This window comes from Desulfovibrio simplex (genome assembly GCF_055387835.1).
Map to the genome: position 1 here is coordinate 2364252 of NZ_AP042377.1, position 57358 is coordinate 2421609.

At 60.4% G+C, this 57358-nt stretch carries 50 protein-coding genes (1 of these 50 running past the window's edge); 31 read left to right on the top strand and 19 right to left on the bottom strand.

Annotation, left to right across the window (positions count from 1 at the left end):
- The 11 genes from ACZ5DH_RS09845 to ACZ5DH_RS09895 form a co-directional block, all read left to right on the top strand.
- Positions 1-361, top strand: the end of a protein-coding gene (locus ACZ5DH_RS09845) for an SLC13 family permease (protein WP_464254121.1). 1469 nt of this gene lie to the left of the window's left edge; only the last 361 of its 1830 coding nucleotides appear in the window; its start codon lies beyond the left edge, outside the window; the stop codon is at positions 359-361.
- 677 nt (positions 362-1038) lie between these two features.
- Positions 1039-2460, top strand: a complete 1422-nt coding sequence (gene hutW / locus ACZ5DH_RS09850) for a heme anaerobic degradation radical SAM methyltransferase ChuW/HutW (RefSeq protein ID WP_464254122.1) — start codon at positions 1039-1041, stop codon at positions 2458-2460.
- Positions 2444-4555 carry a TonB-dependent receptor plug domain-containing protein gene (locus tag ACZ5DH_RS09855; RefSeq protein ID WP_464254123.1) on the top strand — a complete coding sequence of 704 codons (2112 nt, stop codon included), beginning with the start codon at positions 2444-2446 and terminating at the stop codon, positions 4553-4555. Before hutW ends, ACZ5DH_RS09855 begins: the two co-directional genes overlap by 17 nt.
- A 72-nt stretch (positions 4556-4627) precedes the next feature.
- Positions 4628-5173 (top strand): MptD family putative ECF transporter S component, encoded by a 546-nt coding sequence (locus ACZ5DH_RS09860; RefSeq protein ID WP_464254124.1) that lies wholly within the window; start codon positions 4628-4630, stop codon positions 5171-5173.
- Positions 5151-5933: an energy-coupling factor transporter transmembrane component T gene (locus ACZ5DH_RS09865; protein WP_464254125.1), complete on the top strand. Its 783-nt coding sequence runs from the start codon at positions 5151-5153 to the stop codon at positions 5931-5933. Before ACZ5DH_RS09860 ends, ACZ5DH_RS09865 begins: the two co-directional genes overlap by 23 nt.
- The gene (locus ACZ5DH_RS09870) at positions 5933-7396 is read left to right on the top strand and encodes an ABC transporter ATP-binding protein (RefSeq protein WP_464254126.1); all 1464 of its coding nucleotides are present in this window, start codon (positions 5933-5935) and stop codon (positions 7394-7396) included. The genes ACZ5DH_RS09865 and ACZ5DH_RS09870 overlap by 1 nt, the downstream gene beginning before the upstream one ends.
- A gap of 14 nt (positions 7397-7410) precedes the next feature.
- Positions 7411-7947, top strand: coding sequence for a heme utilization cystosolic carrier protein HutX (gene hutX, locus ACZ5DH_RS09875; protein WP_464254127.1), 537 nt, complete (start codon positions 7411-7413; stop codon positions 7945-7947).
- Positions 7947-8495, top strand: coding sequence for a flavodoxin family protein (locus tag ACZ5DH_RS09880; protein WP_464254128.1), 549 nt, complete (start codon positions 7947-7949; stop codon positions 8493-8495). The genes hutX and ACZ5DH_RS09880 overlap by 1 nt, the downstream gene beginning before the upstream one ends.
- 11 nt (positions 8496-8506) lie before the next feature.
- Positions 8507-9211, top strand: a complete 705-nt coding sequence (locus tag ACZ5DH_RS09885; protein WP_464254129.1) for a MotA/TolQ/ExbB proton channel family protein — start codon at positions 8507-8509, stop codon at positions 9209-9211.
- Positions 9212-9220: 9 nt separating this feature from the next.
- Positions 9221-9619, top strand: coding sequence for an ExbD/TolR family protein (locus tag ACZ5DH_RS09890; protein ID WP_464254130.1), 399 nt, complete (start codon positions 9221-9223; stop codon positions 9617-9619).
- Positions 9576-10436 (top strand): TonB family protein, encoded by an 861-nt coding sequence (locus ACZ5DH_RS09895; RefSeq protein WP_464254131.1) that lies wholly within the window; start codon positions 9576-9578, stop codon positions 10434-10436. The genes ACZ5DH_RS09890 and ACZ5DH_RS09895 overlap by 44 nt, the downstream gene beginning before the upstream one ends.
- Before the next feature lie 172 nt (positions 10437-10608).
- Here the strand turns inward: ACZ5DH_RS09895 and ACZ5DH_RS09900 are convergent, their stop codons facing one another.
- The 13 genes from ACZ5DH_RS09900 to ACZ5DH_RS09960 form a co-directional block, all read right to left on the bottom strand.
- Complete coding sequence (locus ACZ5DH_RS09900; protein WP_464254132.1) at positions 10609-11136, bottom strand: metal-dependent transcriptional regulator; 528 nt, start codon at positions 11134-11136, stop codon at positions 10609-10611.
- Between the two features lie 60 nt (positions 11137-11196).
- Positions 11197-12549 carry an MATE family efflux transporter gene (locus ACZ5DH_RS09905; RefSeq protein ID WP_464254133.1) on the bottom strand — a complete coding sequence of 451 codons (1353 nt, stop codon included), beginning with the start codon at positions 12547-12549 and terminating at the stop codon, positions 11197-11199.
- Positions 12550-13013: 464 nt separating this feature from the next.
- Positions 13014-13673, bottom strand: a complete 660-nt coding sequence (locus tag ACZ5DH_RS09910) for a TetR/AcrR family transcriptional regulator (protein WP_464254134.1) — start codon at positions 13671-13673, stop codon at positions 13014-13016.
- Positions 13674-13815: 142 nt separating this feature from the next.
- Entirely contained in the window at positions 13816-14526 is a 711-nt protein-coding gene (locus ACZ5DH_RS09915) for a DUF134 domain-containing protein (RefSeq protein WP_464254135.1), read from the bottom strand.
- 232 nt (positions 14527-14758) lie between these two features.
- Positions 14759-15136, bottom strand: a complete 378-nt coding sequence (locus tag ACZ5DH_RS09920) for a response regulator receiver protein (protein ID WP_464254136.1) — start codon at positions 15134-15136, stop codon at positions 14759-14761.
- Positions 15137-15144: 8 nt separating this feature from the next.
- Positions 15145-15525, bottom strand: a complete 381-nt coding sequence (locus ACZ5DH_RS09925; protein ID WP_464254137.1) for a NifB/NifX family molybdenum-iron cluster-binding protein — start codon at positions 15523-15525, stop codon at positions 15145-15147.
- Between the two features lie 11 nt (positions 15526-15536).
- On the bottom strand, positions 15537-16448 hold the full coding sequence (locus ACZ5DH_RS09930) for an ATP-binding protein (protein WP_464254138.1): 912 nt from the start codon (positions 16446-16448) through the stop codon (positions 15537-15539).
- On the bottom strand, positions 16441-17430 hold the full coding sequence (locus ACZ5DH_RS09935) for a nucleotide-binding protein (RefSeq protein WP_464254139.1): 990 nt from the start codon (positions 17428-17430) through the stop codon (positions 16441-16443). Before ACZ5DH_RS09935 ends, ACZ5DH_RS09930 begins: the two co-directional genes overlap by 8 nt.
- Positions 17431-17437: 7 nt before the next feature.
- Positions 17438-17788 (bottom strand): NifB/NifX family molybdenum-iron cluster-binding protein, encoded by a 351-nt coding sequence (locus tag ACZ5DH_RS09940; protein WP_464254140.1) that lies wholly within the window; start codon positions 17786-17788, stop codon positions 17438-17440.
- Between the two features lie 737 nt (positions 17789-18525).
- On the bottom strand, positions 18526-19440 hold the full coding sequence (gene amrB / locus ACZ5DH_RS09945) for an AmmeMemoRadiSam system protein B (RefSeq protein ID WP_464254141.1): 915 nt from the start codon (positions 19438-19440) through the stop codon (positions 18526-18528).
- Positions 19441-19671: 231 nt separating this feature from the next.
- Positions 19672-21132, bottom strand: coding sequence for an NAD-dependent succinate-semialdehyde dehydrogenase (locus ACZ5DH_RS09950; RefSeq protein WP_464254142.1), 1461 nt, complete (start codon positions 21130-21132; stop codon positions 19672-19674).
- A 30-nt stretch (positions 21133-21162) separates the two neighbouring features.
- Complete coding sequence (locus ACZ5DH_RS09955) at positions 21163-22425, bottom strand: dihydroorotase (protein ID WP_464254143.1); 1263 nt, start codon at positions 22423-22425, stop codon at positions 21163-21165.
- Positions 22422-23378: an aspartate carbamoyltransferase catalytic subunit gene (locus ACZ5DH_RS09960; protein ID WP_464254144.1), complete on the bottom strand. Its 957-nt coding sequence runs from the start codon at positions 23376-23378 to the stop codon at positions 22422-22424. The genes ACZ5DH_RS09955 and ACZ5DH_RS09960 overlap by 4 nt, the downstream gene beginning before the upstream one ends.
- 373 nt (positions 23379-23751) lie before the next feature.
- Between ACZ5DH_RS09960 and ACZ5DH_RS09965 the strand changes: the two genes are divergently transcribed.
- From ACZ5DH_RS09965 to ACZ5DH_RS09980, 4 genes are all read left to right on the top strand, one after another.
- Entirely contained in the window at positions 23752-24549 is a 798-nt protein-coding gene (locus tag ACZ5DH_RS09965) for a sulfite exporter TauE/SafE family protein (protein WP_464254145.1), read from the top strand.
- 26 nt (positions 24550-24575) lie between these two features.
- Positions 24576-25442: a YitT family protein gene (locus tag ACZ5DH_RS09970; protein WP_464254146.1), complete on the top strand. Its 867-nt coding sequence runs from the start codon at positions 24576-24578 to the stop codon at positions 25440-25442.
- A gap of 9 nt (positions 25443-25451) precedes the next feature.
- Positions 25452-26699 carry an amidohydrolase family protein gene (locus tag ACZ5DH_RS09975; RefSeq protein ID WP_464254147.1) on the top strand — a complete coding sequence of 416 codons (1248 nt, stop codon included), beginning with the start codon at positions 25452-25454 and terminating at the stop codon, positions 26697-26699.
- 521 nt (positions 26700-27220) lie between these two features.
- Entirely contained in the window at positions 27221-27559 is a 339-nt protein-coding gene (locus ACZ5DH_RS09980) for an Hpt domain-containing protein (RefSeq protein WP_464254148.1), read from the top strand.
- A 280-nt stretch (positions 27560-27839) separates the two neighbouring features.
- On the opposite strand, the gene ACZ5DH_RS09985 is transcribed toward ACZ5DH_RS09980, so the two are convergent.
- Positions 27840-30191: a heavy metal translocating P-type ATPase gene (locus ACZ5DH_RS09985; protein ID WP_464254149.1), complete on the bottom strand. Its 2352-nt coding sequence runs from the start codon at positions 30189-30191 to the stop codon at positions 27840-27842.
- An 85-nt stretch (positions 30192-30276) separates the two neighbouring features.
- Between ACZ5DH_RS09985 and ACZ5DH_RS09990 the strand changes: the two genes are divergently transcribed.
- The 11 genes from ACZ5DH_RS09990 (at position 30277) to ACZ5DH_RS10040 (ending at position 43720) form a co-directional block, all read left to right on the top strand.
- Entirely contained in the window at positions 30277-30474 is a 198-nt protein-coding gene (locus ACZ5DH_RS09990; protein ID WP_179979872.1) for a heavy-metal-associated domain-containing protein, read from the top strand.
- Positions 30475-30626: 152 nt separating this feature from the next.
- Positions 30627-32135 carry a M14 family metallopeptidase gene (locus ACZ5DH_RS09995; RefSeq protein ID WP_464254150.1) on the top strand — a complete coding sequence of 503 codons (1509 nt, stop codon included), beginning with the start codon at positions 30627-30629 and terminating at the stop codon, positions 32133-32135.
- Between the two features lie 8 nt (positions 32136-32143).
- Complete coding sequence (locus tag ACZ5DH_RS10000) at positions 32144-33142, top strand: NAD(P)H-dependent glycerol-3-phosphate dehydrogenase (RefSeq protein WP_464254151.1); 999 nt, start codon at positions 32144-32146, stop codon at positions 33140-33142.
- 1427 nt (positions 33143-34569) lie between these two features.
- Positions 34570-38307: a complex I subunit 5 family protein gene (locus tag ACZ5DH_RS10005; protein WP_464254152.1), complete on the top strand. Its 3738-nt coding sequence runs from the start codon at positions 34570-34572 to the stop codon at positions 38305-38307.
- Positions 38304-39275, top strand: a complete 972-nt coding sequence (locus tag ACZ5DH_RS10010) for a respiratory chain complex I subunit 1 family protein (protein WP_464254153.1) — start codon at positions 38304-38306, stop codon at positions 39273-39275. Before ACZ5DH_RS10005 ends, ACZ5DH_RS10010 begins: the two co-directional genes overlap by 4 nt.
- 10 nt (positions 39276-39285) lie before the next feature.
- Positions 39286-39735, top strand: coding sequence for an NADH-quinone oxidoreductase subunit B family protein (locus ACZ5DH_RS10015; protein WP_291301474.1), 450 nt, complete (start codon positions 39286-39288; stop codon positions 39733-39735).
- 1 nt (position 39736) lies between these two features.
- Positions 39737-40318, top strand: coding sequence for a hydrogenase (locus ACZ5DH_RS10020; protein ID WP_464254154.1), 582 nt, complete (start codon positions 39737-39739; stop codon positions 40316-40318).
- Between the two features lie 21 nt (positions 40319-40339).
- Complete coding sequence (locus ACZ5DH_RS10025; protein ID WP_291301472.1) at positions 40340-40879, top strand: NADH-quinone oxidoreductase subunit C; 540 nt, start codon at positions 40340-40342, stop codon at positions 40877-40879.
- Entirely contained in the window at positions 40876-41958 is a 1083-nt protein-coding gene (locus ACZ5DH_RS10030) for a hydrogenase large subunit (RefSeq protein WP_464254155.1), read from the top strand. Before ACZ5DH_RS10025 ends, ACZ5DH_RS10030 begins: the two co-directional genes overlap by 4 nt.
- A 219-nt stretch (positions 41959-42177) precedes the next feature.
- Positions 42178-42561 carry a hydrogenase maturation nickel metallochaperone HypA/HybF gene (locus ACZ5DH_RS10035; protein ID WP_464254156.1) on the top strand — a complete coding sequence of 128 codons (384 nt, stop codon included), beginning with the start codon at positions 42178-42180 and terminating at the stop codon, positions 42559-42561.
- Positions 42554-43720 carry a 4Fe-4S dicluster domain-containing protein gene (locus tag ACZ5DH_RS10040; RefSeq protein ID WP_464254157.1) on the top strand — a complete coding sequence of 389 codons (1167 nt, stop codon included), beginning with the start codon at positions 42554-42556 and terminating at the stop codon, positions 43718-43720. The genes ACZ5DH_RS10035 and ACZ5DH_RS10040 overlap by 8 nt, the downstream gene beginning before the upstream one ends.
- A 1490-nt stretch (positions 43721-45210) precedes the next feature.
- On the opposite strand, the gene ACZ5DH_RS10045 is transcribed toward ACZ5DH_RS10040, so the two are convergent.
- The 3 genes from ACZ5DH_RS10045 to ACZ5DH_RS10055 are packed head-to-tail and all read right to left on the bottom strand — an operon-like array spanning position 45211 to position 49064.
- Positions 45211-46254, bottom strand: coding sequence for an SEL1-like repeat protein (locus ACZ5DH_RS10045; RefSeq protein ID WP_464254158.1), 1044 nt, complete (start codon positions 46252-46254; stop codon positions 45211-45213).
- A 3-nt stretch (positions 46255-46257) separates the two neighbouring features.
- On the bottom strand, positions 46258-47991 hold the full coding sequence (locus tag ACZ5DH_RS10050; RefSeq protein WP_464254159.1) for an LIC12162 family transferase: 1734 nt from the start codon (positions 47989-47991) through the stop codon (positions 46258-46260).
- 2 nt (positions 47992-47993) lie between these two features.
- On the bottom strand, positions 47994-49064 hold the full coding sequence (locus ACZ5DH_RS10055) for an N-acetylneuraminate synthase family protein (protein WP_464254160.1): 1071 nt from the start codon (positions 49062-49064) through the stop codon (positions 47994-47996).
- Between the two features lie 268 nt (positions 49065-49332).
- On the opposite strand from ACZ5DH_RS10055, the gene ACZ5DH_RS10060 reads away from it, so the two are divergent.
- The 3 genes from ACZ5DH_RS10060 to ACZ5DH_RS10070 are packed head-to-tail and all read left to right on the top strand — an operon-like array spanning position 49333 to position 51989.
- Positions 49333-50247 (top strand): DMT family transporter, encoded by a 915-nt coding sequence (locus ACZ5DH_RS10060; protein WP_464254161.1) that lies wholly within the window; start codon positions 49333-49335, stop codon positions 50245-50247.
- A gap of 30 nt (positions 50248-50277) precedes the next feature.
- Complete coding sequence (gene rdgB, locus ACZ5DH_RS10065; protein WP_464256539.1) at positions 50278-50907, top strand: RdgB/HAM1 family non-canonical purine NTP pyrophosphatase; 630 nt, start codon at positions 50278-50280, stop codon at positions 50905-50907.
- 56 nt (positions 50908-50963) lie between these two features.
- Positions 50964-51989, top strand: coding sequence for an ABC transporter ATP-binding protein (locus ACZ5DH_RS10070; RefSeq protein ID WP_464256540.1), 1026 nt, complete (start codon positions 50964-50966; stop codon positions 51987-51989).
- A gap of 536 nt (positions 51990-52525) precedes the next feature.
- Here ACZ5DH_RS10070 and ACZ5DH_RS10075 read toward each other — a convergent pair.
- Positions 52526-52654, bottom strand: a complete 129-nt coding sequence (locus tag ACZ5DH_RS10075; RefSeq protein WP_464254162.1) for a hypothetical protein — start codon at positions 52652-52654, stop codon at positions 52526-52528.
- Between the two features lie 461 nt (positions 52655-53115).
- Here ACZ5DH_RS10075 and ACZ5DH_RS10080 point away from each other — a divergent pair, with 461 nt between their 5' ends.
- A complete protein-coding gene (locus ACZ5DH_RS10080; protein WP_464254163.1) occupies positions 53116-54870 on the top strand; it encodes a methyl-accepting chemotaxis protein in 1755 nt (584 codons plus the stop codon).
- A gap of 92 nt (positions 54871-54962) precedes the next feature.
- Here ACZ5DH_RS10080 and yedF read toward each other — a convergent pair whose 3' ends face one another.
- Positions 54963-55604: a sulfurtransferase-like selenium metabolism protein YedF gene (yedF, locus tag ACZ5DH_RS10085; protein WP_464254164.1), complete on the bottom strand. Its 642-nt coding sequence runs from the start codon at positions 55602-55604 to the stop codon at positions 54963-54965.
- Positions 55605-55671: 67 nt separating this feature from the next.
- Here yedF and ACZ5DH_RS10090 point away from each other — a divergent pair, with 67 nt between their 5' ends.
- Complete coding sequence (locus ACZ5DH_RS10090; protein WP_464254165.1) at positions 55672-57351, top strand: bacteriohemerythrin; 1680 nt, start codon at positions 55672-55674, stop codon at positions 57349-57351.
- Positions 57352-57358: the final 7 nt, after the last annotated feature.

Below are 57358 nucleotides of genomic sequence, written 5' to 3' on the forward strand. Positions count from 1 at the left end.
GGCTTCAGACGGTTTTATCGGCGTTCTTTCAGGCAGCGGGCCTTTCGTTGTTCTGGCAAGCCTGTTTCTTATCACGGCCATATTGGGCTTCTTTCTTTCCGGTACGGCGGTTGCCGTGCTTGTCGCCCCCATGGCGGTTGACATCGGCCTGAAGCTTGGCATCAGTCCGCAGGCATGCGCCATGACCGTGGCCATTGCCAGTTCTGCCGTCTTTGTGTCCCCGCTTGGGTCCGCCGTGCATTTGCTGGTGCGTGATCCCGGCGGATACGCAGCCAAGGACTACGCCAAGGTCGGCACCCCCCTGCTTGGGCTCTCCCTGCTGGCAACGCTGGCGCTGTGCTGGTTCTTCTATCTGCGGTGATCCGCGATCGGCCCCCAAGTGCCACCGCCTTTAAGGCGACGGCAACTTGCAACGCCTTGTGGGGGAGGGACCCTTCTGCAAAAGGGTCTCCTCCCCCACGCCCCCACCCCCTAGAGCAGATTAACTTTGAAATGCTTCACATTTCAAAGTGTTCATTCAGCCGAAAAATGCGATTTTCGGCTGAATCCACGCCATATTATGGCGCGCTGCACTTTCGTGCAGCGTTAGAGCATTTACACTTTTCAAAGCTAAAATGCTCTAAAACGCTTATTGCGCTCTGGTATGTTATACGGTGTTTTCATGATCCGAGCCTGGGCTCCAAAGAGCGCGGCTTTCAGGCAGCACACCACCCAACGAGCGTCTGCGCTAAACCTGCTGTAACCTCCGGGCGCTGCTTACGGTAATGCGTCATCCCGCTTGCAACGCAAAAGGCCTCCTGGCAACAGGGGGCCTTTTGCGTTGCGGCGCATCCGCATCGCCAGACAAAAATCACCTGACACAACAAATACATTTTCCTTATATGCTACTAGACCCATATATGTGAAAATACATACAAAAAATATTTGCGTGCTTTTTTATCAAAAAGCAATTGACATTCGATTTCATTTTTGTAGACTCACCTAAACAAATTAGACAAGACTAACTTAGTGGGCAGCCCAACCCGCAAAGGAAAAATCATGCAGATCCATTCGCACGGCTCATCTGATGCACCGCAGACCGGCATTACCAAGTCCTCTGCTCTGAATTCGATCACGCGGCCAGACCCTGAAAAATTCTTCGCCAAAGAAGGGGTCTCTTCGCTCTCCCACGCCTTTGAGGGAAAAATCGCCGTTCATCCTGGCCTGGGCGGCAACACCGCATCTGCCGAAGAAATGCAGTCAACGCTTGAAGGCCTGCTGCAAAAACCCCTGGCCGGAAAAACCGTGGCCTACATCCATGTGCCCTTTTGCCAGACCCACTGCCTGTACTGCGGGTTTTACAACAAACCCTACCGAACAGACGAAAGCCGGTACTATGCCGACGCCCTGCTGGCCGAACTGGCCTTGTGGCGCGACAGCCCCGCTGTGCAGAGCACACCGGTGCATGCCCTCTATCTCGGCGGCGGCACGCCCACGGCTCTGGAAGCCGAGGACCTGGAACGAATACTCAAGGCCGCGCGTGAGACCCTGCCCCTGGCCAATGACTGCGAAGTGACCGTTGAGGGCCGGTTGACAAACTTTGACGCCCGCAAGATGGAAGCCTGCTTTGCTGGCGGGGCCAACCGTTTTTCGCTGGGCGTGCAGAGCTTCAACACCAGCATCCGGCGATCCATGGGACGTATCGGCACAGGAGAAGACATGGCCCGTGGGCTTGAGCAGCTCATGAGCTACGACCAGTCCGCCGTTATTGTTGACCTTATCTACGGTTTTCCCAGACAGACCATGCAGCACTGGCTTGACGACATAGCCATGGCCCAGTCGCTCAATCTTGACGGGGCCGACTGCTATCAGCTCAACGTGTACGGCCAGACCCCCCTGGGCAAGGCCATCAAGGATGGCAGCATTCCTCCCGCTGCGGCCATCCCTGAACAGTCAGCCATGTTCGGCGCCTCGGTGGAAGCCATGACAACGGCCCGTTACCGTCGCCTTTCCATCAGCCACTGGGCGCGCACCTCCAGAGAACGCAACCTGTATAACCTCTACGTCAAAGGCTCCGCCAACTGCCTGGCCTTCGGCCCTGGCGGCGGCGGCAACTTTGCCGGCAACTTCTACATCAACACTCCGGACTACCCATCCTGGCTGCAACAGGTGGCCGAGGGGCGCAAACCCCTGAGCATGCTGCAAACGCCGCCAGTCCACTACTTTCTGTTCCGGGCAGTGGCCGAAGATATGGAGCAGGGCTGTCTGAACCTGTCCGCCCTTGAAGGCCGCTTTGCCCTGCCCCTTGATGCCATCTGGTCTCCCCTGCTCACCCAGTGGCAGCGCGCGGGTCTGGTCATGCAGGATCAGGGGCGCGTCACGCTGACTCTGGCCGGACAGTTCTGGCAGGTGAACCTTTCCCAGCTGTTGCTCAATTATCTCAAACTCGTACTGGAGGAAAACGATGATCTTGCTGCGTAGTCTGCGCAGGCATGCTCTACCCCTGGGTCTGGCAGGGGCACTGTTCTGGAGCGCCCCTGCCCATGCCGAACCTCTTCAGACCGATACCGTCAAGGTATCAGCATCGCGCGTTGAAAAAGAGCTGCTGGACGTGCCCATGGCCGTAAGCGTGGTCACTGAAGAGCAAATCAAGCTTTCCCCCGCGGCCACGGTGGGCGGAATCTTGCAGGATGTTCCCGGCGTGCAGGTTGTCAATTCGGGGGCGCAGGGCTTAAAGCGCATCTCCATACGCGGCGAGAGCCCCAACCGCGTGCTCATCCTCATCGACGGTCAGAAGATCGCTGAAAACAAATCTATGGATGGTTCGGCCCTGCTTGTGGACCCTGCCATGATTGAAAGAATCGAAGTCATCAAGGGGCCGGCCTCGGTGCTGTACGGCTCCGAAGCCATGGGCGGCGTCGTCAACATCATCACCAAGAAGGGCGGCACAAAACCCATTCAGGGACAGATCACCACAAGCTACAACGGCTCCACGCGCGGCTTCGATGAAAGCCTTTCGCTCTATGGCGGCTACGAGGGCCTCAAGTACAGGGTCACAGGCGCCAACACCTATCAGCACAACCTGTCCACCCCTGACGGCGAGGCCCAGCACTCCAGGTTCAAGCAGCAATCCGGCTCGGCTTTTCTGAGCTATGATTTCAGCCCCCACTTCACGGCGGGCGGCCTGTACGAGCAGTTTTACAGCGAAATTCTCGCCGGCGACACAAGCTCGCCCAAATTTTTTGTCGACATTTCTCCCTGGGAACGCAAAAAGGCCGCCGTGTTCGCCGAAATCAAGGACATGACCTCCTTTCTGCCGCGCCTGCGCCTGGATGCCTTCTGGCAGCACAACCGGAAAAAAATGCTCAACCATGTGGAACAGAAAACGCAAGTCCCCATATCCGTATCCGTACTTTCAGACAACTACGCCGACAACAAGAACGAACAGTGGGGCGCGAGCCTTCAGTCCGACTGGGCCATTGGCGAGAACAACTATCTTATCACGGGCTATGAGTTCAACAGGGACGGCCTCGACGCCAAGTCTGACTCAATCTCAGATACGACCAGGAAGCCCACTCCATTTATGACAGTAAAAACCCTGACTGACAGCCACTACAAGTACAAAGGCTACATGGACACCCACGCCCTGTACGCGCTGATGGAAAGCAAGCTGCCCTGGGACTTCACGCTGTCCTACGGCGTGCGTCAGACCTGGGTGAGTTCTCACATGGGCACTGCCGAGGGCTGGCAGCACAAAATAAGCTCCACGCCCCCCAGCCCCACCAGCGGCTCTATTGACGCCGGCGCCACTGGCAACACATGGGAATCAAACCCCGTGTTCAATGTTTCGCTCATGTGGCAGGGCATTCAGGACCTGACCCTGCGCGCGGGTTTTTCGCAAGGGTTCCGCGCCCCCAACCTGCAGGAAAAATACGTCATCTCCAACATGGGCGGCAGCACGACATACCCCAACCAGGATCTCAAACCAGAAAAATCCAATACCTGGGAACTGGGGGCGCGCTACTACGCGCACGGCCTCAGCCTTGACGTCACGGGCTTCTATACTGTGGCTGACGATTACATTACTTCCATGCAGATAGGAACCAACCAGGCCCACTACCAGAACGTCAGCAAGGCCAAGACCCACGGCGTGGAGTTCAGCGCGGGCTACGACCTGCCTTTCGGTTTTACTCCCTACATCGATGTTACCTGGATGAAGCGCGAGTTCAACAATGACAAGTACAAGACCTGGAAAACCGGCACGCCCGAATGGACAGGCCGTACCGGCGTGCGCGCGCTGTACCCCGTCAATGACAGCCTCGACATCATTGGCGACGTCTACATCCGCTTTGCCAGCAAAACCGAACAGGAAAGCGGCGCAGACCGCATCATATATTCCAATGACGCATGGACCACGGCCAACGCCATGCTTGGCGTAAAGTTCGGCTCTGAAAAGCAGTACGCCGTTGTCGGTGAAGTGCTCAACATTTTTAATGAAAAATATGCCATTGGCACGGGCACAGCCATCTACGAACCCGGGGTGCATGCCAACATCAAGGTCAGCGTAGAATTTTAATAATCAGGCCCGTCTCTTTTGATATTGAATTTCATATTCAATTAATATAAGAGACGGGCCAGGAGATGCATCATGAAGTCCACGGTCAACCGCTACTGGAATGCCCATGAGCTGGTGGTCATCGGGGTATTTTCGGCAGCCGCCAAAATTTCCACCCTGCTGGTGGCCCTGGCCGGAGGAGGCATGAACCCTGTGTCCCTCCTGCTGAAAAACCTCGTCTTCACCACCCTGCTGATAGTCATGCTCTACAAGGTGCGCAAACCCGGCACCCTGCTGCTTTTCGTGCTTATCAACATGCTGGTGAGCGCATTGCTGCTCGGAACCAGCCTCACGCTGCTTCCGGCCATGCTTCTGGCGGCCCTCATTGCGGAAACGGCTGCGGCCCTCACGGGCGGGATCTCCAGACCCTGGGGGCCTCTGGTGGCTGTGGCCGTGTTTGACCTGCTGTTCCGCATCTGTTCTCTGGGCGTTTCCTGGCTGGTCATGCGTGAAAATCCCGCCATACTTGTGGCCGCTGTGCCCATTGTGGCTCTGGGCTACGTGGGCGCGCTTATCGGTCTTTTTACCGGTGTAAAAGCCGTCAGGGAGCTGCGCCATGCAGGCATCGTACGCCAGTAGCCGACCCTTGCCGCAGGGCTGGCTGTATGAGGCCGACGTGCGGGCAAAAATCGGGGTGAGCGTTCTTGCCTCGCTGGGAACCCTTGTCATCTCCAATCTTGAAGGGCAACTGCTGCTGGCAGGAGCCTCGCTGTGCTATGCCCTGTGCATGCGCAGACCCATGGCCCTGCTCGCCGCCTACGCGGTGCTGACTGCCATGATCTTTCTGGCCATGGGCTGCGTATGGATTATGGGCAGGTTCTCTCCCCGGCTCATGGGCAGCATGAACTTTATATCCCTGACCATCCCTTTTCTGCGGGTGCTGACCATGTTGCATGTGGTGCTGCCCCTGGCGCTTTCCAGTCGGGTGCAAAACCTGCTGGACGCCCTGCGCGGGCTCAAGCTGCCCTTCTGCATATACCTGCCCGCTGCCGTCATCATCCGTTTCATCCCCACCTTTATCAATGACGTGAAGCAGGTGACGGAATCCCTCAAGATGCGCGGTTACCGGCTGAACCCGTGGACAATGACGCGCCATCCCGCGCTCAGCATGCGCCTGTTGCTCACGCCGCTGCTTTTCCGCTCGCTGCGCACGTCTGAAGACCTGGGCGTCGCCGCGGAACTCAAGGGGCTTGGCATGGGCGAAAAACTCACCCCCTACCGCAAAAGGGCCTGGACCAGTCGGGACAGTCTGCTGCTGGCCGCCGCCCTGCTTGTGGTGACCCTTGCCATTGCCTGCCAGTACACGCTGGGCAGTTCCACCACAGGAGGCATGCGCTGATGCTGCGCTTTGAAGATGTCAGCTATACCTATCCTTTTCAGGAACGACCGGCGGTGAGCCATATCTCGCTGCACGTCAAGCCCGGCGAAGTGGTGCTTTGCACCGGGGCGAGCGGCTGCGGCAAATCGACGCTCATCCGTCTGGCCAACGGTCTGTGCCCCCTGCATTTTGCGGGCACACTTGAAGGCCGGGTGCTGGTCAACGGCGTCTCCACCGTGGAGCAGGATCTGTCCCACCTCGCGCGGCAGGCGGGCACGCTTTTTCAGGACCCGGAACAGCAGTTCTTTGCCCTCAACGTGGAGGACGAACTGGCCTTTGCCCTTGAGTGGCAGGGCATGCCCGTGGAACAGATGCACGAAACCGTGAAGCGCTCGGTGCGTGAATTCGGCCTGCATCCGCTGCTGGGCGCGTCCATTCATGAGCTTTCTGAAGGCCAGAAACAGAAGGTGGGGCTCGCCACCCTGTGGACGCAAACGCCGCAGGCGCTCATTCTGGACGAACCCACCGCCAATCTGGACCCGGAATCCACCGTGGAACTGGCCCTGCAGCTCAGGCAGCTCAAGGCGCAGGGCATGGCCATCCTTGTGGTGGATCACCGCCTGTACTGGCTGGCCGACGTGGCCGACAGGGTCATTGTCATGCAGGACGGGCACATCCGGGAGCAGGGGGAATTTTCCCTCCTGCACGACGCGGAACTGCGCGCCCGCTACGGCCTGCGTGAAGCCAGCGTGCCCGACGTGCGCCAGACCCTGCCCTCCTGTTCCGTTGCCGGGCAGCACCCGGTGGAGGCGCACGACCTGACCTATGCCCACACCGGGCAGGAGCCTCTGTACCGCAACGCGCGCTTCGCGCTGCCTTCGGGCATCACGGCGCTCATCGGCCCCAACGGCACGGGCAAGACAACGCTGGCCCGCGTGCTGGCCGGGCTGAACCAGCCCCAGGCCGGAGAAATCACCCTGGACGGGATCCCCCTGAACCCGCGTCAGCGCCTTTCGGGCACGGGCATTGTGCTGCAGAACGCCGACCACCAGTTGCATATGCGCACGGCCTTGGCCGAGGTGCAGACCTGCCTTGACCTCGCGGGACAAAAAGACAGCAACGCCGCCACGGAACTGCTGGCGGCCTTTGGCCTGGAGTCCCTTGCCAGCCGTCATCCCCAATCGCTTTCCGGCGGCGAAAAACAGCGTCTTGTCATTGCCTGCGCTCTGGCCAAAAAGCCCCGCCTGCTCATTCTGGACGAACCCACAAGCGGTCTGGACGGGCAAAACATGTCGCGGCTGGCGCAGGCGCTGGAAGCACAGACGCAGGACGGGCGCTGCATCCTGCTCATTACGCATGACCTTGAACTGCTGGCCCGCATGGGCCGCCATGCCCTGCGGCTGCCCCTGCCGCCGGATTTACGCGCAACCGGTGAACAAGGGGACCGCACCGACACACAGGGAACCGCCACAACGGCCGCATAAAGGAGAATTTCAGCATGAGTACCTGCACTACAGACGTTTCCGGGGCCGAAAGCCTGCGCCAGCAGGTGGAAACACTGCTGACCGAACAGAAAATGGTCATGCTTGACACCATTGCCCGCCACTGCGGCGTCAGCGAACTGACCGCCGCCCGCGCCCTGCCCGGCCACATGCGGGCATTTGCCCCCGGCGCGGCCTTTGATGACGTGTGGCAGGGGCTGACCCGGTGGCCCGGCGCGACCTTCATCATGCGGCACGGCCGCAGCGTTGTGGAAATCAAGGGGCGCATCCCCGGCGGCAAGCACGCCGGCGGCTATTTCAACCTTGAGCACGGCCTTCCCCTGGGCGGGCATATCTGCAGCGACGAGGCGGACCACATCTGTTTTCTGTCGCTGCCCTTCATGGGGCTCGAAAGCCACAGCGTGCAGTTCATTGATGCGGCCGGGGCCGTCCTGTTCGCCATATACGTGGGCCGTGAAAACAAGGCGCTTATTCCCGAAGCCCGCGACGGCTTTTTCGCCCTGCGCGACGCTTTCGGCAAGGAGGACATATAATGAAAAGTCTTGTGGTGTATTCTTCGCGCACAGGCAATACCCGTAAAATAGCCGAGGCTGTGGCCGAAGCCCTGCCCGGCTGCCATCTGCACCCGGTGGAAGAAGCGCCGCAGCCCGAGGGCTACGACCTTGTGGCCGTGGGCTACTGGGTGGACAAGGGCATGCCCGACGACGCCGCCAAAAAGTATATGGAGCGCATCAGGAACAGCACGGTGGCCCTGTTCGGCACGCTGGGCGCGTGGCCGGACTCGGAACACGCCGCCCAGTGCAAGGTGCAGGGCGAGGCCCTGCTGACCGAACCCGCGCAGGGCAATACCGTGCTTGGGACGTTTCTCTGCCAGGGCCGCGTAGACCCCGCCGTGGTGGCCATGATGCAGAAAATGGCCAACAACGGCCATCCCATGACTGAAGAACGGCGCGCCCGCCTTGAAGAGGCGGCCAAACACCCCGACGCGGAAGACTGCCGCAAAGCGCGTGAAACCTTTGCGGATTTTGCCCGCGCGCTTGGCTCAAAGCCTGCCGCTGAACTTGCCGGAAATAACGCATAAGGATACCAGCCATGAATTTGGCCGCCATTTACAATGCCATTGGTCCCGCAGGCTGCGCCCTTGTGGTTGTGGGCTGCGCCGGAGTGTACATTGCCTTTCGCACCTATTTTTACCTTGCCCTTGTCTGGAAAAACTTCCAGCACGGTTTTCTTGACCTGGAAAACACGGGCGAAAGCCGCTGCCTGCGCAACAACAACAGCGACAATCCCCTGATCGCCATCGTGCGTGATGTGGTCAAGACCCACAGCGGACATTCGCAGGATATCAGGGCTGAGGTGGCGTACCTGTTCCACCGCAATTTCGAACAGACCACCAAGAGCCTGTGCTGGCTGCGCCTTGTGGCCATGATCTCTCCCCTGATGGGCCTGCTGGGCACGGTGCTCGGCATGGTGCGCGTGTTTCAGTCCATAGCCGATACAACCACCCCCGACCCGGCCCAGTTGGCGGCAGGCATATGGGAGGTGCTCATCACCACGGCCATGGGCCTGAGCGTGGCCATTCCCATGCTGATCGCCTATTACTTTCTGCTGCTCAAGTTCAAGGGCTTTCATATTGAAGCCGTGGAACACAGCTACCGCGCCCTTGAACTTTGCCAGGGGGCGGCCCGGCATGCCCGCGCCGCAGTGCCCGCCATGCCCGCAGCGCCGGCCGTGAAGCGCGCCGTGGCGGACGCCCCCGCGTCATGCCCCGTCAGTCCGGAGCCGGAATCCGCATAAGGAGATCCCATGTTTGATCTGGACGAAGAAGTCAGCATTGATCTCACGCCGCTTGTGGACGTTATCATCGTGATGCTTTTTTTCTTTATTCTCACGGCCTCGTTCAGCAAGCCCATACTGGAGATTGTGCTGCCCAAGGCTGAAAATCCCGATCCGGGTTCGACCCGAACCCCGGAACTGGTCATTTCCATCAAACAGGACGGCACCATTCACCACGCGGGCCAGCAGATCAGCAAGGAGGCCCTGCCCGCCCTGCTGGAAACAATGCCCGACGCACTGCTGAACCTGCATGTGGACGAAAAGGCGCCCTTCAACGCCTTCGTCGGGGTGGTGGATCTGGCCAAGACCAAGAGAGGAGGCCGCTTTGTCATCAGCACTCAAGCGACATTGGCGTCCAAGCCATTATGACGCGGCTGCACAGACGCGCAGCCGCAATTACGCCCTGTGCATAACATCCGGTATCGTTGTGCTGGCGGTGCTGCTCATGTCTTTGTCAAAGCCATCCCAGCGCCTGCTGCTTCCAGCGGCAGCGGCGGGGCCTGTGCCCCTGGCCATGCGGATAGAGTTTGTGCCGCCAGTTACAGAGCCGGAGCAAAAGCCGGTCGATCGACGCCTCATGGCCGACGACTCGCCCTTCAGCGCCGCCCTGCCGCCGCAGGCCGAGCCGGAACAGCCAAAGGAAACGCCCAAGCCGGAAGAAACGCTCAGGGTCGCGGAGCAAAAACCCAAGGTTCAGCCCCCGGCGCCCAAGCCCGCGCCAAGCAAGGCCGCGCCGCAAAAGGTGCAGCCGTCCAGGCAGGAAAATGCGGTTCCCGGCCCGCGCAATCAGGAGGGCCACCCCCAGGGCAGCCCGGACGGCGGCATTGCGGGCGGCGTGCCGGGGGGCGTGCCCGGCGGCAGGGCCGGAGGCATAGATGGGGGTGTTGCGGGCGGCGTGCCGGCCTCGACCAAGAATATGGCCCTGAGCAGGATACTCAGCGCTGTGGAAAAGCACAAAAACTACCCCAAGCACGCGCGCCGCAGCGGCGCGGAGGGGCTGGTGATCCTGCTGGTCAGCGTGAACGACCAGGGACGCATCACGGCCAGCGCGCTGGACAAGCACTGCGGTCAGGCGGCGTTGGACACCGCCACCAGGGAACTGGGAGAAAAGCTGGTGGGACTGAACACCGGCGTCCAGGGGGCGGCTTTCAGCGTGCGCGTGCCGGTGGAATACAAGCTGAAATAGTTTTTCCAGCTAGAGCAATCAACGTTGAAATGCTGCACATTACAATTTGTCATTCAGCCGAAAAATACGACTTGCGGTAGCCGTTAGCGGGTCTTTGCCGCTTACGGATAACCGATGCTGTCTTCAAGCGAGCTTCGCGGCAGCCGTTGCCTTAACCGTTGTGACGCAGGCCTCAGCCTTCATCCACAAAATCGCGGCGATTAACAATTGCCGGGGGCGTTTCATCGCCTTTCGGCAACCGGTGTTTTTTGGCCGCGTGCGCATCGCGCAAAACTATGCTTTTTTCCAGCCAGCCCTCCCATTGGGGCATGGTGTGGCGCATGTACAGCACAAAGAGCCGCCAGCGCATCATGACGTCGTCGGGCATGATGTGCTCGAGCTTACAGGCCATGTCAGCCGCCGTTTCTTCCGGCAGTTGCAGCACCGTGGAAAAGAATTCCCGCAGAACCATATTACGGTGGGCCAGGCGTTGCCCCGCCTGAAGGCCCTTTTGCGTCAGATTCACCAGGCTGTAGGGTTCATAGCTGATGTAGCCGCGCCTGGCCAGGGACCGCAGGGCGTTCGTCACCGAAGGACGGGCGACCTTGGCAGCCTCGGCTATATCACTGGGACGACACGCGCCAGTGGCGAATTCCTGTTTGAAGATGATGGCCAGATAGTTTTCCAGGGCAGGAGAAAGATCTTTTTCATCCTGAACCATTGAGCTAGCTCCTTGCATTTTCAGCTTCACATGTGGACCGGATGGCGTGCATCACAAGTATCAGAGAACACGTATGCCACCAAACCATTTTTTCTGCATATAGATTTGCAGCGTCCAGAGAGAAGAAACCAGGCCGCCGCACGCCATGCCAACATACGCCCCAATGGCTCCGAATTCCAGCCAATGGGCAAGGCCATAGGTCAACGGCACGGACACGCCCCAGGTAGTGAAGCAGCTCACCCGGCAGGTTAAGCGTGTGGCTCCCGCGCCTGCCAGCACCGCGCCCAGCATCTGGCTCAAGCCCTGCAAGGGCAGCACCAGACAGGATATCCACAAAAACATTTTGGCCAGCTCAACCGTGCCGGGGTCCTGGGTAAAAAGCATGACAACAGGTCGACAGAAGAGGCACAGACCCAACCCGGCCGCAGCCAGGGCCAAAGCCACCCACAGGCCATAGCGCATGCCAAGGGCGTATCCCTCACGCCCCATACCCGCGCCCAGCAGATGCCCGCCAAGGATGGTCAGGGTCATGCCAAGCCCCGCCAGGGGAAAAAGCAGAAAACCCAAAACGCGCATGCCAAGGGTCATGGCAGCAATGGAGTCCACCGCGTGCAGCGGCAGGCTGGAAACGCAGGCAAGGATAACGATGCTGCCCGCATGCCCGGCCAGATTGCCAAGAGCCGCCGGAGCGCCCACGCGCCACAGCCGGGGCATGGCCAGCCTGTTCCAGCGCCAGGCCGCAAATGACGACGCCCGCAGGATGCCCACGCGCATGGCCAGGATGATATTGCAGACAAAGCCCGCCAGAGACGAGGCAAACGTCGTCCAGGCCACCGCGGCGTAGCCGAGCTGCGGAAAGCCCCACCAGCCAAGCCCCAGCCCCACGCTGCTGACAAACTTGATGGCCGTCACAAGGCACAGCGTCGCCGTGGGCAGCCAGACCATCTTGTGCGCGCGAAAAACGGAATTCAGCATGACAAGGCTGTAATAAAAGGGCAGCTGCGCCGCATAGGCAAAACCAAAGGTACGCACCATGGGCGCTATGGCCTGCGGCACCAGATCCGTCATGGGCAAGGCCAGAAGCACGCCAAGCCCGAGCAGCGAAATGACGGAGCCGGCCGTAAAGGAAAGACAGACGATCAGGCCGGAATACCGGCGGGCGCGCAGGGGCTTGCCCGCGCCAAGCGACTGGCTGACCATGGCCAGACAACCACTGCCCACCACCGCCGTCAGCAGCATCAGAAAGGTGAGAATCTGCGAGGTGAAGCCCAGAGCGGCCAGAACGCCCTCGTTGAGCTGGCCCGCCACCCACAGGTCGATCATGGACATGGCCATGTAGCAGAACATCAGACCCATCTGCGGGATGGTGAGAAGCGCTACTTCGCGGACGGAAACGGCCTTGGTTTCGGGCATGCGGCATAGTGCCGCACTGAATTCTCAATGTCAAATAAAGTTAGTCTAAAATAATTAATTTAGAGCGGTAATTTTAGTAGATAAAATGCTGTGGTTCCTTTGGCAGCAGCCACTTGGGTCAGCCCGTGCCATACCAGTCAGCCCCATTCCCATACCTGCCAACCCGTGTCCATACCTGCCCACCGTGCCCATACAGACTGGAGCAGATTAACTTTGACAATATACATTTTCAAAGTTTGAGGCACGCTCATTTCGGCGTTTAACAGCACAAATAAATTGCTCTAAGACGATAAAGGTTTTAGGGGGTGGGGGCGTGGGGGAGGAGACCCTTTTGCAAAAGGGTCCCTCCCCCACAAAGCCTTTCAAAGCGACAGCGCGCTACCCCCGCATGAAGACGGTTTGCTTAAAAAAGCCCGTCCGCAGTTCCTGCGGGCGGGCTTGAGACACGTTTATGGGAAGGGTTGTCAGCGCGGAGTCGCCTGCCACTCTGGCCCAAGCAACTGGTCCAGCACATGCCCAAGGCCTTTCCGAAAAGTTTCCCGCTCTTTTTTGCCGTATTTTTTGCTGCGTGACAGACTTACAAGCAAGGCTGAACCCATGAGCAGCACGTATGCAATATCAGCCCGTGCCACCACATCAACTCCACGCAGCCTTTCTCGCAGTGCCTCACGCTTTCTGTCGAAAAAAACAGAAATAATATCTGCGACTTCAGGATTCAGTGCGGAAAAAAGAATGATGCGGAACTCATCCACCCAGGTGCTGTTGCCGCGCTCTCCTCCAAACACAATGTTGTCCAGGGCCCTGTCCAGAGCGCCCCTCACGCTTGCTCCCGGCGCTTTGGCGAGTTCGTCCAAAGAGTCCACCACTGCCGCGAACAGCTTTTTTTTGGACCCGAAGTACCTGTTGATAAGCGTGATGTTCACCCCTGCTTTGGCCGCAATTTCACGTGTACCCACGCTTTCATAATGGGCTTTGGCAAAAAGATCGCGTGCGGCCAGCAATATACGCTGCCGGGTCTGCGCCGCGTTGCGGCCCCATTTGCCTTGCTCTGTCGCTGGATGCGCCTGATCCGCCAATCTGACGGCGGCAGGGGAACTGCCGTCATTTTTGACTTCGTTGCTCATGGCATTCCCGTATGTTGCCAGGATGGCCGTGAGGGCCACATGCCGTCACAGCTGTGCCTGTTTTACCTCCGGAACACCTACGCAAAAGCGCCCCCAACAAACGGCGGGCGCGCTTTTGCATGACATCCGGATTTGAAAAATATTATTTTTCCGGTGCACAGCCACCCCGGCAGAGATGTTCGGTACCAAAAGCCGCCAGCATGTTTTGGGCAAAAGCTTCAAGGCAAGCCCCCACGCTGGGTAACCCTGCGTTATGATAAACTGCAATGCCTGCAGCCTGCATGGCCTGCAGTGGGCGCACACCCATGCCCCCGGCAAGCAGCACCTTTACGCCCATACTGGCCAGGGTCTGCACAGGGCTGCCGCAGTCGCCGGGCAAGTGCGCGGCATTGGCCCGCACAGTGACGTTTTTCACCTTGCCTTCCTTGACCCAGGCCAGGGTATAAACGGTACATCGACCAAAATGGGCATGCGGCGCGGCCTCAAGGCCTCCGGGTTCCTGAGACGGCACGGCCACCAGCAATCCCTCGGAGCCTGAAGACGACGCCTCGCCATCCTGAGCCTCCATGGCGCACACGCCGCCTTCAATACGCAGGGCCAATCCGTCCACAAGGGCTTCAGCCACACAATGCCGCGCCCGGCGCAGCATCCTGCCGAAGGTGTGTCGTGACACCCCCATACGGGCAGCGGCCTCATCCATATTCCGGCCTTCGTAATCGGCCAGACGTAAAGCCTCAAGACCATCCAGCGTCAGGACTCTTTCATCAAGATCTGATAGTGGGATGCCCTTGGGCTTGAAATAGCTGGCCTTGGGAAGAGCGCTTACGCGCCTGCAATGACTGGGTCTTGGCATAATCTCACGCTGATACAATTTTATTATAACCTACGGCACGGAATGACGCACGTCAAGAGCATTCGTATCTGGCACTGGCTGCATTGCATGACTCGCGTTAACTATATGACATTGCATGGCAATACACACAGTGCATTAGGATAAAAATACGCGGAACCGGCGAAGGAAAACCGGTTCCGCATATGTATCGGATACCTGAATATATCAGACATGTACGTCCGGCAAAACTCAGTTATCCGCCAAGGCTCTCCACCCGCTCCAAAAGCCCGAGCACCCTGCGGGCATCGGACGCGGTCGGTTCAGGCGGAAGCGGCGTCAGTATTCCCAGACCTTCCATGACGTCATGAAAGACGCCTTCGTCCATTTCAGTCACAACGGCGGTGTGCATTCCTGCATCAATCATCATAAGATCCATCACCCAGGCCCGCGCGTGATCGCCGGAAGGCGGGTCAAGAAGCGCCAGAACAGGGATATCGCGCCGCGCCGCTTCCTTGCACTGGTCGATTGTTGCCGCCATACACACCGTGCAGCCGTCATGTCGCAGCTGCGCCACAAACGCCTCCCAGGCTTCGGGCCGGGGTGTTTGCAACAGGATACGCCTGTTCTTCATGGCCGCCCCTAGTGCGCCCCGCCGCCGCAGGTCTGGTCTGTGCTGAAGCGATTGAGCTTGCCCGCGCAAAAAGCCTCGACCGCCTGCCCCACTGTGGGATAGTTGCCGGCGAAAAAGACGTCAATATGCATCTGGTTAAAGCCCATGAGGGGGCGCATGCCCATACCGCCCGCCAGCAGAGCCGTAACGCCATGCTCGGCCAGATACTGCACGGGAGCCATGCAGCCGCCCTGCTGGTGCGGTATGGACGGCAGCGTGGACTGGGCCGTCACAGCGCCGTTTTCCACTTCCACTACGGTATAGATGGCGCAATGGCCGAAATGCATGCCCATGCCAGCGTCCATACCGCCAGGGAGTTCGGAAGGAATGGCCAGAACTGTCTTGCTCATGATGATGTGTCCTATAAAGTGTTGATGTTGGCCCGCCGGGCGGGCTTGTCAGCCATGGCGCGGATGCGCCGCCATATCCGCTCCAGCTCGCTGGCCAGAGGAGAATCCCTTTCGGTCAGGGCCTCGCCCCTGATCATGGCCTCCGTCACAAGGGGGCTGAAAGGCAGCCGCCCCGCCAGCGCGTGCCCGCGCCGGGCGGCCTGCTCTTCGATGGCGCGAGCTTCGTCGCCATTGAGGTCCGCCTTGTTGATGATCACCGCGATTGGAATGCGAAAATGCCCGCACAGGTCCGCCACACGCTCGAAATCGTGCCGCCCCGACGGTGTGGGTTCCACCACGGCCACAGCCAGGGTGGCCCCCGAGAGCGAACTGATGACAGGGCAACCTATGCCCGGCGAACCGTCGCAAAGGATGAGGCCGCCATTTTCGGCTGCGGCGATCTCGCGCGCCTTCTGCTTGAGCAGGCCCACCAGTCGGCCCGAATTTTCCTGGCCGGGTTCAAGCTGCGCGTGCACAAAAGTGCCGAAGCGCGTGCGGCTCAGATACCAGGTTCCACAATGCCGCTCGGGAAATTCAATGGCCCCGGCAGGGCACAGTCTGTGGCATACGCCGCAGCCCTCGCAGTCCAGTGCGCCGATGTGGAACACGCCGTCTTTCAAATGCACGGCCCCGAACTGGCAAAGCTCCAAACAGCGCCCGCACTGTGTACAGGCGGCTTCGTCAATGACCGCGGTATTTCCCGAAATAAACGGCTGCTCCTGCTCCATGCGGGGATTAAAGATGATGTGCAGGTCGGGCACGTCAACGTCCAGATCACAGAGAACGGGATTCAGCCCCTCACGATGGGCCAGGGCAGCCAGGGAAGCGCAGAGCGTCGTCTTGCCCGTGCCGCCCTTGCCGCTGATAACAACTATTTCACGCATGCCGTGCCTCCGCAGCGCCCTGCCCGTCACAAAGCCGCTCCACCGTTTCCGGCTGGCGCGCAGTGTCCTGCCGGGGCTGGCCGCCAATCCACCGGCGCAGCGCCTGTTGCAGGCTTTCAAAACGCCGGCGCCATGCCGGGGCATTGGCGCCTGGCCCCGTCGGCGGCAGATGCCCGCGCGCATAGCCCTCGGCGGCCTGAATATCAAAGGGCAACCGGGCCAGCAGGGGCAAACTTTCCGCAGCGCAATACTGCTCAAGGGCCGCATCGCCGGCTTCATTGCCTGGCATGCCTGCCCGGTTCATGACAACTGCCAGGGACAGGCCAAGTTTTCTGAAGGCCGCGTGGGCCAGCTTGAAATCGTATATGCCGAAGGGCGTGGACTCCGCCACCAGAACAAGAGCGTCCGCCATACGGGCCGTGGTCATGGCCGGGCAGCTCACGCCGGGGGGCGAATCAATGAGGATATCCGGGCCGTCTGGCGCAGCAGCGCCAGCGCCGGAAGCAGAAGCCTGCTCAAGAGCGCGCAGCAGGGGCGGCGACATGGCCTCGCCTACCCGGCTTTTTCCCATAAGCAGGGCCTGCTCACGGGCAGGATTCAGGTTCCACCGGCCCCATTGCAGGCTGCCCAGTTCGCGTCGGCCCCTGCTCAGGGCTGCGGGTCCGCAAACCTCGAAACAGCCGCCGCAGCCATGACACATATCCGCGAAAATTGTGGGCTTTCCCCCCAGCATGGCAATGGCCTTGTAGGCGCATATGTCAGCGCATGCCCCACAGGCCGTGCATTTTTCCGCATCGAGTTCCGGCACGGTCAGATACACGGGTTGGGGCGCGTCCAGATCAGGATGCAGGAAAAGATGCAGGTTCGGAGCCTCCACATCGGCGTCAACTATCAGGCAGGGCCGCGGCCAGACCACGGCCAGTGAAGCCGCCACCGTGGTTTTTCCCGCGCCTCCCTTGCCGCTGGCAAATGCAATGCGCATGGCAGTCCTACTTGTTGGGCGCTGCGGCCGGGCTGACGGAGCCTTCGGTATAGCAGCGCACGGCTTCGCCCACGCTGCGGCCGTCCAGGTCCTGATACACCTGCATGCCCGCAGCCCGCAAAGCGGTGAAAGCCTTGGGACCAACGTACCCGCTGAGCACGGCGCCAACGCCCAGAGACGACAGGCGCTCGGCCGTCTGTATACCCGCGCCTTGCGCCATGACCTGAGAGGCCCCGTTATCGACATATTCCGCTGTCATGCTTTCCGTATCCACCACCACGAATCCGGCGGCACGCCCGAAACGCGGATCAACCTGGGAATCCAGACCCGGCCCTTCGCTTGAGACGGCGATTTTCATAAATTCGCTCCTTTGCGCAGCCGAGGCCGCGCCATTAGTTTTGCTCAAATGAGCATAATCTTCACGCGCCGAATGTCAAGCCAATGTGCCGGATTTTTGCGACGAAAAAAGGGCCGGTTCAGGGCCGCTTTATACTTTGTGGGGGAGGGACCCTTTTGCAAAAGGGTCTCCTCCCCCACACCCCCACCCCCTAAAACTCTTATCGTCTTTTGCTGAACTATAAGAGAGTTGCTGGTCTCAAGCAGTGACTTTTGAGGCAGCGCCTTGCTGAAACTGCGCTTGCGCCTCTGCGGCGGGCGTCTGCTCCCGCAGCCGCAGAGCAATTTCAAGCGGCAGCCGTTAGGCGACGAAGAAGCCTTACGGATGGCGACAGCATCGCTAGTTAAATCGCTCTAAGGAGTCTCTGCCCCAGATACTGATTATACGGGGGCGACACAGGCAACAAAACAAAAAAACGGCCTTTTCATGAGCATGAGTGCATGAAAAGGCCGCCGTAAATCAGAGGGCTGTTAAGCTGCCGCCCACTCAGAGCATGTACCGTTGGAATTCGACACAGAAATACCAGGAAAGGCGCTCGTGGCTCCGTTATCCGGACTGTGTCGGCACGAGATGAATTTCCTGGTATATCAAGGAGAACAAGCCTTTTATGCAGGGAGTGTACTCTGATGGTACTCGACCGGAATAAAAGGCGAAGTTCGACACAGAAATACCAGGAAAGGCGCTCGTGACGACACAGTCTAGACGAGCCCGAAGCGCAACCCGGCATAGCCCACAACCCGGCTGGTATCGCCGGATGCCGCGGCCGAAGTGTCGTAGAGGCAGAGCTCGGCCCAGGGATTTCCAAGGGCGCGCGCGGCAAACAGGGCCAGGGCCAGCGGTCCGGCCCCGCACATGGTAATGCCCTCACGCTCCACAACGGCCAGCAGACCGTCGGGATCACAGGCCAGGGCCTGCGCCAGGGCCTGCGCGTCCTTGTGCAAGGTCTGCTCCTGGTTCTGGTAGTGGTTCAAGTCCGAACTGACGATGATGCCCACATCCTGCCCTCTGGCGCTGAAATCCGTTATCACCTGCGCCAGGGCCTGCCCGGCGGCGCGCAGCGCATCGGGCCTGCGGGTTCCCACGCATACGGGCGCAATGGTACGAAGCGCGGGCTCCCCGTCCTCTTCGGCGGCGTTGCCGGGCAGACTTTGCAGGAAAGGCAGCAGAACTTCAATGGAATGCTCGCCCAGGTGACTAAGCTCGTCCGGTGAGTAGCCGCCCGGAGCCAGAATAAGGGCCTGGGCCAGTTCTTCGTCCACCGGCATCGGCCCCAGCGGCGTGAGCCACTGGCCTTCGGCCCAGACGCCCAGAGGCTTCCCCTGGCCCGTATGGTTGGGAGACAGGATAAAAAGCCGCCGCGGCAAACTGGCTCCTGTTGTGGAGTTGCCCCACGGGGCGGCCAGCGTGGCTCCTATAATGCGGCCACAGTAAACATAGCCGGCGTGAGGCAGTACAAGGCCCAGCAGGCGTGAGCCGGCATCGTGCGGGTGCTCGTCCGACACGGAGCCTGCAGGAACGGCCGCCGCCATAAGCCATGCCCCGACTTCTTTTTTTAACTGACCAGCCTCGGCAGGATAAAAACGGCCTGCCGCAATGGGATGTCGTATACTCATGGCCGCTCCCGGAATATGGCGCATCTGAATTAACGCTGCGAACCCCGCGCAACGGGTCTGACCGGGCCTGATCAGGCGTGAAAGCCGTCAGGCTTTGCGCGCGGCCTTACGCGCGTCAACCCGCCGCCATTGCAGAATGAGCACCCATCAAATCCCAGGGATCTTCAGAGCACACGTGCAAAACGCATACAAGCAGGGTTCTGGTGCCTGTTTTCGTCCTTTTGTTTTTGGTTAGTCGAGACCGCCCAACAGCGCGTAGTGGGTTTCCATATATTCGAGCAGCCCTTCACGGCCGCCTTCACGCCCCACGCCACTGCCCTTGACGCCGCCAAAAGGCGTTTCCGCCGAGGCCAGTCCGGCGTCGTTGACGCCCACCATGCCATACTGAAGGTTCTTCCACAGTCGCCAGGTACGCGCCATGTCGCGCGTGCAGACATAGGACGCGAGGCCATATTCCGTATCATTGGCCAGAGCCACGGCCTCTTCTTCGTCCTCAAAGGACATGACGGCAGCCACAGGCCCGAATATTTCCTCACGGAAGATGCGCATTTCGGGCGTCATGCCCGTCAGCAGCGAAGGTTCGTAAAAGTTGCCGCCAAGGCTGTGGGTCTGGCATCCTGCTACGCGGCGGGCTCCCTTTTCAAGGGCGTCGCGCACGAGGGCGTCCACATGGGCCACGGCTTCGGCGTTGATGAGCGGCCCCATGGTGGTGCCGGGCTTGAGCCCGTCACCCACCTGAAGGTCGCGGATGCCTTGCAGCAGACGGCGCACAAAGGCGTCAAACACGTCCTTGTGCACCAGAAAACGGTTGGCGCAGATGCAGGTTTGCCCCGCATTGCGAAACTTGTTGCCCATGCCCACGCGCGCCGCCAGGTCCAGGTCCGCGTCATCAAAAACAATGAATGGCGCGTTGCCGCCCAGCTCCAGCGACACCTTCTTCAAGGTGAAGGCGCACTGGACGGCGAGGGTTTTGCCCACGGGAGTAGACCCGGTAAAGCTGAGTTTGCGTACCAGAGGACTTTCGGTAACAACAGAGCCGATAGCCTTGGCGCTGCCCGTGATCACGTTGAAAACCCCGGCGGGAATGCCCACCCGCATGGCCAGCTCAGCCATGGCCAGAGCGCTGTACGGCGTGGCGCTGGCGGGTTTGACAATGGCAGTGCACCCCGCTGCCAGGGCCGGGGCCACCTTGCGGGGAATCATAGACATGGGGAAGTTCCACGGGGTAATGGCCACGGCAACGCCCAGGGGGGCGTGCCGGGTAAGCGCCTGCACGCCCTGCCGGAACTCGGGCACCACCTCGCCGCTCACACGACGGGCCTCTTCGGCATACCAGGGAAAGTAGGAGGCTCCCTGAAGGATTTCCGCCCTGGCTTCAGCCAGGGGCTTGCCCTGCTCAAGGGTGAGCAGACGGGCCAGGTCTTCAAGGTTGGCGCGTATGGCCTGCTCCCAGGCATGAAGGTAGGCCCCGCGCTCCTGCGGGGTTTTATCTTTCCAGAGGGCAAAGGCGCTGTGGGCGGCTTCAACGGCAAGCCGGGCTTCATCAGCCCCGCAGTTGGGCACCTGCCCAAGCAGCTTGCCGTTGGCCGGATTGATGACGTCAAGAACACTCTTGTCCGCCGCGTCACGCCATTGCCCGTTAATAAGGCAATGGGGACGGAACAGACTTTTATCCTGCAATATCTGGTGCATGAGGGCCCCCGTTATGGCGCGGGCAGGGGGTCAGAACAGTTGTCTGCCTCCCATCCAATGGTGCTTGACGCGCCCGCGCAAGGTCTGCCCCAAAAAGGGCGTGTTCAGGCTTTTAGAGTGCATGGTCTGCCGCGAAGCCGTCCATGCTTCATTCGGGTCAAACAAAAAGAAGTCCGCCGGGTCGCCAGGGGCGAAGCCGTTCCAGGGCAGGCCGAAAATTTCAGCCGGGCGGCGGCACCACAGGCGGTGCACGTCGGATTCGACCAAAATGTCCGCTTCCACAAGCTTCCAGGTAAGGCCAAGAGCCAGATCAAGACCTGTGAAGCCGCAGGGGGCTCCGTCCAGAGTGCCGTCTTTTTCGTGGGCCGCGTGCGGCGCGTGGTCAGTCACAAGAATGTCCACAACACCCGTTTTCACGGCTTCGCGCAGCACTTCCCGGTCATGCGCCGTGCGCAGCGGAGGGCTCACCTTGGCCTGAACACTATAGTTCTCCAGGGCTCTTTCGTCCAGCAGCAGATAGTGCGGGCAGGTCTCGGCGCTGACCTTCACGCCGCGCTGCTTGGCCCAGCGTATGAGGTCTACGGTCAAGGCGGCGGAAACATGAGCAATATGCACAGGAATATCAAGATACTCTGCAAGCATGATATCGCGGGCGGCCTGTATGGCCTCTCCGGAGGCCGGTTGCCCCTTGAGCCCCAGAAGGCCGCTGACATGCCCTTCGTGCATGATCCAGCCGCGCGCCAGGTGCGGGTCCTCGCAGTGGTCAATGAGGATCAGGCCGAGGTCCGCGGCGTATTCCATAATGCGGCGCACAAGTTCGGCGTTTTCCAGGGGGCGGCCGTCATTGGACACGGCCACACAGCCAGCCTCCTTGAGCTCGGCCAGGGGGGCCATCATCTCGCCCTTGAGGCCGATGGTGGCCGCCGCGATGGGGAAAAGCCGGGGGCCGTGGGGGTGGCTTTGCCTCGCCCTGTCCAGCATGTGGCGGGTGACGCTGGCCGTATCATTCACCGGTTTGGTGTTGGCCATGCACATAACAGCGCCAAAGCCGCCCCGCGCTGCGGCTTCAAGTCCTGAAGCCACATCTTCCTTATATTCAAAACCGGGTTCGCGCAGGTGAACATGCGCGTCGATAAGGCTGGGCATGAGCACGAGGCCGCGAGCGTCAAAAATTTCGCAACCCTCGGGGGCCTCGTGATGGCCCGACGGGGTCATGGTCATGATTGTATCGTCGTCCACCAGAAGGTCCACGGGAGCCTCCAGGTGACGGGCGTTTTTGATGCAAAGCCTCATGCGCGTCCTCCATCGTTGCGCGTGGCCAGAAGATAGAGCACGGCCATGCGCGTCGCCACGCCCGCGGCCACCTGGTTCAGCACCAGACTGGCGGGGGCGTCGGCCATATCATCGGAAATTTCCAGTCCCCGGTTCATGGGACCGGGATGCAGCACCTTGGCCCCTGGCCGGGCCATCTCCATATGTCTGAGGCCCAGACAGAAGCGCCGCGAGTATTCGGCAAGATCGGGCAGAAGCCCGGCCTGCTGGCGTTCCAGCTGCAAGCGCAGACACATGGTGGCGTCCACATCGCGCACGGCCTCATCAAGATTTGTATACACTTCCACAGGCCAGTGGTCCACCCCGGCGGGCAGCAGGGTGCGCGGGGCGCAGACCCGCACGCGTACGCCGAGGCTGGTCAGCAGATGGATATTGGACCGCGCCACCCGGCTGTGGGCGATGTCGCCAAGGATGAGCAGCGTGCGTCCTTCAAAGGTGTTACCCCATGCCTGGCGCAGACTGAAGCAGTCCAGAAGGGCCTGCGTGGGGTGGGCGTGCCAGCCGTCGCCGCCATTGACCACGCCGCAGGGCAGCAGCTCCGCGATATAACGGGCCGCGCCGCTGCTGGAATGGCGGATGACAATGACGTCAGGCGACATGGCCTGCAGCGTCAGGGCCGTGTCCTTGAGACTTTCGCCCTTGTTGAGGCTCGAGCCGCTCTTGCCCAGAGAAAAGGTATCCGCAGACAGGCGTTTGCCCGCCACATCAAAGGAAGTCTTGGTGCGGGTGCTGTCTTCCACAAAAAAAAGCACCACAGTCTTGCCTTTGAGCGTGGGCACCTTTTTAACGGGTCGGGTGTTTATTTCCTGAAAGCTGGCGGCCAGGTCCAGAAGATGCAGGGTATCGGCCCTGCTCAACTGGGTTACATCCAGAAGATCCTTGTGTGACCAGTGGTAACGGTTGTCGGTATTCATGGCAGTACTGTGTAAAAGGTAAAAAAAAACCCCGCTGACTTTTCAACGGGGAACGGCGGGAGAGCTTGCGGCCCTGATCCGGAGCGACGTAAATTTTGAAAAATCGTGCACACCGGGCACCGGCAAAGGCGCCCTCCTGAATATGCGGAGTACAGGAGCGGCAAACATCATGTCTGATTTGTAGGCGCGCAAAAGGCCTTTGTAAAGCAAAAAGTCTGTTGACGCCCGCAGGGCCATTGTCTAGTTAAAGGAGGGCAATACCGCCTTCAGGGCGGCGCGGCCATGCGGTGCCAGCCCGGACGCGGTTCGGACTGTGAGGCCCGGCGCTTTTCGCCATTGTTTTCCTCAGGCTCTTTTGTGGAGGATGTGACCAATGCTTTTGACTCTTGCGATTTATCTTGCATGTGGAGCTGTGGCCGGGGTGCTGGCCGGGCTGTTGGGCGTGGGCGGGGGTATTGTGCTGGTACCCATGATGGTGGCCATATTTCCCAATGTCGGCGTGCCGGCCGAATACGTGCAGCAAATGGCGCTGGGAACGTCCCTTGCCAGCATCATGATCACCTCCATTTCCAGCGCCCGCGCCCACAACAAACGCGGAGCCGTGCACTGGGACATCTTCCGCAACATTACGCCGGGCATCCTCCTCGGCACTTTTGTGGGCGGCCTTGTCGCCACGCACATGCCTACGCTTGCCCTCAAGATCATCTTCATCTGTTTTCTGCTGGTGGTGTCTGTCCAGATGCTCTCCGGTTACCGGCCCCCGGCCACCCGCAACATGCCCGGCTTTGTCGGCACGTCTGGCGTGGGCCTGGGCATCGGCCTTATTTCAAGCTTTGTGGGCATTGGCGGCGGCTCGCTTTCCGTGCCCTTCATGTCTTCCTGCAACGTGCCCCTGCACCACGCCGTGGGCACCTCGGCCGCCATCGGCTTTCCCATAGCGGTGGCGGGAACGCTGGGCTTCATTGTGGGCGGATGGGGCCGACCGGACCTTCCCTCCATGTCGCTGGGTTTTGTGAACCTGTGGGCCTTGCTGGGCATAGCTTCGGCCAGTTTTCTCACCGCGCCTCTCGGGGCCAGGCTGTCGCACGCCCTGCCCGCAGACAGGCTCAAGCGCGGCTTTGCCTGCTTTCTGATTATTGTGGCCGCCAAAATGGCCTGGGGATTGCTGTAAACCGCAATTACTGTCAAGATAGGAACATGAAACTCTATTCCTACAACCACAAGTTGGCCGAATCCGTCTGGTGGAATCTCTTTCTGCTGACCTTGGGCGGCCTGCTTACGACCATCTGCATCCAGAGCGTTGCAGCCCCCCACGACTTTCTCGCCGGGGGCATCATGGGTGTGTCCCTGCTCACCAACTACTGGACAGGAACGCTCACCCCCCTTGTGTGGAACGCCCTGTTTTGCGTGCCCGTTTACATTTTCGGCTGGTTTTTTGTCGGAAAACGCTTTCTCCTCTACACGGCCTACGGCACCCTGTGCACGACGGTCTTCAGCTTTTTCATCAACTTCACCATCCCGCTGCAAAGTGAACTGTATGCCGCAGTGGTTGGCGGCGTGCTGCACGGCACCGCCGGGGGCCTGATGCTGCGGACCCTTGGCAGCGGCGGCGGCACGGACGTTATTGCCGTGGTGCTCAAGGACCGCTGGAATTTTTCCATCGGGCAGTTCAACGTCATTTTCAACGGCCTGCTTTTTCTGCTGGGATCCTACCGCCTGCCCATTGATCTTATTGTGGCTTCGATGATCATGATGTTCATTTCGTCCAACACGCTTGAATTCGTGCTGGGCATGTTCAACCGGCGCAAACTGGTCTTCATCATTTCCGATCACGGCGAAGAAATCAGCGAAGCCATACTGGTGACGGAACGCTTCGGGGCAACCATGCTGCGGGGCAAGGGGGCCTACTCCGGCTCTGACCGTGAAATCCTGCTCACAGTCACCAACAATATCGCCCTCAAGCGACTGGAAAATCTGGTCTTCAGCATTGACCGCAACGCCCTTTTCATTGTTGAAAACACCTTTTACGTTTCCGGCGGGCAGTTCGCACGCAGGAGCAGGTAGGAGCAGCACATGGCGCCCGCCGCATCCGCTCCCGGTTCCGTCCCTGAAGGCAGGGAACCGCAGACGCTGGCCATCAGGGCCAGAAGCATCGTCACCCTGGCGGGCGAAGACCCGGCCAGAGGCGCGCGCCTGTTCGCCCCCCTGAAAAAAATCGACAATGCCGTGCTCATCGTGCGTGACGGCATGGTGGAAGAGGTACGCCCCTGGTCGGCAGGCGCAGCACCCGCTGGCGCTCTGGTGCGCGACCTCGGCCCGGTGTGTCTGGCCCCGGCCTGCGTCAACGCCCACACCCATCTGGAGCTTTCTCACCTGGCGGGGCGCACCCGCTGGAGCAAAGGGTTCACGCCCTGGCTGCAAAGCCTTATTCCCCTGCTGCGTGATCCCCCGGACCCGCAGGCGGCTGAAAATGCCTGCGCCCATATGGCGGGCACAGGAACCCTGTACGCGGGCAACATCACCGGTTCCCTGCCCGGAGGCATGCTGCTGGCGGACGCCGCCTGCCGAGAAGCCGGGCTTGCCGTAAACCACTTTTGCGAATGGTTCGGCTTTGGCGCGCCCTTTGCCGACGGTGTGCGCCCCTGGCCGCCCCGCTGCCGCGAAGCGCTGGAAGACGACCCTTTTCTGGCCGCCCGCTGCGCCCCGGGCGGGCACGCCCTCTACTCCACCGGGCCGGATATCCTGCGCGCCGCCAAACAGGACTGCGCCCGCATGGGCCGCATTTTCAGTTTTCACCTGGCCGAATCACCAGAGGAAACACAGCTGCTCACCACAGGCGACGGCCCCCTGCGCCAGTGCTACGAATCTGTGGTACTGCCCGCGGACTGGCAGGCCCCCGGCCTGCGCCCCCTGGCGTACGCCTTCAAACTCGGGCTTCTGGACGCGGGAACTCTGGCCGTACACGGTACGCAACTGGACGCGCAGGAAGTGGAGGTGCTGGCCGCCAGCGGCGCGGCCCTGTGTCTGTGCCCGCGCTCCAACCGCAACCTCGGGCTTGGCGTGCCCCCTGTGCGCGACCTGCTCGAAAGCGGCTGCCTGCTCTGCCTCGGCACTGACGGCCTGACCAGCAACCGCGACCTTGACGTGCGGCAGGAGGCCGTATGGCTGCGTGAACAGCTTGATGTTCCCCCCGAGGCCCTGGTGCGCCTCCTGACCATTAACGGGGCGGAGGCCCTCAACATGCTCCAGAGCGGGGCGGGCCGCCTGGAGCCGGGAAGTCCCGCGGACTTCTGCGTTCTGCCCGAAGCCCTCACCTACTGAGTCCGCGCCGGACACATTGCCTTACGACCATCACCTCTTCTTGCCTGCCATGTACCCTCTCTAGAGCATTTTGCTATTTAAACTATCTATTCTTAATGCTTCCAAGACGCCCGCTTCGGCGCGTAACAGCGCAAATAAATTGCGCTTACGCCTCTGCGGCGGGCGTCTGCTCCCGCATCCGCCAGAGCAATTTCAAAGTGAAATTGCTCTATATTTGCTGAACCGACTCCAAACCCAATGACTGTGGGAACAAACAGGTTTCAGCGTATTTTTTGCCACAACTTTTCAATATTCCCGTTTTTGCCCGCCCACAGGCGCTTTCGCCGCCATTTCAGGGTGTGAGGAAAGTGCCGTTTTGAGAATTCCCACATCTCAGGTCAATAAAGTTATTGTCATCATAAAATCTTGCTGGCAGTATTCGCGCATCCCATATTTGTACGGTTACAACGCCTGAGGCCATTGCTGTGCGGTGGCCCCGGGGCGTCTGCCGCCTGTCATCAACCTGCGCCAAGAAGGAAAACATGAGCGAGGAATTACTGGACTGGAAAGAAGCCATGACCCGTGTGCTCGACAAGCGCGACCTCTATGTCAAATTGTTGGGCAAGTTCATTGAGACGGAACGCGACACACCTGACAAGGTGGGCGTGGCCCTGAAAAACGGCAACGCGGAAGAGGCCCGGCAGCTGGTGCACAACACCAAGGGCGCCGCCGCCAACCTTGGGGCCAAGGCCTTGGCCTCCGCAGCGCTGGAACTGGAAATGGCCATCAAGGCCGGGGCGGATACAAGCCGCGCCCTCAGCCATTTCAGCACCACAGTTATGGAAACCCTCGTGACCATGCACGCCTTCATGACCCAGTAGTCCCGGCATAGAGAGTCTGACACGAAGCAAAGCCCGCCCCGCCGTTTTCGGCAGGAGCGGGCTTTGCTGTGCAAGCACATTCGCCAGACAGCCGCTACCATAATATGAAGTGGGGACGGCCTCTTCCTTCCCCACTTCATACCAACGAACTCTTATGATGCACTAATACTATAAAAGTTTTAGGGGGAGGGGGTGTGGGGGAGGAGACCCTTTTACAAAAGGGTCCCTCCCCCACAAAGCGCTTCCAACCTAACTTTGTGCTGACTTCACAGCGAGGACTTCAACTTTCTATCCTGAAAAAGCGCAGCCGCAGGGCGTTGGTCACCACAGACACGGAAGAGAGGGCCATGGCCGTACCCGCTATCATTGGCGAAAGCATGGGCCCGCCGAAAACGTGCAGCAAGCCCGCCGCCACAGGCAGCCCAAGGACGTTGTAACCAAAGGCCCAGAACAGGTTTTGCCGGATATTGCGCATGGTGGCGCGTGAAAGCGCCAGGGCCGTCAAAACGGCTTCCATACCGCCGCGCATGAGCACGATATCCCCGGCTTCGGCGCTGACGTCCACTCCCGTGCCCACAGCCATACCCACATTGGCCAGGGCCAGGGCGGGCGCGTCGTTGATGCCGTCTCCCACCATGCCGACCACATGCCCCTGCGCCTGAAGGCGGCGCACATAATCGGCCTTTTCCGCGGGCAGAAGTCCCGCCGCCACCTCGTCCACGCCGACTTTGGCCGCGACGGCTCTGGCGGTGCGCTCGTTGTCGCCCGTGAGCATGACCACGCGCACGCCCATCTGTCGCAGACGAGCCACCACAGAGGGTGATTCGGGGCGGATGGCGTCCGCCAGGGCCAAAATACCCGCCAGACGGGCCTCCTCGCCACGGCCAAGGGCCAGCAGCAGGGGCGTCTGGCCAGCCTCGGCCAACACTGCCAGCTTGCCGGCAATGTCATCGGAAACCGCGAGACCGTATTCTTTCATGAAGGCGCGGTTGCCCACGGCCACATGACGGGGCTCATCAGAGCAAAATACGTCGCCCGCTATGCCCATGCCGGGTGCGACCACCACGTCCTCAACGCGGCAGGGGGGCAGATTGCGGTCATGCCCGGCCTTGATCAGGGCCTGGGCCAAAGGATGCTCGGAACGCGCCTCAAGAGCGGCCGCGAGGGACAGCAGGCCGTTTTCATCCAGCCCTTGCGCGCCTTCCAGCAGGGTTACGCCCGTAAGCACGGGCTTGCCCGTGGTGAGGGTTCCGGTTTTGTCCACGGCAAGAACGTTGATATGTCCGGCCTGCTCAAGGGCCGCGCCGTTCTTGATAAGCACGCCAAGCTGCGCCCCGCGCCCGGTGCCCACCATGATGGACATGGGCGTCGCCAGTCCCATGGCGCAGGGGCAGGCCATAACCAGCACAGCCACAAAGACGGTGAGCGGCGTGGTTATGGGCTCGGAACTGAACACCAGCCAGGCCAGGGCGGCCAGCACGGCATAGAGCATGACTGCGGGCACGAAGTAGTAGCTCACGCGGTCCGCCAGCCGGGCGATGGGGGCCTTGCTGCCCTGCGCCTCGCCCACCAGACGGATGATGCGCGCAAGCCGCGTGTTGCGGCCCACGGCGTCAGCCCGCAGGGTGAGCGAACCTTCGCCGTTGACGCTGCCCGCCACCAGCTTATCTCCGGGGCCGACAGTAACAGGGATGGATTCACCCGTGAGCAGGGAAAGGTCCACGGCGCTTTTGCCCGTGAGCACTTCGCCGTCCACAGGCACCCGCCCGCCGGGCCTGAGCAGCAGATGGTCGCCAGCCTTCAGGGCCGACACCGCGACCTCCTGGGGCGGCAGGGCCTCGTTGGCCGGATCGAGCCGCAGGGCCGTTTCCGGCGTGAGGCTCATGAGCGCGCCCATGGCGTCGCCTGCCTTGCGCTTGGCAGTGGCTTCAAGAAACTGGCCAAGCTCTATCATGGTCAGCAGCACTGCCGCCGATTCATAATACAGGTTCATGGCCCTCGTCACAGGGTCAACACCCATGAGGCCAAGAACGGTATTGACCAGACTGTAGATAAAGGCAGCGCCCGTCCCCACGGCCACAAGGCTGTCCATGGCCGGAGCCTTGCGCAGCAGCGCGCGGATGCCGTCCACATAAAAATGCCGCCCAAGCCAGACAATGGGCAGGCTCAGAAAAAGCTGTATGAGCATGAAGGTGCGCGGCGCGACATGCGGATCCATCCAGTGCGGCAGGCTGAGCCCCATCATGTGCCCCATAGACACCACAAGCAGGGGCACCGCAAAGCAGACCATGGGCACAAGGCGGCCCAGACGGTCGCGTGAATCCTTGAGCGCTTTGGCCTTGTTTTCGGCAAATTCGGCTGACGCGTCGTCATCAGCGGCAGGGGTGGCGCTGAAGCCCAGCGTGGCCACACGGTCCATGACCTCATGCTGCACCGCATCTTCCCGGCCGGGGCTGGCCCAGACCTCCGCCTTGGCGGTGGCAAGATTGACGCTGATTTTTTCCACACCTTCCATACGGCCGACCACACGCTCGATGCGGGACGAGCAGGCCGCGCAGTGCATTCCCCCTATGTCGAATTTCAGGGGGCATGCCTCGTTGGCGGCGTCGTTTTGCGCATTGGCCTCGCTCATGTTTTCCTCCGGCTTGTCATTTACCAGGGTGGCGCGTAAACTCGCGGCACGGTGAAATTGAAAATGGATTCCCAAGGAGGATACGATGAAAAGCCTGAAAGTCAATGGCATGCGTTGCGGCCACTGCAAGAGCGCGGTGGAAGAAGCCGCCGGCAAGATTCCCGGTGTGAAAAATCCGCTGGTGGATCTGGACGAAAAGGTTCTGCGCTACGAAGAAGACGGCCCGGTGGACATGGATGCCCTGCGCACGGCCATAAGCAACATCGGCTTCGATCCCGAATAAGCAGGCCCGCTCCGGGATCATCCCGGCCCAGACCATCAGGGCCAACGCCTGGCGCTCCAGAGAGAGCCGACGGCGCTGGCCCTTTCTTTAGCCCGCCCGCAACGCCCCGGTATCTTGCCGTTTGCGCCCGAATGCCGTAGTGGTAGAAGCCAATGTTCCATCTGTCCCGCAGACAACCCCACAGCACTATGCAGGCATACACAACGCTTTTTCTGAACCACCTCCGGCGCAGGGGCAGACTCCTGGCAGGCAAAGGCCTTATGGGCCTGCTCCTGTGTTGCGCCCTTTTCTGTCTTGCGGGCGCGGCCCTGGCGCAGGAGGGCTTTCCCCTGGATTTCACCGTGATCCGTCTGGGCGAAGGCCCACGCACCGTGCTGGTGGTGGGGGGCATTCAGGGCGATGAGCCGGGGGGCTTTTCCGCCGCCACGCTGCTGACCACCCATTACCGCATGGAAAACGGCAGCGTGTGGGTGGTGCCCAATCTTAACTTTCCCAGTATTATCAAACGGTCGCGCGGTTTGCACGGGGATATGAACCGCAAGTTCGCCCGTCTGGACGAAGCAGACCCCGAATTTGCCACAGTGCGCCGCATTCAGGATCTCATAGACCACCCGCAGGTGGGCCTTGTGCTCAACCTGCATGACGGCAGCGGCTACTATCGCCACAAGTACGAGGACAAACTGCGCAATCCCGCCCGCTGGGGGCAGTCGGTCATCATTGACCAGACGGAACTGCCGGGAGTTTTCATGGGCGCGCTGGAAGCCGAGGCCGACAAAGCCGCTGATGCGGCCAACAAGGCGCTCATGCAGGCGGGGCACCGCCTGCACGTCCATAATACCAATACCGCCGCGGGCGACCGCGAGATGGAAAAGAGTCTTTCCTATTACGCCGTGCGCCGGGGCAAAGCCGCCTTCGGCCTTGAGGCCAGCAAGGAATTTTCCGTCGAGCTGCGCGCCTATTATCATCTATTGATGATCGAGTCCTTTCTGCGGCAGGCGGGCGTGGACTTCAGCCGTGCCTTTGCTCTCACGCCCGAAGGGGTGCGCGGGGCGCTTCAGGACAACCTTGCCGTCTCCTTTGCCGATAACCGCGTCTTTCTTCCGCTTGAAGACGCGCGCCCGGCCATCAACTATCTGCCCCTGCCCAGAAGTGGCCCGGCCCAGGCCGTGCCCACCAAGCCTATTATGGCGGTGCTGCCCTGCGCCCAGGGTGGCGAAGGACAGTTCTGCGTGCATTACGGCAACCGCATGCTCACGCTCATCCGGCCCGAATGGCGTGAGGTGGACAGCAGCCTCGACGCCGTGCCCGTAAAAGCGGACGGCCAGGACAAGACGGTTTCCTTCGGGCAGGTACTGTATGTTGCCGAATCCTTTCAGGTTCTTCCTCTGGACGGCTACAGGGTCAACGCCATCGGCTTTGACAACGGCCAGCCCGACGAGGCCGGCGTGGAACTGCGCCTCAAGGACTTCATGCCGCGCTTTTCTGTGGACAAGCAGGGCAGGCTGTTCCGGGTCGAGGTGTACCGAAAGCAACTTTTCAGCGGCATGTTTCTGGTTTATTTTGATAATGGCAGGCAAAACAGTCCCAACAGGCCACGTATGGCACGTAACGCTGACGCCCTGCCCGACCGGCCCGGCCCGGAATCGTCCCTGGGCTTCTGAGAACAAGAATGTCTGAAAAAATTTCCATCTGCGTGGCGGGCGGCGGCAGCTGGGGCACAGCCCTGGGGCATCTTCTGGCCCGTGGCGGGCACCATGTCTGCCTCTGGATGCGGAACGCATCCGTGGCCACGGCCGTCAATGAAAGGCACGAAAATCCCCGCTACCTGCCGGGCCTGCCTCTTGACGAGCGGCTCGCGGCCACCACAGACCCGTCGGCCCTAGACCGCCCGCTGGTCGTGCTGGCCGTGCCCTGCCAGCAGTTGCGCGGCTGGCTCACGGAACATGCCCGCCACTTTCAGCCCAGGGCCATACTGGTCAACGCGGCCAAGGGCATTGAAACCGGATCGCTGGCCACCTGCGCGGAAATGACCGCCCAGACTCTCGGCCACCTGAACCCCCGCTATGCGGTGCTGTCTGGCCCCTCCTTCGCGGCGGACGTGTTGCGCGACCTGCCCACGGCCGTTGTCATGGCCGCCTACGATGAGGCCCTTGGCTGCTATCTGCGCGACATTTTTTCCGGCCCCGCCTTTCGCTGTTACTCCAGCACGGACGTCACGGGCGTGGAAATGGGCGGCGCGCTCAAAAACGTCATGGCCATCGCCGCAGGCACCTGCGACGGGCTGGGGCTGGGGGCCAACAGCCGCGCGGCCCTCATCACACGGGGACTGGCTGAAATGAGCCGTCTTGGCGTGGCCCGTGGCGCGCAGGCCCATACCTTTATGGGCCTCTCCGGCCTGGGCGACCTCACCCTTACCTGCACCGACGATCTTTCCCGCAACCGGCAGGTGGGGCTGCGCCTTGGCCGTGGAGAAAAACTGGACCACATTACGCAAAGCCTCGGCATGGTGGCAGAAGGCGTCAAAACCACGGCCGCCATTTATGACATGGCGCTAAAACTTGGCGTGGACGCGCCCCTGACAAATGCGGTACACAGTATACTGTATGAAGGGCAAAGCCCGCACGCCGCGTTGCGCGACCTTATGGGCAGAACGTTGCGCGAGGAATAGGCGCAGGAACAGCGCGAAAAACAGGGCCAGCCACACGTGAAAAACAGGCGCAAGGCGCGGCGCAGCCTGCCGCCATCCGCATTGTCCTGCTGACGCACGCCCCTGCCTGACCCGCGCGCGGGACGCACAATGTTTCTCTGACTGGTCGGTCTGGCGACAGTACCCGCCTGACCCGCACGGGGAACGTTCCATACCCAGACCGGCGCGACGGTCTGCACTGGACCTGCACTGCCCCACCTTACGATTCTCCGGTCCGGCAGTCGGCGTGTCCCAAGCCCGACAGTCTCGCAGTCTGACTTCCCGCAGACTGGTTGTCCTGCTGTCTGGTTGCCCCAGCCCCGCTGTCGGGATGTCGGCAACCAGTATTGACGGCCCGCCCGGTTTCGGCCTGCAATACTTGAATACGGGCAAAGCCTTCTGCCGCAGCCGTGACGTTGGGGCATTCGCCGCCCCAAGCCCACTGCGGCCCGGTGCGACACCGCACTGAAAGACTGTACCGCAGCACATGCCGTCTGTACGGCCAGTGTTGGAGCAAATGCACTTTTAAATTGCCCGGAGCAGGCGTCTGGTACACAGCAAGGCATGACGCTCTTCCGTCACCGCCGGGAAGTGCGCCACGTACACCTGGCTTTACGGCCTGTTTTTCAGGGTCGCCGCGACACCGGGATACACCCGGCTTTGTGTTTCAGGTTATTGATAACACCACGTACAGGGCGGGGACATTTGCCCTCGGCTCCCAACCCCGGCTTCCAGCCCGGGCCTCCATATTTTTCACCGCGCACGGGTGACTGCGCCTTCACCCCGTTCGCACGATCAGCGCCGTCCTGCCTCCTTTCCGCCTCTGCCCCCTGCATTCGACGCGTAAAAATACTCCGTCCCCGGGCACAAATGGTCCACTGTTTTTCCAGTGAATAAATAAATCACATGCGGCTTTCGGTATAAAAACGTGCAATTTACAAAAAAAAATTTCGTGGCACGATTTTTTTATCTGACATGCACTCTCTCGGTCGCGAAAAATTGCGGGATAGCGGAAAAAAGTTTTTTGCGTGTCCCGATTTTGTTGCAACACGTGCATCAAGCAGAAATTGTTTGATTAACCAGCTAAATGCATTGCATATTAGGTTGAGCAACCACCCAACACACAAATTGCGACACTTTAAACTACTGCCAAACTGCTGTGAATTATTACACATACTGTAAATAGACGCGCAAAACCTGCGCCAAACCAGCACAATCTGGCATAACCTCCTAACTTTTAGTGAAATAATCGCCACTTGCGCAGAGTGGCGAAGTGGGATAAGGCAGTTAACACTCCTTTTACTATTTTTTTCACGATTTGGTATGGTTGTGATACCGCATCAAAAAGAGGCGTAGCTGGGGCCAAGCACGGTGCTGGCCTGAAAGACCCGCAAACTACGGGGCGAATTATGACGGAATCCTTGTTCTCGGCTGGCGGCCGGCTTGTGCCGCTTCTGGTGGGTATGGTCCTCATGCTGTATGCAGCGGCTCAAGCCGTGCGTCAGCGTAAGGACCCTCGCCGCCTGATCCTCTGGGGCGCCCTGCACGACGCGGGCATTGTCTGCATGGGGCTCGGCGCGGCTACCGCCATCGGCGCCACCGGCCTGTGGCTCTTCATACTTTTTCAGGTCGCGGCGCGGGGCCTGGCGTGGACGGCTCTGGTCCGTCTTACCTCGGCATGCCGCACGGGAGCCGCGTGTAGTCAGGGGCCCCTTCAGGCATCACGCCTGAGCGGTTCCGGCCAGCGGCACCCCTGGACGGCGGCCCTGTTCGCCCTGGGCCTTCTGGCATCGGTGGGCGGGTCGCCCTTCCTGCTGCCCGAAGCCCGCCTCTTTATCAATGCCGCCGTCCTTGAGGCCATACCGGGCGGGCTCACCGGTCTGCTGGTCATGGCTCTGGCCACCACGGTCTTCATCTGGCTGTACGTCAACACTGTACGCCAGGTGGTACTGGAAGACGCGCCGGAAGATTCCCCCACTGCCCTCGGCCCCATGCGTGGGACAGCCGGACTCATGATCGGTCTGGCCGTGGCTGTGGGCATCATGGGCGTCTTCCGCGGGCCGCTGACCAGTCTCATCGGCGGCCAGTACGGGTTTGTGGCGCCGCACTCCCCTGTGCACCCGTCCTACTGGTGTTACTACCTTGGCGCTTTTGCCGTGGGCGGCGCCTTTCTCCTCCGCATGCGCATCGCCCCCCTTGTGGGAACGGCGTTTGCGGCGCTGGCGCTCGTCACCGTGCTTGTGGCGGACGCTCCGGCCACGGCCAGACTGTTCCTGACCATGATCAGCCTTGTGGCGCTTGTGGTCTGCGTTTACTCGCAGGGCTACATCCACGGGCGGCATCAGGGGCGCTACTGGTTCTTCCTGCTGCTCACCTTCGGCTCCCTGGCGGGTATAGTTTCCAGCACGGACGCGTCCGGCCTGTACGGCTACTGGGAACTCATGACCTTCGCCTCCTACTTTCTGGTGGTGCATGAAGGACGGCGCAGCGCTTTTGACGCTGGCCTGAAATACTACGTCATGTGCGCGGGCGGCGCGCTTTTCATGCTGCCCGGCCTGCTTATGCTGGGCGAGGGCTTTATGCCCACCCCCGTTGTTCAGGCGGCCTTTGTGCTTTGCCTGATGGGTTTCGGCGTCAAGGCCGGTCTTGTGCCCCTGCACTCCTGGCTGCCTGACGCCCACCCCGCCGCGCCGTCCTCCGTGTCGGCCCCCCTTTCGGGCATCATCACCAAGATGGGCATCTTCGGCATTGTGGCCGTGCTGCTCATGCGGCCCATGGTCAGCACCCTGCCCGGCCTGTTCGGCCTTTCGTGGCTCGGCACGGGGCTGGTCTTCACGGGCGCGGCCACCCTGATTCTTGGTGAAGTCATGGCCCTGCGCCAGGACGACATCAAACGCATGCTGGCCTACTCCACCTTGGGGCAGCTCGGTGAAATAGCGCTCGTGCTCGGCATCGGCACGTGGCTTTCCACCACGGGCGCGCTGTGGCACATGTTCAACCACGCCATCATGAAGGACCTGCTCTTCCTTGGCGCGGGCGCGCTCATCATGCGCAGCGGCAGCCGCAAGCTCGGCGACCTGCGCGGCCTCGGCCGCCAGATGCCCTTTACCGTGGCCTGCATGGGCGTGGGCCTCGTGAGCATTATGGGCCTGCCGCCCTTTGGCGCTTTTTACAGCAAGTTCCTGATGATACAGGCCGCCACCGAAGCTGGGCAGATATGGCTGGCCGCGCTTATTCTCGGCGGCTCCCTAGTGGGTCTTGTCTACTACACCCGCATACTCAAAACCCTGGTGTTTGAGGAGCGCCCCGACTATCTGCCCACGGTCACTGAGGCTCCTGTCACCATGCGCGTGGGCATGGGCGTGCTGGCGGCCTTGTGCGTTCTGCTTGGCCTTGCGCCGCAGCTCGCCATGCAGCTAGTGGCCCCTGTGGCTTCGCTGGCCTTTGTGCCCAACCCGCAGGACGCGGGCGTGCTTTTGGCCATGCACGTCAACTGGCCCGTCTATGCGGTCGTGCCTGTGTTCGGCGCTCTGCTGCCCGCCCTCTTTTACAAGAACCGCATCATGGCGGGCAAGGTCAGCGTGGGCGTGCTGCTCGCCACGGCTCTGCTGGTCGTCCTGTTCGGACGCGGCCTCGACACGCTTTCTTTCTGCTTTGCCCTCATCGTCCCCCTGCTGGGCGCGGTGAACATGAGCTACGCCCTGGGCTATATGGAACACAGCCACAGGCAGTGGCGTTTTTACTGCGCCTTTACCGCCATGTGCGGCGGTCTCGTGGGCATGGCCTCCAGCCAGTACCTGCTGAGCTTCTTCCTGTTCTGGGAAATCATGAGCTCGTGGACGCTCTATATGGCCATTGCGCACGAAGGAGACAAAGCCTCACTGCATGAAGCCTTCAAGTACTTTATCTTCAACGTCTTTGGCGCGGGCTTCATCTTTGTGGGCCTGTGCGTCATAGGGCCCTTCACGCCCTTCACCTCACTGCTGCTGGCCGGCATGGTGCCCAACCTGTCCCCCGGCGCCGCCTGGTTTGGCATGGCCCTGCTGGCGGCGGGCTTTGTGATGAAGGCCGCGCAGCTGCCCTTCCGCATTGACTGGCAGATGCACCCTGCGCTGGCCCCAACGCCCGTTTCCGGCTACATCTCCTCCGTGCTGCTGAAGAGCGCCATTCTCGGCCTTATCAAGCTCTTTATGCTGCTTGGCGGCGGCTTCGCCGTCGCGGGCATACTGGGCGGATTGGAACAGAGTTCCATCAACGTGACGGTCATGTGGATCGGCGGCGTCACCATCATCATGGCCGCCATTCAGGCCCTGCGCAGCAACGGCCTCAAGCTTATCTTCATCTACTCGACGGTGAGCCAGCTCGGCTACATGGTGCTGGCCGTGGCGGCGGGCGGCGCGCTCGGATACGCGGGCGGCATGCTGCACGTCATCAACCACGTCTTCTTCAAGGATCTGCTCTTCCTTGTATGCGGCGCCATCATGTTCGCCAGCCACAGGGAAAGCCTGAACGACCTTGGCGGCATCGGGCGCAAGATGCCCTTCACCCTGGCCATGTTCGCCATTGCCGGGCTTTCGGTCATAGGCGTGCCGCCCACCAGCGGCTTTTCGTCCAAGTGGCTCATCTACCACGCCCTCATGGAAGCCGGGCAGCCCTTCCTGGCTCTGCTCTCGCTCATCGGCAGCGTGCTGACCATGGCCTATATCGCCAAGTTCCTGCACGCGGCCTTTCTGGGCCAACCCGCGCAGGACCTTGACGACATCAAGGAAGTGCCCCGCATCATGCGCGTCCCCATGGGCATTCTGGCCGCGGGCTGCGTGCTGACGGGCATCTTTCCCGGTCTTGCGCTCGGCCCCATCAATTCGGTGCTGCTTGAATACGGCTTCATGCCGCTGCATGTGGGCCTTTCGGGCGTGCTTTCGGGCACTGGAGCCTGGAACGCCACGGGCATGTTCGTGATGATGGCCCTGGCCTTTGCCGGCGGCTACTGGTTTGTGAAACGCTTTACCCGCCTGCGTGAAATTGATGTGCATACCTGCGGTCTGCCGCCTGAAACGGCCACCAGCCGCATGACGCCTTCCAGCATTTACGGCGGTCTCACGCGCCTCCTCGGCGGTGGGAACACGCCCAAGGAGAACCGCTCATGAGCGATACCCTGCTTGCCATACTGCACATGTGCGTCTTCCCCGGCGGGGCCTTTGCCCTGATGGTGGCCATGTTCTTCAAAGGACTGGACCGACGGGTGGAAGCCCGCCTGCAACGCCGCGTGGGGCCGCCGCTGGTGCAGCCCTGGCTGGACATTGCCAAGCTCCTGACCAAGGAAACCCTGATCCCCAGGACGGCCTGCCGCCCGGCGTTTCTGCTGGCCCCGGTCTTCGGCTTTACGGGCATGGCCGTATGCGCGGCCTTCATCCCCATCTCCGGGGTATATAACGGCCTGTTCAACATGGGCGACCTGCTGGTGATCTTTTACCTTCTGCCCATCCCGGCCATGGCCATCATGCTGGGCGGATCGGCCTCCAGTTCGCCTTACGGCGCTGTGGGTTTTTCGCGCGAAATGGTGCTCATGTTCGCGTACGAAATGCCCCTGCTCATGATCCTGCTGGCCGTGGCCATGCTTACGGGCAAAACCCTGGCTGGCGGCGCTTGGGGAGCGGAATTTTCGCTCTTCAAGATCGTGGCCCTGCAACAGCAGACAGGTTCCTTCGGGTTCAACCCCTCGATGATCCCGGCCTTTCTGGCCTACCTCATCTTCCTGCCCGGCACCATGGGCGTCGTGCCCTTTGACATCCCCGAGGCGGAAACCGAAATCGTCGAAGGCCCGCTGCTTGAATACGGCGGCCCGCTGCTGGCGCTTTTTCAGATCACGTCGGCCCTCAAGACCTTCGTGGTTCTGGGGCTGGGGGTTGCTCTTTTCTTCCCCGGCACCATATCTGAATGGTGGCCGGTCAATCTTGTGTGGTTCTTGTGCAAGTGCCTCGCGCTCATGCTGGTTTCGCTCACTCTGGTCAAGTCGGCCACAGGGCGTTTCCGTATTGACCAGGCGTTTCGCTTTTATGTGACTGTGCCCGCAGTGCTCGCGCTGTGCAGTCTGATACTGGTCTGGGTGATGTAAGGAGGCCGCCGTGTCGCTGGATAATACGCTTAAAAAACTTTCCGTGCGTTCGCCGTGGCTGTTCCGCATCAACGCCGGTTCCTGCAATGGCTGCGACGTGGAGCTGGCCACCACGGCCTGTATTCCGCGTTACGACGTTGAACGCCTGGGGTGTCGCTATTGCGGCAGCCCCCGGCACGCCGATATCGTGCTGATCACCGGCCCGCTTACCACCAGGGTGCGAGACCGCGTGCTGCGGGTGTGGGACGAAATTCCTGAACCCAAGGTGACGGTGGCCGTGGGCATCTGCCCCATATCAGGCGGGGTCTTTCGCGAGGGATATTCCATTGAAGGCCCCATCGACCGCTACCTGCCCGTGGACGTGAACGTGCCCGGCTGCCCGCCCCGGCCCCAGGCCATTCTTGAAGGCGTGGTGCTGGCCCGGTCCATCTGGCTGAAAAAACTGGGCGTGGAGGAATAATATGGCGGGCTTTCTTAAAGTCTTATTCCGCAATCTGCTTGAAGGCCCCAGCACCGACCCCTTTCCCCTGGGTGAAACCTTTACGCCCGAGCGCCTGCGCGGCAGGGCCGTGGTCGACCCCAACCTGTGCATGGGCTGCGGCATCTGCCGCCACTCTTGCGCTGCGGGGGCCATCCATATCGGGCAGCTACCCGACGGGTCAGGCTTTACCATCACCATCTGGCAAAACTCGTGCTGTCTGTGCGCCTCATGCCGTCATTACTGCCCCACCGGGGCCATGAGCATCAGCACCGACTGGCATTCGGCCCATACACAGGCCGAAAAATACAAGAGGCTTGAGCAACACACCATCAAGTATGAGCCCTGCGTTGCCTGCGGCGCGCTTATGCGGCCCATCCCCAAGGTTCTGGCCGACAAGCTCTATGCCTGGAATACCGAGATTGATCCCGAGCTGACCCGCAAGCTGTGCCCCAAGTGTCGGCAGATTGAAGACGCCAAGCGCAATGCCTGCGCGCTGCCTACGGCCAATGACGACGCCCCGGCCCCGGCAACCGTCACCTCGGCAGTGCCTACCAAAGACTAGCGGCCAGACCGCGGAGAACATATGCAAGAGACCATTCACGGCAACGCCGCAGTCATTGAGGGCCTTACCGCTCTTTGTGCCGCTGAGGACGATGCCATACATCACAGCACCGACAGCTTCGGCAACGCCTATCACTGGTTCCGTCTGGGAACTCCGCGCATGCTCACCCAGGGCGCGGAAATCCTCCGCCAGGCCGACGCCCGTCTGGCCATGGTCACGGCCTATAACCGTCGCCAGCTCAGCGAGCCCATGCAGGAAGTCTGTTATCACTTTGAAATTCAAGGTGTTATTTACAACATGACTGTCACCCTCAATGGAGAATGGCCCACTGTGCCCTCCATCACGCCGCTGTTCGCCAACGCGGACTGGCATGAAAGGGAAATGATGGAGCTTTACGGCATCCAGGTCATGGGGCATCCCAACCCGCGCCGTCTCTTCCTTGATGAGGAGCTGGACGCAGGCATTCTCAACGAAGCCGTGCCTCTTTCCATCATGATGAACGGGGCCTGCACCACCGACCTGTGGGAACGCATCCTCCAGGACAAGGAGAAGCGGTCATGACCAAAACCTTTACCATGCCCCTCGGGCCAGTGCACGTGGCCCTTGAAGAACCGGTATACTTCAATCTGACTGTGGACGGCGAAATAGTGCGCCATGTTGAGCTGACTTCGGGCCATGTGCACCGTGGCATGGAGGCCATGGCCACCCAGCGCAACCTGATCAAGAACGTCACGCTCACGGAGCGCGTGTGTTCGCTGTGCTCCAACAGCCATTCCTTTACCTACAGTATGGCTGTGGAAAACGTGCTGGGCATCACCATTCCCGACCGCGCGCGCTACCTGCGCGTGCTGGCGGAAGAAATCAAGCGCATTGCCTCGCATCTGTTCAACACCGCCATTCAGGCCCACATCATCGGCTTCAAGTCGCTGTTCATGCACGTCATGGAAGTGCGCGAAATGATGCAGGACCTGAAGGAAACGGTCTACGGCAACCGCATGAATCTCGCTGCCAACTGCATCGGCGGCGTCAAGTACAATGTGAATGCCGAACTCTTGGACTACATGCGCAAAATGCTGGACAAGGTCGAACCCCAGGTGGACGAAATCCGCGATATTTACGACTCCAACAGCATGGTTCTGGCCCGTACCCGTGGCCTTGGCCTGCTGCCCAGGGAGGACGCCATCCGCCTCGGCGTGGTTGGTCCGGTGGCGCGCGGTTCGGGTCTGCATCTTGATGTGCGCAAGGATTCGCCCTATGCGGCCTATCCTGACGTGGACTTCAAGACCATTGTGGAACAGGGATGCTGCATCCACGCCCGTACCATGGTGCGCCTGCACGAAATATTCGAATCCTTCAGCATTATCCGCCAGTGCATAGCGCGCGTGCCCGAAGGCGAAGTGACGGCCCCCATGCGGCAGATCCGCACGGCCGAGGCCTGCGCCCGCTCCGAAGCGCCGCGCGGCGAGGTGTTCTACTACATCCGCACCAACGGAACGGATATGCCCGCACGGCTCAAGTGGCGCGTGCCTTCCTACATGAACTGGGAGGCCCTGGGCGTGATGATGCGTGACTGCAACGTGTCCGACGTAGCCCTGATCACCAACAGCATTGACCCCTGCGTATCCTGCACGGAACGTTAGACTAGAATAACTTTGAGAATATGCATTCTCAAAGTTTAAAACACGCCCGCTTCGGCGCTTAACCGCGCAAGTAAATTGCGCTTGCACCTTTGCAGCGGGCGTCTGATTACGCAGTCGCCAGAGCAGTTACAAAGTGAAATTGCTCTGGACCAGCGTCAAAATGAAGTTGCTCTGGGCGGTTGTTGCGCGTCAGGGCTGAAGCGGCAAAGGGTATAGCGCATGCATGAAGCGAGTCTGGTTCAGGGGCTGCTGGACATCTGTCTGAAAGCTCTGGACGAGCATAATGCGGCGAACCCGGAAAACCGGGTGGAGCGCATAAGCAAGGTGGAATGCCAGCTTGGGCTTATCGCCTGTGTTGAGGCGCAAACCCTTGTGGCCTGCTTTGAACTCTTTGCCGAAGGCACCCCGGCCGAGGGAGCGCAATTGTTGTTACAGACAGCGCCCCTGCCCTGTCGCTGTACCGAGTGCAGCCATGAATTCAGCCTGACGCAACGGCATTTCGTCTGCCCCAGTTGCGGCGGCGAAAACATCCACTTCAACGGGGGCCACGGACTTACCCTGATGGCCCTGCACGTTGCACCCGAGGAAACGGACCATGACTGAACATATCCAGGTCGTACCCGACAAATGCCGCGCCTGTCGCCGCTGTGAAGTGGCATGCATCGCCGCTCACCACGGCATGAGCTTCAAGGAAGCCATGAAGCACCGCGACGAACTGGTGTCGCGCGTGCAGGTGGTAAAGGCGGACGGCTTCAAGACAACGGTGCGCTGCCACCAGTGCCCTCACGCGCCCTGTGTGAACGTTTGCCCCACAGGGGCGCTCCAGCAGGACGAAAAAGGGCGCATCATCATGCGCGTCCAGTATTGCGTGGCCTGCAAGATGTGCATAGCCGCCTGCCCCTACGGCACCATCACGATGGAAACCATCGGCATGCCGTCGGTAGACGGTGAGGACGGCGAAACCCTGGCCCAGCGGGCACGCCGTGAAGTGGCCGTACGTTGCGATATGTGCCGCGCCTGGCGGATGGAAAACGGCAAGCGCATCACAGCCTGTATGGAAGCCTGTCCGGCCCACGCCCTTTCGCTTGTGCTGGCCGACGGCACCATTGTGGAAGTGCCCAAGCCTGAAAAGAAGGCTGTGGAGCCTGCGTCCGGCGGTGAGGCTGGCGCTGAGTCCCCCAAGGCTGACGTTGCGGCTGAAGCGCCCAAGGGTGAAGCTGTATCCGAAGCGCCCAAGGGTGAAACGGCTACGGCGGAAACTGCCCCTGCGGTTGCCCCAAAAGCTCCCAAGGCTGACGTTGCAGCCAACGCTGTGGAACCCGTTGCGGAAGCCGCGTCTGAAGCCAGGGTCGAGCAGTCTGCCGCTTCTGAAGCCAGGGCTGATGTTAAGGAAGCTTCAGAGGGTGAAAGCCAGGAATCAGCCCCTGCCGCAGGCGTGGCGCACGCTGCGCCTGAAGACAGCCCTGAGGCCGTTGCCGCGCCGGCTGAGCCGATAGCCAGCGCAGTGGAAACGGCCGCCGAGGTTCAGGAAGAAAGCCCGGCTCCCGCCGCGACGGATGCAACGTCAGGTAACGCCGATGCGGCCCCTGCGGAATCCGCCAAGGCGGAAGAAGCGCCCACGGCGGAAAAAACCGAAAACGCTCCCAAGGCCGAAGCTCCTGCTGCCAAGAAATTTGCGGCTCCCGCTGACAAAAAGCCTGCGGCCAAAAAACCCGCTCCCAAGGCTGGCAAAAAAACCAGCAAAAAGGGCAGCAAAAAATAAGCCGTCTGTTAGCACAGTTATTGATCAGGCCCGGCCATACATATATATGGCCGGGCCTGTTTGTTACATATTCTCCACGCCTAATACCGGGACGAAATACTCTGGGGGGGAGGAGTTTGCGTGGCTGATACCTCTGGTAGGATAATAATGTGCCTGTCCTTTGAGAGGCGGCTTCTGTACCCTGCGGGTATGGCGGCTTTTCGTTATCTGTTGTTTTGGCCGCCTGCGCGGCGCGCGGCAAGGCGGGGCCGGTTATGGGGCTGCGCCCCCTTCTCGGCCCCCCTTGCATCCCCCCCGAAGCACCCCCTGGGGCTTTCCGTATTCCGTGATCCGACGAGGGCTGCGCGGCTTCTGCTGCGGGAGCTTCCTCGCTTCGCTCGGCGATCTCCCTCCGCGCCGCGCAATGCCACCGTGCGTCTTCGCGCTGAATGAGAAGTCGGCTACACACTAAAGCTCCTACTACGCAAATACCGCCGCCATTGCACGCTCTTCCCCAGCAGGGATACGCAATTTCCGCGACTTCCAAACAACCAATGAGACGCCTCACCGATCTCTCGTCCAGGACAAAACCCTGCGATGGCATTGCGCGGCGCGGAGGGAGATCGCCGAGCGAAGCGAGGAAGCTCCCGCAGCAGAAGCCGCGCAGCCCTCGTTGAATGACGGAATATGGAAGGCCTTTGAAGGCTAGCCCGTGGGAGTGGGGATATACGACAAGCCCAGCGGGGTCGTCCGGGGGGAGTGCAGAGGGGGCCTCGGAGGGGCGGCAGCCCCTAACAGGCCCCCTTCTGCCGCCCGCCGCGCAGGCGGCCAAAACTAAACAAAGGAAAAGCCCCGCGCCCTCAGGCGCACAAACCACCTCTCAAAAGAACAAACCCGGCTTCGCTCCCTTTAAAGCTCCTACTACGCAAATACCGCCGCCATTGCACGCTCTTCCCCAGCAGGGATACGCAATTTCCGCGACTTCCAAACAACCAATGAGACGCCTCACCGATCTCTCGTCCAGGACAAAACCCTGCGATGGCATTGCGCGGCGCGAAGGGAGATCGCCGAGCGAAGCGAGGAAGCTCCCGCAGTAAAAGCCGCGCAGCCCTCGCTGAATGACGGAATATGGAAGGCCATTGAAGGCTAGTCCGTGGGAGTGGAGATATACGACAAGCCCAGCGGGGTCGTCCGGGGGGAGTGCAGAGGGGGCCTCGGAGGGGCGGCAGCCCCTAACAGGCCCCCATCTGCCCCCGCCGGAGGCGGCCCAAACAACAGACAAAGTAAAGCCGCCATGCCCGCAGGGCATACAAAACACCTCTCAAAGGACAGGCCCTGCTTTACTCTCCCAGAAACGCCGACTGCGAAGAATTCCCGCCCGCCGCGCAAGCTCTCCCGCACAGGCGCCCCAATAAAGACAAAGATACCTTCCCACACGCAAGGAAGCCCGTATTTTCCAATGCGGGCTTCCCGAATTCAAACAGACAACCTGAGACTGCTATTGTCGCTTTTTATTGCGGCTTTTTGTCTTTTTTCTGCGGCTTGCTCGGCGCCGGAGCCTTACGCACAGGCTGGGGCTTGTTATTCTGGGCGCGCACAACGGCCTTGGCGTCAGGATCGCCATTTTTCGCAGCCAGATTGTACCAGCGGTTAGCCTCACTCAAATTGCGCGGCACGCCCGTACCCTGATCGTACATGAGGCCAAGACTGTACTGGGCGGCAGGCTCGTTCTGCTCGGCAGCCTTGCGGTACCAGTCCACGGCCTTGGTATAGTCCTGCGGCACGCCACGGCCCTGTTCATACATGAAGCCAAGGTTATACTGCGCTTCTGCGTACCCCTGTTCAGCCGAACGGGTATACCATTGCAGGGCCTTTGCCGGGTCCTGCGCATAGCCCCGCCCCTCGGCGTACATGTAGGCAAGATTGTTCTGGGCCTTGGCGTGGTCCTGCTCGGCGGCTTTTTCAAACCAGTGCGCGGCCTTGGTGTCGCTCTGGTTTTCACCGCTGCCGTTCAGGTAAGTCCAGCCAAGGGAATACTGGGCAGAAGCCAAACCCTGATTGGCGGCGCGGCTGTACCAGTCGATGGCGGCGTTTTCATCCTTGTTGACGCCACGCCCGTAGGCGTAGAGATAGCCAAGGTTGTACTGGGCCATGGCAAGGCCCTGGTCTGCCGCTTTGCGGAACCAGCGGGCAGCCTCGCGATAGTTGCGCGGCACGCCGTCACCGGAGGCAAGGGCCGTGCCCCATGAGTTCATGGCGCTCACGTCGCCCTTTTCCGCCGCCAGACGAAAGAATTCCGCCGCGCGGGTACGATTTTTCTTCACGCCCTTGCCGTCCAGGATAAGACGGCCCATGACATAGAGGGCTTCGGCATTGCCGCTGTCCACAAGGGGTTTGAGCAGCTTTACGGCCTCGTCAAAATCGCTTTTATTCAAGGCGGCCTGCACCTGACGCAGGCTTTCACCGTCATCGGCGCAAGACGCGCCCTGCGGCGTCAACAGAAACGAAAAACTCAGAGCCACCAGTAAAACCAGGGCAGATACACGAATTTGCATGTGTTACAGACTCTTCAGCGTTTGGATCCAGTAATGGTTCTCGTTGCCCTTGACCGTCAAGGCCTGAAGGGCGCAAAAAGCGCGGCGGGCGTCCTGCACCGCGGTGCGGCTCCACCACGCGCGCGGGTCTTCCCAAACTTCCGCAGCCTTGGCGGCGGCTTCTTCCGGCGTGGCAAACAATATGCCCGCGCGGGTCAGCACGTCCAGCAGGGCGTCACTTTGCGGAGTAACGGGCCAGACATCCCGCCTCCAGTACAGAATGGTGGGCACATTGGCCACCAGGGCCTCAAGGGTGGTTGTACAGTTGTGGTCCACCACCAGCAGACGGCAGGAAAGCAGTTGGGGCTGCAAAGGTCCGGTGGACAACCGTACCTGGGGGATGCGCTCCAGCAGCCAGTCCGCGTCGCGCAGGGAATTAGGCAACGCAAAATAGGGCCGGTACTGCGAACAGTTCTGCAATGTCCGCCCCAAGGCCTCAAAGAAACGCAGTTTGTCGCGCCGGTATTCCACCAGTTGCATGGGGGTCGGGTGGGCATCCAGCCTGTAGCCGTAACCCGGCATTTCCGTGCCGACCAGCAACAGCGTGTAGCCATCCTGCCCGTGCCAGAGTTTCTTGAGGCGCGCCAGTTGCGGATAGGGCACGGGAATGAAGTTTCCCCGGCTGCTGCCATGCTCGCTCCAGCCCCAGGTGGCAAAGGCATGCTGGGCATACTCCACCATGGCCGTATCGCAGGCGCAACGCACCTGACCATAATTGCCGCCGTGCTGCACATACATGAGCCTGTGCCCGCGCCCGCGCCAGACAGCCAGCTTTTGACGGTACTCGGCATCTTCATACGCCAGCACGCTGGGCACGCGCAACCGGGGCCCCAGCAGGCTGGCGCTCAGACTTTCGGGGTGACGCAACGCACGCAGGGACTTGGGTATGCCCGCCCGAAACAGGGCCATAACATCCAGGCATTCCGGCAGGCCCGCGTCCATGCCAGTGGCCGCCTTGCCATAAGAGGACAAGGGCTGGGACTGGTCCTGCCCCCGGCTCCTGTGCAGCAGCGCCAGCGAAAACCGCAGACTTTGCCTCCAGCTTAGTCCCTTGAGTCTGGGGAAAGGCAGGCGCAGCATGGCCTTTCGGGCCATATGGAGCAAGCGGGCCTTGCCGCTGGAGTGATGATCTGTTCCATATTCACGCCGGACGGTCGGCAGGTATTCCCAGGTCCACTTTTCGGGCCAGCCGTCGTGGAAGTACGCTTCGAAAAGGCGCGAAAAAAGCCAGTGGTTGAAAGAGTGCCCAAGAGCGCCGTGCAGCGTGAAGTCCGGTTCCGCCCAGAAGGCGAAATGGCAGTCCTGGGGCAGCAGGGGAACGTGCATGGCTTCATTGCCCCAGGCTTCGACCATGGCCTTGACGCGAGCCCAGCGCTCGACGATCTGCGAGGCCATGGTAATGGCCCAGGGCGCCAGCAGGGTTTCCCAGTAGGCTGCGGGCAGGTCGTCGCTGTGGGAGCAGAGCTCCGCGGCCAGCGGAACAATGCTGTCCGCGCACAGGGCCTGAGCGCACTTGCAGGCGTGTTCAACGGCATGCACCTCCGCCAACGGTTCCGGCGGAAAATTGAAACGCTTGTCCCAGGCGGGAAAAAACTCCTCCTGTTCAACAAAACACCACACCCCGGCGGGCCGGTGCGTCTCCGGCTCCGCGCCGCGGGGCATGCGCCCGAGAACAAGGATGCTGCTTTCCTGATTCATGACTAGGCCCTGGCGCCGCTGTCCAGATCAGACCAGTGCAGCACCGTATCTTCATCCAGATCGTGACGCGCGCGCATGCCGATGACCTCGTCATAGTTGCGCGGCGAAATACCGTGGGCCGGGCGCTTCCAGGTAAGGTCGGCAGCGCTGATGACCGTACCGGCGGGCACGGCGCGGGCCGTGACCAGCGAGCGGCGGGCGTGACGGCGGGCGGGTTCTTCTTCCGGCAGGGCGCGCAGGCTCATTTCGCCCACACTGGCGAGCGTGCCCGCAAGGCGCTCAAAAAAATGCCGCAGGTCGTGCTTGTCCATGGCATGATAATGGTCGTTTCCGGGCAAAGTCTTGTCATGGGTAAAGTGTTTTTCCAGCACGCGCGCGCCGAGCAGGGTGGCGGTTTCAAGAATATGCATGTCCTTGGGCAGCGTGTGGTCGGAATACCCTATGGCGTGCTGCGGAAAATGCCGCTTGAGCGCCGGAATCATACCCAGGGCCGCGTTTTCGTCCGCCGTGGGGTAGTTGAGCACGCAGTGCAGCAGGGCCAGCTTGTTGCCCTTTTCTTCAATCCACTCCACCGCCTCCGCAATTTCATGCAGGTGCGCGGCGCCTGTGGAAAGCAGGATGGGCTTGCCAAAGTCGCACAGAGTGCGGATAAAGGGCTTGTTGGTGATATCTGAAGAGGAAATTTTGAACACGTCCATAAGATCATTGAGAAAATGGGCGGATTCAACGTCAAAGGGCGTGGACATGAAGGCAATGCCCACCGCGTCGCAGTGCTTCTTCAGGGTTTCAAACTCGTTCTTCCAGAACGAGTCGTGCTTCTTGAACAGTTCGTACTGGCTGCTGGTCGGTTCCTTGCTGGTGTCCCAGTACGCCGGGGAATCCTTGGAGGCCAGGGTGCCCGCCTTGTACGTCTGAAACTTGATGGCCTGCGCGCCGCCCTCTGCGGCCTCATCAATGAGCCTGCGGGCGATTTCCATGCTGCCCTCATGGTTCACCCCGGCTTCGGCGATGACATAAGGCACGGGAATGCGCGTTTCGGGGGCGGGGACAGCAAATATGTCTATGAGTTTCATGCTCATTTCCTCACTAATGAAGTTTAAGCTTTAATCATACCTCCTTGTTGCGCAAAAGGAAAGTGCCGTTGCGAACAAGCTATATAACAATACGTAATTATTATAAAAAATTTTTATCTTCGCACCGTATGATTAAGGTGCCTCCCCTTGGTGGACAAAGTCTGCGGGCCTTTGCCTTTGCCGGGCACATGCACTATACTGACCAGCTGTGGTGCATCACTGCCGCCGCCATCTCAACCGGGCCCCTGGCCCGGCCATGGGTACATTCATGCAAAAAACCGTAACGGGCTATTCCTGCGCGCTTCTCGCCGTTGTCATCTGGTCCGGCAATTTTGTGGTGGCCAGAGCCGTTGCCGGGCTCATCCCCCCCTGGCAATGCAATTTCTGGCGCTGGTTCATCGCCCTGATCATCCTGCTGCCTTTCGCCAAAAGGCACTGGCGCACGGACTGGCCCGCCATCGAGAAAAGCTGGCGTGGCCTTTCTGTCCTGGGCATTCTCGGCGTGACGCTGCTCAACACCCTCATCTACAAGGCCGGACAGACCACGGAAAGCATCAATATGGCTTTGCTGGTGCCCACGGCTCCCATAGTCATTCTCATACTCTCGCGCATTCTTTACGCCGAGCCGATCTCGCCGCGCCGTATGGCGGGCGTGCTGGTGGTGCTGGTCGGCGTGGTCACCCTGGTCAGCCGGGGCGACTGGGACAGGCTGACCCACCTGAGCTTTAACGCGGGCGACCTCTGGTCCCTCGGGGGCGTGCTGTGCTTTGGCCTCTACTCCCTGTTCATCCGACAGCGCAGCCCCGACATTTCGCCCATCGGCTTCAGCGTGGCCACGTTTGCCCTGGGGCTGCTGTATTCGCTGCCCTTCACGGCCATAGAGGCGTTCATGCTGCCCACACCCCACCTGTCCACGCCGCTGGTCATCAGCGTGCTGTATACGGGCATCGGCTGCTCGGCCCTGTCTTTCTGGCTGTGGACAGTGGCCATTGACCAGATCGGACCGGTTCGCGCGGGCATGGTTTATTACAGCCTGCCCGTTTTTGCGGGCATAGCCGCCAAACTTATCCTCGATGAAACGGTGACGCCCGCGCAGATGGTGGGCGGAGCGCTGGTCATCACTGGCATCATTGTGGCTACCGTGGTGATGCCCCACCGCCCCAAAACAGACAAAATGCAATAGCGGCCCTGACCGCCAAGGAGCGCATCAATGATGCAAACAAAACCCATACAAATCGTGCTGGCCACCCAAAATGCGGGCAAGGTTCGAGAACTGGCCGATCCCCTGGCGCAGTTCGGCGTGGAGGTTCTGGGTCTGGAGTTTTTTCCCACCATTGGCGAAATTGACGAAACCGGAACCACCTTTGAAGAAAACGCCTGCATCAAGGCCCGCGAGGTGGCGCGCCTGACGGGGCTTACCAGTATTGCCGATGATTCGGGGCTGGAAGTGGACGCTCTTGACGGCAGACCCGGCGTGTATTCGGCCCGCTACTCGGACGACTGGGAAAGCCTGCCCGGCGAAAGCCGCGACGTTCGCAACATCCGCAAGCTGCTGCACGAACTGGCGGATGTGCCGGAAGAGAAAAGGGGTTGCCGCTTTGTGAGCAGCATGGCCTGCGTGCGTCCCGACGGTGCGGAAATGGTGGTGCGCGGCGTATGGGACGGCCGCCTGCTTACCGCGCCGCGCGGCCAGAACGGCTTTGGCTATGACCCTGTTTTTTTTGACGCCATCATCGGCAAAACCGCCGCCGAGCTCACCAGGGATGAAAAGAACGCCCGCAGCCATCGCGGCAACGCCCTGCGCGCCCTGCTGGCAAAATGGCAGGACTTCATGGGCGCGTAGCCGCCCCGGCAGCTTGCCCACCCTTTTGCCGACGTAACATCATGAGTACAGACGCCATGCCGGTTCACACACCACAAGCCCTGCGGCAAGGCCAGCAGCAAGATCAGGCAGACACGCCCCTGCTGCGCCTGGACGACCTCTCCATCACCTTTCAGACGGACGACGGCCCCCTGCCGGCCGTGAGAAATGTGAGCTTCAGCCTGCCCCACGGGCACATCACCTGCCTTGTGGGCGAATCCGGCTGCGGCAAAAGCCTCACCGCCAGAGCCATATTGCGCCTCACGCCGGACAATGCCCGGCTGGACGGCAGCATCATGCTGGACGGGCAGGACATCTTGCGCCTGCCCCCGCGCGCACTGCGAAGCATCCGTGGACGGCGCGCCGGCATGGTCTTTCAGGAACCCATGACCTCGCTGAACCCCGTGCTCAGGGTTGGCGAACAGGTGGCGGAACCCCTGCGCCTGCATATGGGGATGCACCGCGCCCAGGCGCGCGAGGAGGCCATATCCCTGCTGGCGGAGGTAGGCATTCCCTCGCCGGAAAACCGCTATGACGACTACCCTCACCAGCTTTCGGGCGGCATGCGGCAAAGGGTGATGATCGCCATGGCCCTGGCCTGCCGACCCGACCTGCTGCTTGCCGACGAACCCACCACTGCGCTGGACGCGACCATTCAGGGGCAGATTCTGCGCCTCATGCGCGCCCGCAGCCAGGAGCGCGGCATGGCCGTGCTGCTTATCACCCATGATCTGGGCGTTGCCGCGCAAATGGCCAACACCATTGGCGTCATGTACGCCGGACGACTGGTGGAATACGCCCCGGCCCGTGATCTTTTCGCGCACCCGCTGCATCCCTATGCGCAGGGGCTGCTCCGCGCCGCTCCCAATGCCCGTTCCAGAGAACTCGACCGCCTGCCGACCATTCCGGGCAGCGTGCCCTCACTGCGCTCCATGCCTGGGGGCTGCCCCTTTCACCCCCGCTGTTCGCAGGCCATGCCCGTTTGCCGTGAAAAAATGCCTTTGACCGTTGCCGTGCGCCAGCAGCACAACGTGGCCTGCTGGCTGCACCAACCCCCCGCGTGAGCCTGTGCCCCGGCGGCGATTGGACTGACAAACCTTGAGATACTTTGTGGGGGAGGGACCCTTTTACAAAAGGGTCCCTCCCCCACGCCCCCTCCCCCGAAAACTTTTATTGCGTTTTAGAGCATGTACACTTTGAAAAAGTGTACATGCTCTAACGCTGCACGTGAGTGCGGCGCGCCACAACATGGCGTGGATACAGCCGAGCTTCAGCCGTTGCGACTCAGGAAGCTACGCTTGAAGACAGCATGCGTAGCTTCCTGAGTCGCAACGGCTGCCGCAAAGGCAGCATTGGTTATCCGTAAGCGGCAAAGACCCGCTGACGGCTACCGCAAATCGCATTTTTCGGCTGCATGAAAACTTTGAAATGTGAAGCATTTCAAAGGTAATCTGGTTTGGAGCGGCCCGCCTTTGAGGGCTTGCAGTCTCAAGGGTTATGGTACCCTTCCCATACAATATGCACGCCAGACATGCGGGGGCGGCCGCCAGGGGCTGAACCAGCGCGTCCAGAAAGCCATACCTGGGAGCATCTTTCTCAATCAGCCAACGGCGTTCAAATGAAGCACCGCCAAACCTTCATGATAGTCTCCCTTGGCATGGGCACAGGCTTTCAATTGGTCGCATGTCCAATCCTCCAGCATGGCTGGCAAATCCAAATTATTTTTCATATATATTTTTCCTCAATAATTCAGGTATAATATATAAACATATCTTTACACTATGCAAAAGGTGATTATTTGGTTAAACAAGTAACCACAAAGGCTACTGCGCGCCTGTTGCGGCGCGTTACAAGCTCACGCTTCTCACGCGACAGTCATCTGGCTGAAAATGCACGAATATGCGGCAGAGCTGTATATAGTCTGGCCTTTTTTTAGCCATAGTTGGCATTGATAACTAATAGCATGTTATCATTGCAACTTTTACCAGAAGCATTACAACAACACATAGTATATGCCAACATTAATCTATATTATATAGATTAATGCTATACAATTGTTGTTTTGCACAGAGCATTTTTTATGTAATGGTGTTCTGGTAATCTGTTTCTTGCGGTTTTCAGCTGCCAACTTTTGGCTTCAAAGCCAGACCACCACTAAATATATGAAAACACGTAAAGGTGGATACATCAATGAAGCTCAGCAGTAAAATGATCCTCTCCTTTTGCGGCGTCATTCTCATCATGCTCGCCCTTTCCGGGGTTTCTATGAAAAACCTGTCTGACATCAATAATACTATTGAAGAAGTGGACAAATCATGGCTGCCCTCTGTCATCGCCATTCAGGGCATGAACCAGCAGCTCTACTCCGTACGCGCCGACCTTTTGGGCATGATGCTGCACGACGGCACCGAAGAGATGGCCTATTATAAGGATCACATTGACGAGACTGTGAAGGGCCTCAGAGAAAACAGCAACAGATACAAAACCCTGCTCGCAGTACATGGCAACGCTGCCGACGGCAAGAACAGACAGCTTTTTGAAGAGATCACTGCTTCCCTGAATACCATAGCCGGCATCCGCGACAGGGTTGTCGCCATGGTGTACAAGCGTGAACATGACCAGGCCCTTGCCATTTACAGCAATGAGTACCGGCCGCTTTTCAGAAAGCTCATGGGCCTGTTTGATGAGATCGTGGCCCTGAACGTCAGCGGCAGTGGCGAGGCAAGTCACCAGGCCTTCAACATTGTCGAAACCTCGCGCACCACGGCCATTATCCTGACCCTGGCAGGCATTGTCATCAGCGTTTTCCTGGTCTTTTTCCTTACACGCTCGGTCAACAGGCAGTTGGGCAAGGACCCCGGCGAGCTGGACATCCTCGCCCGTCGCGTTGCGGACGGCGACTACAATGTAGACGACGGCAAGGCCAAGACAGGCGTGTTCGCCTCGATCGTGGTCATGGTCGACGCCTTGAAGCAGCATATTGAAAACGCCAGGCGCGAATCCGCCAATGCGCAGGAACAGTCGGAAAAAGCCATGGAGGCTATGGAAAAGGCCGAAGCCGCCAGCATGGAGGCCAGACAAAAAACCCAGACCATGCTTCAGGCAGCCGAAAAACTTGAAGAGGTCGCCCAGGTGTTGAGCACGGCTTCGACCCAGCTTTCAGCGCAAATCGAACAGTCTGACCGCGGAACCGCAGAAACCTCGCAACGGTTGACTGAGGCCGCCACGGCCATGAACGAGATGAACGCCACCGTGCAGGAAGTGGCCCGCAATGCCGCGCAGGCATCCACAGCCTCGGCCGAAACACGGCAAAAAGCCCAGGATGGCGCGGCCATAGTGAGCCGTTCGCTGGACAGCATCAACCATGTGCACCAGTCCTCTCTGCGCCTCAAGGAAGACATGGCCCTTCTGGGCGCTCACGCGCAGGACATAAGCCGCATCATGGGCGTCATTTCAGACATTGCGGACCAGACAAACCTGCTGGCCCTCAATGCCGCCATCGAGGCCGCCAGGGCGGGCGACGCCGGGCGCGGATTCGCTGTGGTGGCCGATGAAGTGCGTAAACTGGCCGAAAAAACCATGGCCTCGACGCAGGACGTGGGGGCGGTCATAAACGCCATTCAACACAGCACCGCCACCAGTATGGAATCTGTCGACAAGGCCGTGCAGGAGGTTGACCGCGCCGCCGAGTTCGCCAACCAGTCCGGCACCGCGCTTGAGGTCATAGTGTCCACGGTGGACGCCACCGCCGATCAGGTCAACGCCATCGCTGCGGCCAGCGAACAACAGTCCGCGGCCAGCGAAGAAATCAACCATACCATTATCCAGATCAACAATATGTCGCACCAGACGGCCCAGGCAATGGAAGAAGCCTCCAAAGCCGTGTCCGACCTGGCCGCGCAGGCCCACGGCCTGGCCAGCCTTATCAGCGACATGAAAGCATAACTTCAGGGGCACTGTTGCCCAAAGAAAAACGGCATGAAGTTCTTCATGCCGTTTTTTTTGTTATCACGGTTCACGCCCGTGCCGATCGTGCCTCAGGGACGGATGATCTTGTCCGCCAGATCCATGCTGGTCACAATATCCAGCATATTGGACGTCTCGCCCACGGCCTTGGCCTCCAGAAGGCCGTAGTGCCCAAGGCAGGCGCCGCACACAAGAACAGATACGCCCTGCTGCGCAAGCTTTTGCAGCGACTCCAGCGCCGGGCCGGGGCGTGCCGTCAGCTTGACGCCGCCATTGACAAGCACCAGCCGCCACAGCCGTGAGCCCAGTTCCGGCAACGTGGCCAGAAAGTTCTCCATAAGCTTTGCGCCCAGCGTGTCGTCGCCACGGCCCAGAGTTTCAGTGGTTATGAGAACAAGAGTGCGCAAAGCCTGCTCTTGCCCGTCCCGCGCTTCAGACGCAGCCAGCACGCTGGTCCCGGCATCCGCGGCATCCCCGGCAGCGGCAATGCGCCACTGCTGCGCCCCCTCCCGGGTTGCGCTCACCGTATACCCTCTGCCCTGAAGAAAACGCTGCACGTTTTCCAGGGCTGGCTCATTGTCGACCAGCACTTCCAGATTTTCCACCCCTTTATCCACAGCCGAACGGCAAAGGATGACAGGTTGCGGACAAGCAAGCCCCAGACAATCAATAAATTGCATAATATCAACCCCTTTGGTGACAATTGGTTTCATTTACTTTTCCTGCTGTTAAGCGTAAATATAAAATTGCCGATAGGCAAGTTAACCAAGGCAGGTAACTATGGGAATCTTGCTGCAAATCATCATCCTGTGCACCCTCATCGGTCTGGCCGTTATAAGCGGCGCCAAGGGCGCGCAATGGGCTCTTCTGGGCGTGGCGGCCCTGTGTGCGCTGGCTGACGCTGCCCTTTGGCTGGCCCACAGAAGCAAAGCCAAAAAACTGCGCGAACGCAGTGATGCTCTTTTTGCTGAAGACAATCCCGCGCGCCAAGGCGACGAAGTACAGCGGGCTGAATACTGTTTGACCCATTTGCGCGATGCTGAAAACAGCCTGGCTGAAGACGCCAACGTCATTGAAGAACTGCGGGCCGGATTGGAGAGGCTGCAGGCAAAGATCAATGACGTGGAAGAAGAAAAAAAGGCCATAAGCAACAAGTCTGACCGTGGCGCCATGGTGCTGCACAAGGCGCATACCGTGTGCAGAAACCTGTCCTCGGAAGTGCGTGAACTGGCAAGCCTTGTGAGCGAGGTCAGCAAGGGCGTTCAGGTGCAGCGCGACCACCTCACCGAGACCAGCAGCTCAATGGAAAAGGTTTCGCAAACCGCCCAGGAATCTTCACACAGGGTGCATGAACTTTCAGAAAACGCGCAAAGCTCCAGCGCCAGCGCCGCCACAGGCGAACGTGAAGTGGAAGGCGCGCTGTCCTCCATTGAAAAGCTCAAAGACACCATTGTGCACCTCAAGCAGGCCATGGCCGACCTTGGCACAAAGGCCAGCAACATCGGCCGGGTCATGTCGGTCATCAACGAGGTTGCCGACCAGACCAACCTGCTGGCGCTCAACGCCGCCATTGAGGCCGCCCGCGCTGGCGACGCCGGGCGCGGTTTTGCCGTGGTGGCCGATGAAGTGCGCAAACTGGCGGAAAAAACCATGGGCGCTACCAAGGAAGTGGAAGATGCCGTGCACGCCATCCAGGAAGAGACGCGGCGCAACGTGCTTACCGTGGACAAGGCCGCCCAGCTCAGTCTGGACGGAGCCGAACAGGCTTCGCGCGCGGGCAGCGTCATGCGCGACATCCTCCAGTCCATCAACGATACCGCCGAGCATCTTCTGATCGTGGCCAGGAGCGCGCAAGAGCAGTCGCAACACAGCACCGACACCACCAACGCGCTTGGTGAAATCCGCCACGTGGCCGAGCAGACCGCCAAACGTATGGAAACCTTCACAGGCGCCCTGCTCGGCGTTCAGAGCGGTATGGAAGAGCTGGACATGATTGTCACTGCCCTGGTTTCCGGCGATTACGAGCAGGCTACCTCCGACAAGTTCGTGCAGTGGACGCCCAAGCTCGACCTGCACGTGCCCATGGTCGACAGGCAGCACAGGCTGCTGGTGGACTATATCAACGAACTGTACACGGCCATGGCCCATAACCGCACGGCAGAAGAAATGCAGGTAATCCTGCGCAAGCTGCGTGACTATACGGCCACCCACTTTGCGGACGAGGAAAAAATGTTCACCGCCACAGCCTATCTGGGCGCCGCCGAACATATGAAAATCCACAGAAAGTTCGTGGCCAAGCTGGACGAGGTCGAGGAACAGCTCAAATCCGGCACAGCCACCGTGAGCATGGACCTGCTGACCTTCCTCAAGGACTGGCTTGTGCAGCATATCATGGGCACTGACCCCACCTATCTTCCCTACCTCAAAAAAGAAGATATGGAGCCCGCGCAACCCCACTAGCGCGCTC

Coding starts and splice junctions, on each gene's coding strand:
- hutW (WP_464254122.1), top strand. CDS start 1,039: ATGCAGATCCATTCGCACGGCTCATCTGATGCACCGCAGACCGGCATT.
- ACZ5DH_RS09855 (WP_464254123.1), top strand. CDS start 2,444: ATGATCTTGCTGCGTAGTCTGCGCAGGCATGCTCTACCCCTGGGTCTG.
- ACZ5DH_RS09860 (WP_464254124.1), top strand. CDS start 4,628: ATGAAGTCCACGGTCAACCGCTACTGGAATGCCCATGAGCTGGTGGTC.
- ACZ5DH_RS09865 (WP_464254125.1), top strand. CDS start 5,151: ATGCAGGCATCGTACGCCAGTAGCCGACCCTTGCCGCAGGGCTGGCTG.
- ACZ5DH_RS09870 (WP_464254126.1), top strand. CDS start 5,933: ATGCTGCGCTTTGAAGATGTCAGCTATACCTATCCTTTTCAGGAACGA.
- hutX (WP_464254127.1), top strand. CDS start 7,411: ATGAGTACCTGCACTACAGACGTTTCCGGGGCCGAAAGCCTGCGCCAG.
- ACZ5DH_RS09880 (WP_464254128.1), top strand. CDS start 7,947: ATGAAAAGTCTTGTGGTGTATTCTTCGCGCACAGGCAATACCCGTAAA.
- ACZ5DH_RS09885 (WP_464254129.1), top strand. CDS start 8,507: ATGAATTTGGCCGCCATTTACAATGCCATTGGTCCCGCAGGCTGCGCC.
- ACZ5DH_RS09890 (WP_464254130.1), top strand. CDS start 9,221: ATGTTTGATCTGGACGAAGAAGTCAGCATTGATCTCACGCCGCTTGTG.
- ACZ5DH_RS09900 (WP_464254132.1), bottom strand. CDS start 11,136: ATGGTTCAGGATGAAAAAGATCTTTCTCCTGCCCTGGAAAACTATCTG.
- ACZ5DH_RS09905 (WP_464254133.1), bottom strand. CDS start 12,549: ATGCCCGAAACCAAGGCCGTTTCCGTCCGCGAAGTAGCGCTTCTCACC.
- ACZ5DH_RS09910 (WP_464254134.1), bottom strand. CDS start 13,673: ATGAGCAACGAAGTCAAAAATGACGGCAGTTCCCCTGCCGCCGTCAGA.
- ACZ5DH_RS09915 (WP_464254135.1), bottom strand. CDS start 14,526: ATGCCAAGACCCAGTCATTGCAGGCGCGTAAGCGCTCTTCCCAAGGCC.
- ACZ5DH_RS09920 (WP_464254136.1), bottom strand. CDS start 15,136: ATGAAGAACAGGCGTATCCTGTTGCAAACACCCCGGCCCGAAGCCTGG.
- ACZ5DH_RS09925 (WP_464254137.1), bottom strand. CDS start 15,525: ATGAGCAAGACAGTTCTGGCCATTCCTTCCGAACTCCCTGGCGGTATG.
- ACZ5DH_RS09930 (WP_464254138.1), bottom strand. CDS start 16,448: ATGCGTGAAATAGTTGTTATCAGCGGCAAGGGCGGCACGGGCAAGACG.
- ACZ5DH_RS09935 (WP_464254139.1), bottom strand. CDS start 17,430: ATGCGCATTGCATTTGCCAGCGGCAAGGGAGGCGCGGGAAAAACCACG.
- ACZ5DH_RS09940 (WP_464254140.1), bottom strand. CDS start 17,788: ATGAAAATCGCCGTCTCAAGCGAAGGGCCGGGTCTGGATTCCCAGGTT.
- amrB (WP_464254141.1), bottom strand. CDS start 19,440: ATGAGTATACGACATCCCATTGCGGCAGGCCGTTTTTATCCTGCCGAG.
- ACZ5DH_RS09950 (WP_464254142.1), bottom strand. CDS start 21,132: ATGCACCAGATATTGCAGGATAAAAGTCTGTTCCGTCCCCATTGCCTT.
- ACZ5DH_RS09955 (WP_464254143.1), bottom strand. CDS start 22,425: ATGAGGCTTTGCATCAAAAACGCCCGTCACCTGGAGGCTCCCGTGGAC.
- ACZ5DH_RS09960 (WP_464254144.1), bottom strand. CDS start 23,378: ATGAATACCGACAACCGTTACCACTGGTCACACAAGGATCTTCTGGAT.
- ACZ5DH_RS09965 (WP_464254145.1), top strand. CDS start 23,752: ATGCTTTTGACTCTTGCGATTTATCTTGCATGTGGAGCTGTGGCCGGG.
- ACZ5DH_RS09970 (WP_464254146.1), top strand. CDS start 24,576: ATGAAACTCTATTCCTACAACCACAAGTTGGCCGAATCCGTCTGGTGG.
- ACZ5DH_RS09975 (WP_464254147.1), top strand. CDS start 25,452: ATGGCGCCCGCCGCATCCGCTCCCGGTTCCGTCCCTGAAGGCAGGGAA.
- ACZ5DH_RS09980 (WP_464254148.1), top strand. CDS start 27,221: ATGAGCGAGGAATTACTGGACTGGAAAGAAGCCATGACCCGTGTGCTC.
- ACZ5DH_RS09985 (WP_464254149.1), bottom strand. CDS start 30,191: ATGAGCGAGGCCAATGCGCAAAACGACGCCGCCAACGAGGCATGCCCC.
- ACZ5DH_RS09990 (WP_179979872.1), top strand. CDS start 30,277: ATGAAAAGCCTGAAAGTCAATGGCATGCGTTGCGGCCACTGCAAGAGC.
- ACZ5DH_RS09995 (WP_464254150.1), top strand. CDS start 30,627: ATGTTCCATCTGTCCCGCAGACAACCCCACAGCACTATGCAGGCATAC.
- ACZ5DH_RS10000 (WP_464254151.1), top strand. CDS start 32,144: ATGTCTGAAAAAATTTCCATCTGCGTGGCGGGCGGCGGCAGCTGGGGC.
- ACZ5DH_RS10005 (WP_464254152.1), top strand. CDS start 34,570: ATGACGGAATCCTTGTTCTCGGCTGGCGGCCGGCTTGTGCCGCTTCTG.
- ACZ5DH_RS10010 (WP_464254153.1), top strand. CDS start 38,304: ATGAGCGATACCCTGCTTGCCATACTGCACATGTGCGTCTTCCCCGGC.
- ACZ5DH_RS10020 (WP_464254154.1), top strand. CDS start 39,737: ATGGCGGGCTTTCTTAAAGTCTTATTCCGCAATCTGCTTGAAGGCCCC.
- ACZ5DH_RS10025 (WP_291301472.1), top strand. CDS start 40,340: ATGCAAGAGACCATTCACGGCAACGCCGCAGTCATTGAGGGCCTTACC.
- ACZ5DH_RS10030 (WP_464254155.1), top strand. CDS start 40,876: ATGACCAAAACCTTTACCATGCCCCTCGGGCCAGTGCACGTGGCCCTT.
- ACZ5DH_RS10035 (WP_464254156.1), top strand. CDS start 42,178: ATGCATGAAGCGAGTCTGGTTCAGGGGCTGCTGGACATCTGTCTGAAA.
- ACZ5DH_RS10040 (WP_464254157.1), top strand. CDS start 42,554: ATGACTGAACATATCCAGGTCGTACCCGACAAATGCCGCGCCTGTCGC.
- ACZ5DH_RS10045 (WP_464254158.1), bottom strand. CDS start 46,254: ATGCAAATTCGTGTATCTGCCCTGGTTTTACTGGTGGCTCTGAGTTTT.
- ACZ5DH_RS10050 (WP_464254159.1), bottom strand. CDS start 47,991: ATGAATCAGGAAAGCAGCATCCTTGTTCTCGGGCGCATGCCCCGCGGC.
- ACZ5DH_RS10055 (WP_464254160.1), bottom strand. CDS start 49,064: ATGAAACTCATAGACATATTTGCTGTCCCCGCCCCCGAAACGCGCATT.
- ACZ5DH_RS10060 (WP_464254161.1), top strand. CDS start 49,333: ATGCAAAAAACCGTAACGGGCTATTCCTGCGCGCTTCTCGCCGTTGTC.
- rdgB (WP_464256539.1), top strand. CDS start 50,278: ATGCAAACAAAACCCATACAAATCGTGCTGGCCACCCAAAATGCGGGC.
- ACZ5DH_RS10070 (WP_464256540.1), top strand. CDS start 50,964: ATGCCGGTTCACACACCACAAGCCCTGCGGCAAGGCCAGCAGCAAGAT.
- ACZ5DH_RS10075 (WP_464254162.1), bottom strand. CDS start 52,654: ATGAAAAATAATTTGGATTTGCCAGCCATGCTGGAGGATTGGACATGC.
- ACZ5DH_RS10080 (WP_464254163.1), top strand. CDS start 53,116: ATGAAGCTCAGCAGTAAAATGATCCTCTCCTTTTGCGGCGTCATTCTC.
- yedF (WP_464254164.1), bottom strand. CDS start 55,604: ATGAAACCAATTGTCACCAAAGGGGTTGATATTATGCAATTTATTGAT.
- ACZ5DH_RS10090 (WP_464254165.1), top strand. CDS start 55,672: ATGGGAATCTTGCTGCAAATCATCATCCTGTGCACCCTCATCGGTCTG.